Below are 57448 nucleotides of genomic sequence, written 5' to 3'. Positions count from 1 at the left end.
GCGAAATCGGTCCTGTCAGGCGGTTCGCGCGAAAGCCGCGCGACCGGCGGCTTGTGCCCCCACGCGATCGGCGGGACAAGGGCGGATGGGAAAGGGGGATGCGATGCGTGAGGCGATGCGGCGGATGCTCGCGCTGGCACTGCCGCCGCGCTGCCCTGGCTGCGGCGCGGTAACGGCGGCGGATCATCGGCTGTGCGCGGCATGTTGGGGCGATCTTCGTTTCATCGGCCCGCCATGGTGCGCGGCCTGCAATGCGCCGTTCGCGTTCGCTCGCGGCGATGGCGCGCGATGTGGCAATTGTCTCGCGGAGCCCCCTCGGCATAGCGGCGTGCGTGCGGCGGTCGCCTATGGCGATGTCGCGCGGGCATTGGTGCTGAAGCTCAAATATGGCGGCCGCGCGGCATATGCGGAAACGATCGCGCGGCAAATGGCGCGATTGGTGCCGCCGGAGGCGGATTTGCTGGTGCCCGTGCCGCTGCATCGCTGGCGGATGTGGCGACGCGGATACAATCAGGCGGGGTTGATCGTGAACGCGCTTGGCGGCTTGACCGCGCTTGCGCAGGACCATCGCACGCTGGAAAGAATCCGCGCCACGCCGATGCTGCGCGGGCTTGGTGCGCGCGGGCGCCGGGCTGCGTTGCGGGGGGCGTTCCGGATCGTGCCGGGGCGTGAGGATCGCGTCATCGGGCGCGCGGTGGTGCTGGTCGATGATGTGCACACCAGCGGCGCCACCGCGAACGCGGCCACCGCGATCCTGCTTGCGGCGGGCGCTGCCTCGGTCACGATATTATGCTGGGCGCGCGTGCTGGATGACGTGGAGCCGCATTGACAAGCCTGGCGGTGGACCACAATTCATCGGGCATGGCGAATGTCGAAATCTACACCAAGGCTTTTTGTCCCTATTGCGTGCGCGCGAAGCGGTTGCTCGCGGACAAGGGCGTCGAACCCGTCGAATATGATATCACGCTCGGCGGGCCGAAGCGCGCCGAGATGCTGGAGCGCGCGAACGGGCGCACCACCGTTCCGCAAATTTTCATTGACGGCCATCATGTTGGCGGATCGGACGATCTCGCCGCGCTTGAGGCGAACGGGAAGCTTGGCCCGCTGCTCGCGCCGTGAAGATCGCGCTTGCCCAGATGACGACCGGCGTTGATCCGGTGCGCAATGCGGCGGAACTGGTCGATGCCGTCCATGCCGCTGCGCGTGCTGGCGCGGTGATGCTGTTCACGCCCGAGATGTCCGGCCTGCTCGATCGCGATCGGGCGCGGGCGGGCGCCGCGATCGTTGATGAGGGGGAAGATCGCGTGCTCCGCGCGGTTCGTGCCGCCGCGGCGGAGGCGAGGATATGGGTCGAGTTGGGTTCGCTCGCGCTGCGCGGCGGCGAGGGCGGGCGTTTCGTCAACCGCAGTTTCGTGATCGACGCGGCGGGCCAGATACGGGCGCGCTACGACAAGCTTCATCTGTTCGACGTTGATCTGCCAAGCGGCGAACGCTGGCGCGAGTCGGCTGCTTACGCTCCCGGCGCGTCAGCCGTGGTGGCGGATTCGCCGCTTGGCCGGATGGGGCTGAGCATCTGCTATGATCTGCGTTTCGCGGGCCTTTATGCCGCGCTGAGCAACGCCGGCGCGACGCTGCTCAGCATTCCGGCGGCCTTCACTCGCCCGACAGGTGCGGCGCATTGGCATGTGCTGATGCGGGCGCGAGCGATCGAGTTCGCCGCATTCGTGATCGCCGCGGCGCAAACCGGAACGCATGAGGATGGCCGCGAGACATACGGGCATTCGCTGGTGGTCGATCCGTGGGGCGAGGTGTTGCTCGATATGAAGGATGCGCCCGGCCTCGGCTTTGCAGACCTTGATCTGGCCGCGATTGATCTGGTGCGCGCGCGTGTTCCGGTGATCGCGCATCGGCGGGCAATCCCTCCGGTCGAGGTGATGTCGTGATCGTTTTTGATTTGCGCTGCCCGGCGGAACATGTCTTCGAGATATGGTTCGCTTCATCGGAGGCGTTCGAGGATCAGCGGCGCAAGGGGCTGATCGCCTGCCCGATATGTGGCGCCAGCGATGTGGCAAAGGCGGTGATGGCCCCGCGCGTTTCACCAAAGGGCGATCGCGCTGCAACACCTTCCCCCGCGCAAGTGAAGCAGGCGCTCGCGACGCTCGCGGCGGCGCAGGCCAAGGCGCTGGAGGGTTCGCGCTGGGTGGGGAGCCGGTTTGCGGAGGAGGCGCGTTCGATGCACCTCGGCGAGCGCGAACATGCCGCGATTCACGGGCAGGCGACGCCGGCAGAGGCGAAGGCGCTGGTCGATGAAGGTGTGCCCGTCGCAGCACTTCCATTCGCGACGCAGGGGCCGGAGACGCTGAACTGACCCGAAAGCGGGTGGCTCCGGCCCTGGTGCGTAGGTCGAGACTGTCTTGTGCCTTCTCGCGCTCGTTTCGGCGCGGTGACGCCGGGTCGCGGAGGAGTGCATGATCCGCTCAATTGACCGCGCCCGGAGCAGCCTATAGGGCCGGAAGCGGCAAGTCCCCGTAGCTCAGCAGGATAGAGCAACGGTTTCCTAAACCGCAGGTCGGAGGTTCGAATCCTCTCGGGGACGCCAGCTTTTCCCGTGATTGCGCAACATCGGCGCGGCGCGCGCATATAATTACGGCTGCTGACCACGCGCCACTTTTTGAACGCACGCTCATTCGCAATAGTATCCGGGCCATTGAGCGGAGCGGCACGTAGTAGAAAATCGGCGCCGATCGGGTCGACCGGCGCCGAGCAGCGTTGTCAGGCTTTAACGTGCTGTGAGATGTACTTGTTCATCTCGAACATCGTGCACTTGTCCCGACCGAAAACCTTCTTCAGCTTTTCGTCTGCGATGATTTCGCGCTTGTTCTGTGGGTTTTGCAGGTTGTGCGACTTGATATATTCCCACACCTTGCTGATTACCTGGCTGCGGGGCAGCTTGTCGTTGCCGACGATCGCGCCCAACTCCGCGGAGGGCTGGACGGGGGCGTGGATGCCGCCGCTCTTGGTAGTCGTAGCCATTATATTCCTTCCTGTTGCGCCGGTTGAGGGGCTTCTTTCGGAATCACGCCTTCTGGAGCGCGCGACGCTTGTGCGCCGCCTTTTCCACAATGTCACGTGTTAGCGTGACGGTGGAGGGGTTTCGCGGTGCCTGTGCGGTGAATCGCTGGACATCCCGGCCCGCGCGAGCGGACCGGGATCGCCATGGCTCAGAACCGGAACCCGGCCGCGACGCCATAGCGGCGCGGTTCGAGCGTGAAGATATTGGTGAACAGGCCCGACGACTGATCGGTGAGATACGCGCCGGTGGTGGCATTGTTGTTGAAGATATTCTGGATGAAGCCGCGCAGGAACCAGCGATCGGCGACGCCATTGAGCTGGATCTGGGCATTGGCGACTTCATAGCCCTGAATACGATTGATCCGGCCATTGAAGATATTGGCGTAGCTTTCGCCGGTATAGGTGATGTCGAAGCGCGGGACGATGCTCATCCCGTTCGAGAAGTCGAACGTCTTCTCGATGCCGGCGGAGAATTTCACCACCGGCGCCTGCGGCAGTTCGTTGCCCTGGATGCTTTGTGTGACGCCATCCGCCAGCACCTGGACGCCATAGCCCGCCAGCGGCCCCTTGGCGAGGCTGGTGAGCGCCGAGCAGACGCTGAACGCCCCGGTGGATTTGATATTGCCGTCAGCCGGGAACGCGGTTGGCCCCTGGAGCGTCGGGCTTATCAGGCTGTTGGCCATGGTGACGAACGCATTGGTGGCCGCCGCGTTGCCCGCGACATTGGGGATCACCGCGCAGTTCGACGCGTTGGTGATATCCTTGATGATGACCGCATCCGAACGCCCGCCACCCGGATCGCGCTGGTTCACGAACTGTTTGGAGGTGGTGACCTTCGTGTGAAGATAGCTTGCCGCCATGTTGATCGACCAATCGGGCGCCGGGCGGAAGAAGGCTTCCGCCTCTACGCCGTAGATATTGGCGTCGATATTGTCGTTCACCGACGTCCGCGCGACGATGCGGCTGAGCTGCAGGCCTTTGTATTTATAGTAGAAGCCCGTGAGGTTCAGCGTGAAGCGGCCACCATCGAAGGTGTTTTTCGAGCCGATTTCAAAGGCGTCGACCTGTTCCGGTGCGAAGGTTGACGGCACCGTCAGCCCCGGCACCTGCACCGGCGGATTGAAGCCGCCTGATTTGTAGCCGCGCGAATAGGATGCGTAGAGCAGATGATCCTTGCTGAACTTGTAATCGAGCACGGCGCGCCCGGTGACACGATCGAACCCGACATTCTGAAGATTATATGGCGGGACGCCCGGTATCGGCGAGTTGAACGCGCTTCCCGTCTGACCATAAGGTGTCAGGAAGGTCGCCAGAGTCGACCGTGAGGCCACGTTCTTCTTGTCATTGTTATAGCGCAGGCCAATCGTGAGCTTGAGCTTGTCGTTCACATCATAATAGGTTTCGCCGAAAATCCCGTAGGATTTGAGCGTGAACGACGCGGTGTTGTTATAGAAATACGGCGATGCAAGATAGGACGGCGGGGCGCCGGCGCCGAGCGACGTGAAGCTGCCCAGCAGGCCGCTGATATAATCCAGCCCGAACGCGTTGACGTAATAATCGCCGTTGCGAACCGTTCCGTGGACGTAGATGCCGCCGAGCAGGAAGTTGAACGGCCCATCGAAATTGGAGGAGATGATGCCTTCCGCCGACCAGTCATGCGTTTTCTGATCCGAACGGTCGAACGCCAGCGGCACGTTGCTGCAATTCGCCTGCCCGCCGAAAACGCCCATGCCGTTGTCCACCGGCTGCGATGCGCACAACACGCCGGTGGGGCCGTTCGGCATCAGCGCCTTGGCGAGAGGGGTGAGATAGGCACCGACCGCCGGGCCATAGGCGCCGCCCGCCGCCGCAGCGAGATTGTTGAGCGCGGGCTGGATCAGCGCGCGGTTCTGGACGCCAAGGTTATAATCCTGCGACGAATCGACCAGCGTTTCATGATAGAAGCCGGTCAATTGCGCCTTGATCGAGCCGAAATTGTGCTCGACGCGGCCCTGCAACTGCAATTCGTTGGTGCGATAGGACGGGGTGTATGCGGTGTACACCTGCCGGACATCGGGCAGAATCGGATTCCCGGTATAGCTGTCCGCGCCATAGACCGAGCCGAGGGCGAAATTGCCCGGCGCCGGAATACCCTTGACGCTCAGCAACTGGACGCTGCCGAGCACGCCGGTGAGCGTCGCGTTGCTGTTGACGCGGCCCGCATCGAGCCGGTTGTTGAGGCAGCCCAGCACGCCGGTCGGGTCCGTCTGGCAGAGCTGCTTCTGGATGCGCAGGCGATTGTCTTTTTCGTAAAAATAGTTGCCGATGAATTCGACGGTGGTGTCGATCGTCGGCTCCCAGCGGATCGAGCCGCGCACCGCCCACATATCGCGCCCGTCAAGCTTCTGGCCGTTATATACGTTTTTCGTATAGCCATCGCGATTTAGGTAGAAGCCCGCGAGGCGCACCGCCAATGTGTCGGTGAGTGGGATGTTGACCATCCCCTTGGCGCGAACGGAGTTGTAATTGCCATATTCCGCCTCTCCGGAGGCGGCGAGTTTATCGGTGCGGGGCTTTGCGGTGATGAAATTGACCACGCCCGATGTGGCGTTGCGACCGAACAGCGTGCCCTGCGGCCCGCGCAGCACCTCGACACGTTCGAGATCGAAATATTCGGTTTCGAAGATGCGGGTGGCGAGCAGCGGCGAGCCGTTCAGATGGATCGCGGTGGCCGCGTCGCACGAAATGCCGACGCAAAGATCGCCGATGCCGCGAATCGTGAAGCTCGATCCGGTGAAATTGCCCTTGGAGAAGGTGATGTTGGGCAGGGTAAGTTGCAGATCGGAGGCGTTGTCGATCTGCTGCTTTTGCAGCGCCTCGGCGGTGAAGGCCGAAACCGCGATCGGCACCTGTTGCAGCGTTTGCGACTGGCGCTGCGCGGTGACGACGATATCCTGCGGCATCGTGCCGGTTCCCGGTTGGGCTTCCTGTGCCCAGGCGGGAGCGGCAAAGGCCAACGTCAAAGCAGACGCGGCGAGCAACGTGGATTTGGTCATATGCATCCCCCTCCTACGGTCCGCGCCGGTCTATTGCCGGTTTCGCGGGTTTGATGGTGCGGTATGGAGACTAACCCTCGGGAATTTGCACAGTCAAACGAAATTACGACATGGCGGCAAACGAGATTATGCGACTGTGGTGGAAAGGAAACAGTTGCATTGAAGGACTTAATTGCCGACCTATTGTCAGGTATTTTTCGCAAATGCGGTATGATGGTTCAGGGAGAAGGACGTGAATGACAGAACCCCCAACGACCGGCTGGGGCCGGACGGCAAGATCGAAGTGCCCGATGCCGTAGCGGAAGCCGTGCGCACGCTGCTGCGCTGGGCGGGGGATGACCCGACGCGCGAGGGGCTGATCGACACGCCGCACCGGGTGGCGCGGGCATGGCGCGAATATTGCGCCGGCTATGCCGATGATCCCGCGCGCCACCTTTCGCGCGTGTTCGAGGAGGTGGGCGGATATGACGAAATCGTCCTGTTGAAGGACATTCCGTTCCAGTCGCATTGCGAACATCACATGGCGCCGATCATCGGCAAGGCGCACATCGCCTATCTGCCGAAGGATCACGTCGTCGGCATTTCGAAGCTGGCGCGCGTGCTCCATGCCTATGCGCGGCGGCTTCAGGTGCAGGAGCGGCTGACGGCGGAAGTCGCCGATTGCATCTGGAACGGGCTGGAGCCGCAGGGCGTCGCCGTGGTGATCGAGGCGAGCCATGCCTGCATGGCGGCGCGCGGCGTGCGCACCCCCGGCGTGACGATGGTGACGAGCCGGATGATGGGCGTGTTCCGCGATGACGAGCGTAGCCGCAAGGAGGTGCTGGCGCTGATGGGGCAGGGCGGCTGATGCAGCGCAATGTCCTGATTACCGGCGGCGCCAGGCGGCTGGGCGCGGCGATCGCCCGCGCGGTCGCGGCGGCGGGGCACCGTCCGGTGATCCATTTCGGGACATCGCGGGCCGAGGCGGAGGCGCTGGCGGGCGAAACAGGCGGGGCGATCGTCTCGGGCGATCTCGCCGATCTGGCGGGGGTGCCGGCGCTGTTCGCCCGCGCCGCGGATGCCGCGGGCGGCGTGATCGACGGGCTGGTGAACAGCGCGTCGGTCTTCGCGTTCGACCGGCCGGAGCGGGTCGATCCGGTGCTCGCGCTCAGGCTCCATGCGATCAATTGCGTGGCGCCCGCGCTGCTTGCACAGGCGCTGGCCGCGCAGCCGGGGCTGGAGGATGGGGCGGTGGTCAACCTGCTCGATCAGAAGATCGCCAATCCGAATCCGGATTTCTTCTCCTACAGCCTCACCAAATATGCGCTGGCGGGCGCGACCGAGATGATGGCGCAGGCGCTGGCGCCGCGCGTGCGGGTCAATGCCGTATCGCCGGGGCTGACGCTGCCGAGCGGCGATCAGAGCGCGGCGGAGTTCGATCGCGTGGCGCGGGCCAATCTGCTCGGGCGCCCGGTGGGGGCGGCGGAAGTGGCGCGCGCGATCGTCTATCTGCTCGACGCGCCGAGCGTCACCGGCCAGAATCTGTTCGTCGATTGCGGGCAACGATTCCTGAAACGCGATGGCGATGTGATGTTCGAAGGGCGTGATGGCTGAATATACGACGATACTCGACGGGCTGGAATTGCGGATGCAGCTTGGCATCCACCCCCATGAAGCGGTGCCGCAGCGGGTCTGCCTCACGGTGGAGATGACGGTGGATTATCCCCAGCCGCCGCGCTGCGACGAAATCGGCGAGGTGCTCGATTACGATTTCGTGCGCGAGGGGATTCGCGCGCTGGCCGAAAAGCGCGGCTTCGCGCTCCAGGAAACGCTGGTGGAGGCGGTGGCGGCCCTGTGCTTCGAGGATGCGCGCGTGCGGCGGGTGCGCGTCCGCTCGATGAAGCCCGATGTCTATCCCGATGCCGCCGTGGGATGCGAGATCGACCGCAGCCGCTGACACGCCGCCCGCCCGAATTGCCAACCGCCGCGCGGGCGCCTACATGGCGCCCAAATCCAGCAGACAAGACCTGATCGACGGAGCGACCGAACCGCCATGGCCGTGCAATACACCTATGTCATGAAGGGTCTGACCAAGACCTTCCCCGGCGCCAACAAGCCGGTGCTCAACAATATCCACCTGCAGTTCATTCCGGGCGCGAAGATCGCGATCATCGGCCCGAACGGCGCGGGCAAATCGACGCTCATGAAGATCATGGGCGGGATCGACACCGAATTCAGCGGCGAGGCCTGGGCCGCGGAGGGCATCCGCGTCGGCTATCTGCCACAGGAGCCGCAGCTCGACCCCACCAAGACGGTGATCGAGAACGTGCGGCTCGGCGCCGGCCCGGTGGTGGGCATGATCGAGCGGTTCAACGCGATTTCCGCCGAAATGGGCGATCCCAAGGACGATACCGATTTCGACGCGCTGATGGAGGAAATGGGCGATCTTCAGGCGAAGATCGACGCCGCCGACGGCTGGAGCCTCGACAGCCAGCTCGAACAGGCGATGGAGGCGTTGCGCTGCCCGCCGTCCGACAGCGCGGTGACCAACCTCTCCGGCGGCGAGCGCCGCCGCGTGGCGCTGTGCCGCCTGCTGCTCGAAAAGCCCGATATCCTGCTGCTCGACGAGCCGACCAACCACCTCGACGCCGAAAGCGTGGCGTGGCTGGAGAATTTCCTCAAGGAATATACCGGCAACGTCATCCTCGTCACCCACGATCGCTACTTCCTCGACAATGTGGTGAACTGGGTGCTCGAACTCGATCGCGGGCGTTACTACACCTACGAATCGAATTATTCGGGCTATCTGGAGAAGAAGGCCAAGCGGCTGGAGCAGGAGGAGCGCGAGGAGGCCGGCAAGCAGAAGGCGATCGCCGACGAACTCGCCTGGATGCGCCAGACCCCCAAGGCCCGCCAGACCAAATCCAAGGCCCGTATCCGCGCGTTCGACGAACTGATGGCCGCGCAGGAAAACCGCGCCGTCGGCAAGGCGCAGATCCTGATCCAGATCCCCGAGCGGCTTGGCGGCAAGGTGATCGAGGCCAAGGGGCTGACCAAGGCCTATGGCGACAAATTGCTGTTCGAGAACCTCGATTTCATGCTGCCGCCAGGCGGGATCGTCGGCGTGATCGGGCCGAACGGCGCGGGCAAATCGACGCTGTTCAAGCTCATCACCGGGCAGGAGCAGCCCGACGGCGGCACGATCGAGGTGGGCCAGACGGTGAAGCTCGGCTATGTCGACCAGAGCCGCGACGATCTCGATCCCAACAAGAATGTGTGGGAGGAGATTTCGGACGGCCTGGATATCTTCCGCTTCGGCAAGCAGGAACTGGGCACGCGCGCCTATGTCGGCGCGTTCAACTTCCGCGGGCCGGATCAACAGAAGAAGGTCGGCCAGCTTTCCGGCGGTGAGCGCAACCGCGTGCATATGGCGAAGATGCTGAAGGAGGGCGGCAACGTCCTGCTGCTCGACGAGCCGACCAACGACCTCGACGTGGAAACGCTGCGCGCGCTTGAGGAGGCGCTGGAAAGCTTCGCCGGCTGCGCCGTGGTCATCAGCCACGATCGCTTCTTCCTCGATCGCCTGTGCACCCACATCCTCGCGTTCGAGGGCGACAGCCATGTCGAATGGTTCGAGGGCAATTTCGAAAGCTATGAGGAAGACAAGCGCCGCCGCATGGGCGACGCCGCCGACCGCCCGACGCGGCTGGCCTACAAGAAGCTGACGCGGTGAAGATGCGCACGGGCGCGGACGAAGCCGCCGCGCCCAAATACAGCCATATCGAGCGGGAGCGGCGGTTTCGCGTCGATCCGGCGCTGCTGCCGCCGCTTCCGCGCGATCACATGCTGATCGAAGACCTGTATATTTCCGCCACGCGCATCCGCCTGCGCCGGATGACCGACAGCGCGACGGGCGAGATCGCCCACAAGCTCGCGAAGAAATATGACGCGGCCGATCCGCTCGCCCGCGCGATGGTCAACGCCTATCTGACGGCGAGCGAATATGCGGTGTTCGCATCGCTGCCCGGTCGCCCGATCGTCAAGCGACGCTATCCGGTGATGGCGGGCGATGCGGAATTCGGCGTGGATGTCTTCGCGGGCGACCTCGATGGGCTGGTGCTTGCCGAGATCGAGGCGCCCGACGCCGCCGCGCTGGCGGGCATCCCGATTCCGGCGTGGACGGTGGGCGAGGTGAGCCATGACCCGCGCTTCCAGGGCGGCGCGCTGGCCGCGCTCGATCGCGCCGCCGCGCGGGCGTTGATCGCCGCCGTTTAGGGCGCATCCTTAGGGCCGACGCGACATTCAACCCATGCCGGCCTGCAAATGGCGGTTTCCCGCGCTTTTCGGTGCTCACGTACCTTTAGTACGCTGCGCTTGCGGGTCACGAGAAACCACCATTTTCGGCTCGACCTGACCTGAATGTTGATTGGCCCTAGGCGTAGCGGCTGGCACGAGCCGCCATGCGAAATCCGCTCGCGGGCTTCACGCCCGTCAGTTTCCGCGAGAATCCCTCCGGTTGCGAAGCACGCAAGCTTGTTGCCGAACCGCGACATTTCCAATTAGGGTTCGGGCGGTTCAGATAATCGGGGGATGGCGATGCGGTTTGTGGCCTGGGGCGTGTTGATGGCGTCCACCATCGCGATGCCGGCATTTGCCGGGGTGCGCGATTACCGCGTTGCGAACGAGCACAGGATCCTGGGCGAATTCGTCGATCTGCTGGCGATCCCCAATGTCGCGGCGGACACGCCCAATATCCGGCGCAATGCCGAGGCGCTGATGGCGATGATGGAGAGGCGCGGCCTCGCGCCCCGGCTGCTGGAGGGCGGCGATCCCAAGGTGCCGCCGGTCGTCTATGGCGAATGGAAGGTGCCGGGCGCGAAGAAGACGATCGTGCTCTACGCCCATTATGACGGCCAGCCCACGGTGGCCGCGAAATGGGCCGCGTCGCCGCCGTGGCAGCCGACATTGCGCACCCACGCGATGGAAGCGGGCGGCACCATCCTGCCGATGCCCGTCGCGGGCGAGAAGATCGACCCGGAATGGCGGCTCTATGCGCGCTCCACCTCCGACGACAAGCTCGGCGTGATCGCGCTGCTCACCGCCGTGGATGCGCTGAAGGCGGAAAAGCGCCTGCCCGCGATGAACGTCAAGATCGTGTTCGAAGGCGAGGAGGAGGCCGGATCGCCGCACCTTGGCGATATCCTTTCGCGCAACAAGGCGCTGCTGGTGTCGGACGGCTGGGTGATCTTCGATGGCCCGGCGCATCAATCCGGGCGGCGCCAGGTGGTGTTCGGCGTGCGCGGGGTGACCGGGATGGACCTGACCGTCTATGGCGCGCGCCGCCCGCTGCACAGCGGCCATTACGGCAATTGGTCCCCCAATCCGGCGATGATGCTCTCGCGATTGCTCGCCTCGATGAAGGACGACAAGGGGCGCGTGCTGGTGAAGGGCTTTTACGATGACGATGCGCCGGTGGGCGCGGCGGAGCGCGCCGCGATCGCCGCCGCGCCGGATTCGGACAAGGCGGTGATGAGCGAACTGGGCATCGCCGCATCGGAAGGCGGCGACGGGCTGCTCGACAGCCTGATGCGCACCTCGCTCAATGTCGACGGGCTGATGAGCGCCGATGTGGGCGCCAATGCCCGCAACGTGATCCCAGCGACCGCCGCCGCGACGATCGACATGCGGCTGGCCAAGGGCGCGGACGACCGGAAGCAGGTGAACAAGGTGATCGCGCATATCGCCGCCCAAGGCTTTCACGTGACCGAGGCGGAGCCGACCGAGGCGGAGCGCGCGCGCTATCCCGCGATCGTTCGCGTCAATCGCCGCGAGGGCGGCTATAACGCGGTGCGCACGCCGATGGACGCGCCGATCGGGCGAGCGATCGTTTCGGCGCTCGGCGCGCTGGATGGTCAACCGGCGGTGGCGCTGCCGACATCGGGGGGCAGCCTGCCGCTGTTCATGATCGAGCAGAATTTCGGCGTTCCGCTGATTTCGGTCGGATCGGCCAATTACGACAACAACCAGCACGCCGAGGACGAGAATGTCCGCATCCAGAATCTGTGGAACGCGATCGAGACCGCGGCGGCGATCATGACGATGAAGATGTAGGGCGCCCGGCTTCAACCGGCGTCGGTCGTTCTTCTCCGGGCCGCGCCGATCAGCACCGGCATCGCCAGCAGCACCAGCGGATATTGCAGCAACAGGCCGGCGATGATCGCGATCGCCAGCGGTTGCTGGATGCCCGCACCTCGCCCGATCGACAGCGCCAGCGGCAGGAGCGTCAGGATCGCGGCCAGCGTCGTCATCGTGATCGGGCGCAGGCGATTGCGGCTCGCCTCGCGCGCGGCGGCGCGATGCGGCATGTGGCGCGCCAGTTCCTCATATTCGCTGACGTAGAAGATCGCCATTTCGGTGCCGATGCCGATAATCATCGTCATCCCCATCAGCGCGGTGATGTTGAGATCAACGCCGGTCAGCCACAAAGCGGTGAACACCGCGGTGGTCGACAGCAGCGAACAGGCGATGATGATGAGCGGGGTGGCGAACCGGCGATAGAGCACCAGCAACAGGATGAACTCCGCGATCAGCGCGGCGAAGAACACCCGCGTCAGCCCGGCGAAGGCGATCTGCTGCTGCTGATATAGCCCGCCCAGTTCATAGCGGACGCCCGGCGCGAGCAGCCCCGGTTGGGCCAGCGCGCCGGTGATATCCGCGATCGTCGCGCCCAGCCCGCGCCCCTCGATCCGCCCGGTCACCGCGACCATCGGCTCCAGATTCTCGCGCGCGATCTGCGGCTGGCCGGTGACGAGCCGGAGATCGGCGACCCGCGACAGCGCGAAGACATGCCCGTCGCCCGCGCGGATCGGCAGGTACGCCAACCCCTCGCGGGTGATCGACAAGGCCTCGGGCAGCCGGACGCGGACGTTGATCGTCTTGGTCGGCTGGGGGAGGGTGGTGGCGACCGTGCCGTTGAGCGCGGCGTCGATCGCGTTCTGCACCTCGGCGGGCGTTACACCTTCGAACGCGGCGCGGATCGGGTCGATGCGCACGTCGATCGCATCGCCTGCCAGTCGCACGCCGTCCTTCACCTCGATCACGCCGGAAACCTTGCCGATCGCGGCGGCGACCTTGCGCGCCTCGCCGGTCAGGATCGCGGGATCGGATGCGAACAGCTTGATCTCGATCGGCTGCGGCACCGCCGTCAGATCGCCGATCAGATCCTCCATGAGTTGCGCGACCTCTAGCTGCACGCCGGGCACCTGCGCGGCGATCTGCGCGGCGATGGCGGCGGCGACCTCCTCGGTGGCGCGGGCATGATCGGGCTTCAGGCGGACGAAATAGTCGCCGTGATAGCTCTGCCCGAGATCGCCGCCCAGCCCGGTGCCGAGCCGGCGCGAGAAGGTCAGCACGTCGGCATCGGCGCGCAGCAGCGCATCGACCTGCGCCATCCGCCGTTCGGTTTCGTCGAGCGAGGTGCCGGGGGGCGTGTAATAATCCATGACGAACCCGCCCTCGTCGACTTTGGGCATGAAGCCGGTCGGCACGTTCGCATAGCCGAGATAGCCGAGGATCAGCAGCGGCGCCCCGATCGCGGCGAGCAGCCAGGGCCGCGCGCGCAGGCGATCGAGCGCGGCATCGTGCCAGTGCGAGAGCCGCCCCGCGCCGGCAGCGGCGGGATCGCGCAGCTTGTCGAAATCGACCAGCCGCGCGGTGAGCGCGGGGACGACGAAGGCGGTCATCGCCCATGAAATCGCCAGCGCCGCCGCCATCGTCACCGACAGCGCCTTGGAGAACGCGCCCGTCACCCCGGTGAGGAAGGAGAGCGGCAGGAACACGATCAGCGTGGCGAGGCTCGATCCGGTCAGCGGCGTCATGAATTCGCGCGCGGCGGGCAGCACCGCGCCCTTGCCGCCGCCCGCCGTGCCGGCGCGGCGCACGATATGTTCGACCATCACGATCACGTCGTCGATCAGCAGCCCGACCGCGGCGGCGATCCCGCCCAGCGTCATGATGTTGAAGCTCATGCCGCAGATCGTGAGCACCAGCACGGTCGTCGCCAGCGTCGCCGGAACCACGATCGCGGCGACCAAGGTGATCCGCCAGCTTTTGAGGAACAGGAGCAGGACGAGCGCGGCGAGGGCGAGGCCGATCAGCACCGCGTCGCGCACGCTCGCGGCGGATGCGGTGACCAGCTCGCTCTGATCGTACCAGCAGACGAGCCGCGTGCCGGGCGGCAGCTTCGCATGGGCCAGCTTCTGCTCCACGGCGCGCGCGATCTGCACGGCATTGCCATCGGGCTGCTCGAAGATGTTGAGCAACACCGCCGGGCGCCCATCCTCGCTGACGCGCAGCCATTGCGGCATCACGCCCTGCTGGACGGTGGCGACATCGCGCACGCGCACCACCCCCGCCGGATCGGCCTTCACCACCACATCGCCGATCGCCGTCGCGCCGGGCAGGGTGCGATCCGCGATGACCAGCGACAGCCGCCCGCGATCCTGCACCCGGCCGACCGCGCTCAGCACGTTGCCGTTGGCGATCGCGGCGGAAAGGTCGCTTATCGCAAGGCCGTGCGCGGCGAGGCGCGCGGGATCCGCCAGCACTTCGATTTCCGCCGTCTCCCCGCCCTGCACGTCGACGCGCGCGAGGCCGGGGATGCCGCTCAGCAACGGCACGATCTGATAGCGCGCGAAATCCCTGAGCCGCGCCGGCGTCGTCCCATCCGATTCGAGCGCATAGGAAAGGATCGGGAAGACCGTCGGGTCCATCCGGCGGACGTTGTATGTCGTGCCCGGCGGAAGCGATCCGAGCGCGCGGGACATCGCCCCCTCGATCAGCAGGGTGCTTGCCACCATGTCGCGGCCCCAGCCGAAATCAACGGAGATCTGCGCCGATCCGCGCGTCGTTTCGGAGCGCACACTGCGCACGCCCTGCACCGCGCGCAGCGCCTGTTCGACCGGGGTGGTGACGATCAGCGCGGTCTGGTCCGCCGGGCGCGATCCGGCGTCGATATCGACCACCACGCGCGGGAAGGAAACCTGCGGAAACAGCCCGACCGGCAAGGAAAAAGCGGCGACGATGCCCGCGATCGCCAGCGCGATGGCGATCGTCAGGAAGGCGCGCGACTGTCGCTGGAGCAGCGTGGCATAGTTCATCGCGGTCGCGCGACCCGCACTGCGTCGCCGTCCGCGAGTTGATAGGCGCCATCGACGATCAGCGGCGCGCGCGGATCGAGACTGCCGCCGACGAGATCATTGTCGGGGCGCGCCACCTCGACCGTTACCGGCACCGCCTTCGCCTTGCCCGCGACGAGCTGGAACACATTGGCCTTGCCGTCGCTGTCGATCACCACCGCGCGGTGCGGGACGAGCCAGCCCTCTGCGCGCGAGGTTTCGATTTTCACCCGCGTCGCCTCGCCGGAAAGGATCGCGCCAGCGGGGTAGGCGATATCGACATCGACCAGCCGCGTGCGCGGATTGAGCATCGCATCGACGCGCTGGACATGGCCGCTGACCGCAGCGCCCCCATCGAGCCGCGCCAGCGATGCGGGCGCCCCGACGCGCAATTCGCTGCGGTGTGAAGGATCGACCCCCACCGTCACGATCAGCGATCCGGCGCGCGCCACCGTTGCCAGCGCCTGCCCCGGCTGGGTGCGATCGCCGGGGGCGACGGGAATGGTGCTGACCACCCCGGCGAAGGGCGCGCGCAGCGTGATGGTCGCCGCGCCGGCCCCTTCCTTCACCAGCGCGGCAAGCGCGACGCGGGCGTCGGCCAGCGCCTTTTCCGCCTGCACGAGCTGATCTCGCGTGGCGAGCTGCTGGGTGACGAGCTGCGCGGTGGTCGCGCGTTGCGATTCGGCGGCTTTCACGGCGGCTTGCGCTTGCGAGAAACTGCTTCGTGCGGAAGGCGCGACCACGAACACGATCACCGGCTGGCCCGCCGCGACCTGCGCGCCCGCGACGGCGGGGATCGCCACGACCTGTCCGGGTTGCTGGATGCTGAGCGTCGTCACGCCGTTCGCCGCAGGGGTTGCCTGCCCATAGCCTTCGATAACGCGCGGCAGGCTGTGCCGCTCAACCCGCATGGTGGAGACGAGCGTGGTCGATCGGCCCGCCTCGTCCGCCGGCGCTGATGCGCCGCACCCGCAGAGTGCCAGCGCCAGCAGCGGAATCGCGCGCCTCATCGCGCCGCGCCCTTCGTGCCGGGATCGGGCAGATCGCGCGGGTCGATCCCCGGCAGCCCGATGCCGAGCAACGCCTCGATCGCGATCTGCCTATCCAGCAAAGCCAGTTGTAGCGTGAACACTTCCTGTTCCTTGGCGAAACGATTGGTGACGAGATCGACATAGGCGCGCTCCTCAAGCGCGGATGCGCCGAAGGCGAGGCTGGCGCGCGCCGCCGCTGCGCGGGCGGCGGGGAGATCGCGCGTTACCGTGGCGAGTTGCGCGCGAAGCTGCTCCATCTCGGCCAGCAGCGCGCCGATTTCGCCAGTGGTGGCATCGAGCCGCGCGGCATATTCCGCGCGAAGCTGTTCGCGGGTGGCGCGGGCGATCGCGACATTGCCCTGATTGCGATCGAACAGCGGCACGCCGATCTGGAGCGTGGGGCCGGCGTTCACCACCTTGCTGTTGTCGCTCGATGCGCTGCCGCCCAGGATGAAATCGGGGAATTGCGCCAGGATCGCCGCGCGCAGCGCCTCATCCTGCGCGGCATAGCCGAAGCGGAGCGCGAGCAGATCCGGCCGGCGATCGGGGAGCGAGGGGAGGCTGGCGCGCGCCGCCGCGATATCGAGCGGGGCGATATCCGGGGTGGGGCTGAGCGGCACGATCACTTCGGGCGCGAGGCCGAGCAGCGCGTTGAGCCGGTGGCGATCCTGCAACTGCTGCTGATCGAGCGCCTGCAGATTGGCGCGCGCCTGCTGATAGCCGAGCGCGCTTGGCGCGGCGGTCATCAACGTCACATTGCCGGCGGCGAGCGCACGCTGTGTCGTATCGTAACGGTGGCGCAGCAGGGTTGCGGCCTCATCGAGCAACGCGCGCGATCGTTCGCGCTCGATGATGTCAGTCGCCAGTTGCCGCGCGCGCCCGGCGACCTGCCATTCCTGCCACAGCAGATCGGCGCGGACCTGGCCGGCGGCGTCGCGTGCGCCGCGCATTCTGGGCTTGTAGGTGAGCAGCGCCTTCAGATCCTGCGCCAGCCCGAAATTCCATGCGGGCGCCGTGCCGGCGCCGGACACGAGCGGAAGGAACGCGCCGGTGAGCGACGGATTGGGCAGCACGCCAGCCTGCACCAGTTGCGCTTCCGCCACGCCGCGCTTCGCGCGCGCCGCGACAAGATCGGGATCGCGCGCGATGGCGAGCGAGACGATATCGGCGACCGACAGCGGCCCGGCGGGAATGCCGGGCAGCGCGCGCATATCGCTGACCAACGCGGGGCGATCGGCGAGCGGGGCGGGCTGATAATGCGCGCATCCGGCAAGGAGCGAGGCGAACAACCCCGCGCGACCGATATGCCGCAGGCCGGGCCGGTCGCCCGTCATTTCGCTTCCCGCATTCGCAACCGCGCGACGATCATCGAGCCTCAATAGAGTGGGGCGGTGGGAAACGGACATTGTATTATCCCAATGTTGCGCGAAAGACCGTTTGCACCGTCGGCGATTCCGGGCACGTTTCATGTTCTGGTGATGACGGCAGAGAGTGAACTGACGGGGCAAGAAATGCGCGTGCTGCTCGCCGAGGATGATGCCGATACCGCCGCGCTGGTCGCGCATGGGCTGGGCGAGGCGGGCTATAGGGTCGAAACGATCGCGCGCGGCGATGCGGCGCTTGCCGCCGCCGCCGGGGCGTTCGATCTGGCGATCGTCGACCGGATGCTGCCGGGGCTGGACGGGCTGGAGGTGGTGCGGCGCTGGCGGGCGGACGGCGTCAAGACCCCGGTTATCATGCTCACCGCGCTGGGAAGCATCGGCGATCGCGTGGCGGGGCTGGGCGCGGGGGCGGATGATTATCTGGTCAAGCCGTTTGCGCTCGCCGAGCTTTCCGCGCGGGTCGGCGCGCTGCTGCGCCGCCCGCCGCTCGCCGATCCGCCGACGCGGTTCAGCGCGGGCGATGTGACGCTCGATCTGCTGCGGCGCGAGGTGCGGCGTGGCGGGCGCGAGGTGCGGTTGCAGCCGCGCGAATTCGGGATACTCGAACAATTGATGCGCAACGCCGGGCGGATCGTGACGCGGACGATGCTGCTTGAGGCGATCTGGGGATTTCATTTCGATCCGCAGACCAACATCGTCGAAAGCCATCTGAGCAGGATGCGCGGCAAGCTGAACGACGGGTTCGACAGCGATCCGATCGAGACGCTGCGCGGGATCGGCTACCGGATGCGCGGCGATGACTGACTGGCGCCGCAGCGCCGCATACCGGATCGCCTTCATCTATACCGGCGCGCTCGCGGTGGCGGTCGCGCTGCTTGGCGCGCTGGTGTATTTCGCGGCGGACCGCGCCTTTCGCGGGCAGCAGGATCTGGCGCTGGCCGAGGCGAAGGCGGCATTGGTGCAGGATTACCGCCGGCAGGGGCTGGCGGGGGTGGCGGAAACGATCCGGCACCGAGGCGCGACCAACGGCGTCGTCACCTTCGGTTACGCGCTGTTCGATGCGAACGGGCGGCGGCTGGCGGGGGATTTCGATCTGAAGCTGCCGCGATCTGGCTATTCCAATGTGAGGTTTCGCGATCCCGTCGAGGGGGTGGACAGCGCGCGCGTGCTGACGAGCGCGCTGGATCGCGATCACATCCTCGTCGTGGGGATAGATTCGCAGGCGCTGGAGCGGATCGACCGGGTGATCCTCTCGCTGTTCGCGGGGGCGTTCGTGCTGGTGCTGCTGATCGGCGCGGCAGGGGCCGTGCTGCTGGGCGGCTATCTCAGGCGGCGGCTCGAACGGATCAGCGGCGCCGCGCGGGCGATCATGGCGGGGGATATGCGCCGGCGCGTGCCCGTTTCCGCACGGGGCGACGAATTCGATCAGCTCGGGCGGGTGCTCAACCTGATGCTCGATCGGATCGCCGGGCTGCTCGATAACCTCAGGCAGGTCTCGGCGGACGTGGCGCACGATCTTCGTACGCCGCTCGCCCGGCTGCGCGGCGGGCTGGAGGCGGCGCTGGCGCAAGGCGATCAGGCCGCGCGGGAGGCGGCGATCGCCCAGGCGGTGCGGCAGAGCGACGCGCTGCTCGCGCTGTTTGGCGGGATATTGCGGATCGTCGATGTCGATACCGGCGACGTGCGCCAAGGCTTCGCGCCGGTCGACCTCAGCGAACTAGCGGAGGATCTGATCGACAGCTACGCCCCCGCCATCGCGGATGGCGGGCGCCATTTGCGGTGCGATATCGCGACCGGAATATGCGTGGCCGGCGATCGCGAGCTGATCGCGCAGGCATTGGCCAATCTGCTCGACAATGCGCAGGCACACACACCGCCGGGCACCATGATCCGGCTGACGCTGCGCGCGGATGGCGGATTCGCCCGGCTCGCGGTGGAGGATGATGGGCCGGGTGTGCCGGCGGACGATCGCGCACGGATCGTCGAACGCTTCGTGCGGCTGGATCGCAGCCGGTCCGCCGCCGGGCACGGCCTTGGCCTCAACCTCGTCGACGCGATCGCGCGGGCGCATGGCGGGGGGCTGGCGATCGAGGATGCCTTGCCGGGCCTGCGGGCGGTGCTGCGCTTCCCGTTGAACCCCGGCTGATACCCTTCACAGCAAACGCGACGTTCGGCTAGGCAGGCTCCGGGGGAGATCGCGGCATGGAGATATTCGCGCATTCGGTGGAGGGAAAAGCCGAGGAATATTGGGAGCCGCTTGCGCATCACCTCTCGGCGGTAGGCGGGGGAGCCGCCAAGTTCGCGGCGCCCTTCGGTTGTTCGACGATCGCGCTGGCGATGGGATTGCTTCACGACATCGGCAAAAGCGCGACCGCCTACCAGACATACATCCGCAGGCCGCGCGACTCCGGCGGCCCCAAAGGCCCCGATCACAGCACCGCGGGCGCAAAGGAAGCGATCGCCGCTTATGGCAATGGGATCGGGCGGATCATGGCGTTCGGCATCGCCGGGCATCACGCCGGCCTCGCCGACGGCGCGGGGCATGAATCCGGAAGTTTGCAGGGCCGCCTGGGCAAGACGATCGAGGATTATGGCGCGTGGCGCGATCATGTCGATGGGCTGCCGACGACGAAGGCGCTGACTCAAGGCTCCACGCCGCCGAAAGCGAATTGCATCGACGGCGCCTTTTCGGCGAGCTTCCTCGTCCGCATGTTGTTTTCGTGCCTGGTCGATGCGGATTTCCGTGAAACCGAGGCTTTCTACGCCCGTTCGCGCGACGAGCAGCCGCCGGAGCGGGGCGGGGCTCTGGAGCCACGGCACCGCGATATCGTGCGCGCGCATATGGCGCGGCACCGGCGCGACGATACGCCGGTCAACCGGCTGCGCTCGGCGATCCTCGACCATGCCAACGCCAAGGCGTCGCTGGAGCCGGGCCTGTTCACCCTCACCGTGCCGACCGGCGGTGGCAAGACGCTGACATCGCTGAGCTTCGCGATGGAACATGCGCTGGCGCACGATCTGCGCCGGATCATCTATGTGATACCGTTTACTTCGATCATCGAGCAGACTGCGCAGGTGTTTCGCGAGGAGGTGGGGCTTGGCGACGCGGTGCTTGAGCATCATTCCAGCTTCGATTGGGATCAGCGCGTGCCAGGCAGCGGGAATGACGACGAGGGGGAGGGCGCCTCGGGCCTCGCCAAGCTGCGCCGCGATGCGGAGAATTGGGATGCGCCGATCGTCGTCACCACGGCGGTGCAATTCTTCGAAAGCCTGTTCGCCGCGCGCACGAGCAAGGCGCGCAAGCTGCACAATCTGGCAAAGAGCGTCATCATCCTCGATGAAGCGCAATCCATCCCGGTCAAGCTGCTGCGCCCGTGCATGGCCGCGATCGACGAACTCGCCCGCAATTATGGCGCCACGGTGATCCTGTGCACCGCCACCCAGCCGGCGCTGCGCACGCAGGACGGCGCGTTGCCGAAAACAGGCGCGGGCAAGATCGAGGGGCTGCATATCCCCGAAGACCGCGAACTCGCGCCCGATCCGCAGGCGCTCTATCGGCAGCTCCGGCGCGTGAACGTGGAATGGCTGCGCGAGCCCGTGAGCGACGCCCGGATCGCCGCGCGCTTCGCCGAACAGCCGCAGATGCTGTGCATCGTCAACAGCCGCGCCCATGCCCGCGATCTGTTCGAGGCGATCCGCGATCAGCCCGGCGCGATCCATCTGACGACATTGATGTGCGCCCGCCATCGCCGCGCCGTTCTCGCCAGGGCGCGCGCGGATCTGGCACAGGGCCACCCGGTGCGGCTGATCGCGACCAGCCTGATCGAGGCCGGCGTGGATATCAGCTTCCCCGAGGTGTGGCGCGCGGCGGCGGGGATTTCCAGCATCGCGCAGGCCGCAGGGCGATGCAATCGCAATGGGGAATTGGCCGAACTCGGGCGCGCTGTGGTGTTCGAGCCGGAGGCGGTGGAGGGCCGCAAGCCCGTGCCGGACATGATCCAGCCCTTTTATCAGGCCGCGAAGAACGTGTTGCGCGGCGATGTGGAGGATGTGCTCGGCCTGGATGCGGTGCGGGAATATTATCGCTGGCTGTATTGGCAGCAGGGGCATGATGCGCTGGACAAGGCGACATTGCCCGATGGCGTGCCGTTCCCGATCGTCCCGGCGATCCGCAACAGCGCGCCCGGTTTGGGCTTCCCGTTCGCGCGGATCGCGGCGGCCTTCCGCATGATCGACGATGTGATGGACCCGGTGATCGTGCCATGGGACGATGAAGCGCGCGCCGCCATCGCCACGTTGCGCCACGTCGATCCGCCGCCGGCGGGCGTGCAGCGCAAATTGCAGCAATATATCGTGCCCATTCCCGCCAAGACGCGCGCCGCGATGCTGGGGAGCGGCGCGGTGCAGGCGATCCGGCAGGAAGTTTATGGCGATCGCTTCGTCGTGCTGGAAAGCCCCTCGCTTTACGATGACGCGCTGGGCCTAAGGCTGGACGATCCGACATGGCGATCGAGCGAGAGCAACCTGTTGTGAAATATCCGATCCGGATCAACAGGGTGGCTTGATTTCATGAGAACGCCTGTGGAACAAGTGCCGCAGGGGAGAATCATGGATGGGCGTTCGATTGCATGTCTGGGGGGAGCGTGCGTGCTTCACCCGGCCGGAGATGAAGGTGGAACGCGTCAGCTATGACGTGATTACGCCTTCCGCCGCGCGGGGCATACTCGAAGCGATCCACTGGAAGCCGGCGATCCGCTGGCATGTCGATCGCATCCATGTGCTGAAACCGATCCGTTTCCAGTCCATTCGCCGCAACGAGGTGGGCCTCAAGGCGAGCGCGGCCAACGCCCGCAGCGCGATGAACCGGGGCACCACGGAAGGATTGGGCATCGCCGTCGATGAAAACCGCCAGCAGCGCGCGGCACTGGTGCTGGTCGATGTCGCTTATGTGATCGAGGCGCATTTTTCGCTGACCGGCAGGGCCGGGCCGGAAGACAGCACCGCCAAGCATATCTCGATGTTCAATCGCCGGGCGGCGCAGGGGCAGTGTTTCCATCGCCCGTGTCTCGGCACGCGCGAGTTCGATGCGGAGTTCGCGCTGATCGGGGAGGGCGAGGCGCTGCCGCGGTGCGAACTGGCGGAGGACAAGCGCAAGGCCGATTTCGGCTGGATGCTGCACGACATAGATTTCGCCAACGGCAACGAATCGCGCTTCTTCCGGGCGAAGATGGAAGGTGGCGTGATCGAGGTGCCGCCGTTCGGATCGGACGAGGTGATGGGATGACCATCCTTCAGGCGCTCGACAGTTATTATCACCGGCTCGAAGGCGTGGCGGAGCCGGGTTGGAGTATAGAACCTATCGGGTTTGTGATCGTGCTGGCGCGTAATGGAGAGATCGTTGATGTTGAGAGATGGGTGGAGCTAACGGGTAAGAAATATAAACCAAAATCCGAATTGGTTCCAAAATGGTTCGGACGATCAGGTTCAGGGTCAACTCCATTTTTTCTGTGGGATAATACGGGATACGCACTCGGCGTTAGCAAAAAGGCGGGCGATAAGGTTGTTCGAGATCACGCCGCTTTTCGCGAAAATCATCTGGATATTCTGAAAGATACGGATGACGAGGGCCTGCTGGCTCTACGCAACTTCGTGGAGACATGGGCGTCCGATCAGTTCATGGAGCCGCGTTTCAATGCCGAATTTCTGGATCAAAATGTAGCGTTCCGGTTGGATTCGGAGCAACGCTTCATTCATCAGCGCCCGGTGGCCAAGGAAATAATCGCTCGCCTCGCATCCGAGGATACTGGGACCGAGGAAGCGTTTTGTCTTGTCACCGGGGATAGAGGGCCTGTTGTTCGCCTCCATCCCAAGATTAAGAACGTTGCCGGCACCGCTGCGGCGGAGGTGCCATTGGTTTCCTTCAACCTCGATGCCTTCACCTCGCTCGGCAAGGAGCAGGGGGCCAACGCGCCGACCAGCGAGGCGGCGGCCTTTCGTTACGGCACGGCGCTCAACCATCTCCTCACGCGTGACGGGCCGAACCGCATCCGCCGCCCGATCGGCGACGCGACCGTGGTGTTCTGGGCCGATGCCAGCGAGGCGAAGGCGGCGGAAGCGGCGGACGCCTGGATCGGCACGTTGCTGGGCGGCGATATCAGTGATGCTGCGGAAGCGGATAAGGTTCGCGCGGAGCTGGACGGGTTGGCGAAGGGGCGTCCGCTCGCCGAATTGCGGCCCGCGATCGAGCCGGGAACACGCTTCCATGTGCTCGGCCTGTCGCCGAACGCCGCGCGATTGTCGGTGCGCTATTGGCAGAGCGATGATCTCGATCAGTTCGCGCATCGCCTGGCCGATCATCATCATGATCTGAAGATTGATCCCGCCCCGCTTGGGTGGGGCGTGGCGCCTTCGGTCAACCGGCTGCTGGCGCGCACCACCGCGTTGCAGGAAAAGTTCGAGAATATTCCGCCGCTGCTGGCTGGCGAGGTGATGCGCGCGGTGCTGACCGGCGCGCCCTATCCGCAGAGCCTGCTGGCCGCCGCGATCATCCGGCTGCGCGCGGGCGACAATGCGGCCTCCGGCTGGCACGCGGCGGCGATCCGCGGCGTGCTGCAACGCGATCACAGACTATCGGGAAAAGGGAAGGGGGTGCCCATGAGCTTGAAGCGGGATCATGACAATGCGGGCTATCAGCTTGGGCGGCTGTTCGCCGTCTATGAACTGGCTCAGCGTTCCGCGCTTGGTCGGGTGAATGCCGGCATTCGCGACAAATATTTCGGTGCGGCCTCCGCGACCCCCGCCAGCGTGTTTCCGCTGATCGTCCGTGGCGGCCAGCCGCACCTTGCCAAGGTGCGTAAGGAGAAACCGGGCTGGGCGGCGCTGATCGAGCGCGAACTGGAGGAGATCAACGGGCGCTTCACACCCGGCGCGGATGCCTCCGCGATCTGGCCGCGCTCATTGCGGCTCAGGGATCAGGGGGAGTTCGCGATCGGCTATTACCACCAGCGCGCCACGAAACTGACCAGCGACAAGGGCGAAGAACTGAGCATGGGCGACATGCCCGACAGCCCGGACAATCAGGGGGACGAAGAATGAGCACCGCCGTTACCAACCGATACGAATTCGTCCTTTATTTCGATGTGACGAACGGCAACCCCAATGGCGATCCCGATGCGGGCAACATGCCGCGGCTCGATCCGGAGACCAATCAGGGGCTGGTTTCCGACGTGGCGCTGAAGCGCAAGGTGCGCAACTATGTCGCGCTGGCCTCCGACAATCGCATCTATATGACGGAAGGCTCGACGCTAAACCTGCTCCACAAGGAAGCGTGGGCGGCGGTGATGCCTGAGGTGACCAAGGCGGAGGATCTCAAGAAGCTCCCGAAGGACGAAGCCAAGGCCCGCGAATTGACGGCGTGGATGTGCGCCAATTTCTGGGACGTCCGCACTTTCGGCGCGGTGATGTCCACCGGCGTCAACGCGGGGCAGGTGCGCGGGCCGGTGCAGTTCAGCTTCGCGCGCTCGGTCGAGCCGATCCTGCCGCTCGAAATCTCGATCACCCGCATGGCCGCGACGACCGAGAAGGACGCGGAGGACAAGGGCGGTCGCACGATGGGGCGCAAGCATATCGTGCCTTATGGCCTCTATCGCGCACACGGCTATGTCTCCGCGCCGCTCGCCTCGCATCCGGCCAAGGGCACCGGCTTTTCGGAAGACGATCTCGAACTGCTCTGGCAGGCCCTGGGCAATATGTTCGATCATGATCGCTCCGCCGCGCGCGGCGAGATGGCGAGCCGCAAGCTCATCCTGTTTCGCCACCAGAGCGCGCTCGGCAATGCACAGGCGCAGAGCCTGTTCGATCGGGTCAAGACGCATCGCGTGCATCAGGGTTCCGCGCAGGAGATCGGCAGCCCCGCCACCGATAACTGGCCGCCGGCCCGCAAATGGGAGGATTACGCCGTCACGATCGACCGTGAGGGCGTGCCGGAAGGAATGGAGATCATCGAACGGTGAATAAGCGGGCTTCGTGTTGACGAAGCCCACCTATTTCCATCTGGGAACGAAGAAGGTTTCAATCCACGCCTTCGTGAAGAAGGCGACAAAAATCTCATAGCATTTGGCGCGATCAGGTTTTGGCAAAAACCTAGCTCATGGCGAAGTTATAACGGCTCCCATTCAATTTTGATTTGAAGGAACCCGACGGCAATTTTCAGTTTCCAACCACGTTTGCGCACGAGATTTCCCCTATCATCAAGGTTGGTATGTCTTGAACGTAGAAGGAAGACAATGATTCTTTCGCCTCCACTCGACCCTGCTGCCGAGGAGGCGCTGGTGCCGGTGTCGGCGTTGCAGCATTATCTGTTCTGCCCGCGCCAGTGCGCGCTCATCCATGTCGAGCGGATCTGGCAGGAGGACGGCGCCACCGCCGAAGGCCGTATCCTGCACGAGCGCGTCGACGGTGGCCGGCCGGACCGCAAGCGCGGTGTCCGCACGGTGCGCGGCATCGTGCTGCGGTCGCTCGTCTACGGGCTGGCGGGCAAGGCGGATGCCGTCGAATTTTCCGGAGACGCGCCCGCGCCCTATCCGGTCGAATACAAGCGCGGTCGGCCCAAGGCGCATCGCGCGGACGAAGTGCAATTATGCGCGCAGGCATTGTGCCTGGAGGAAATGTTCGGACAACCTGTGCCGGAAGGCGCGCTATATTATGCGCAGACGCGCAAGCGGGAAATCGTCGCGATCGACGCGGAGCTTCGGGCGCTCACCACGCGGATCGCCGCCGAGGTCCGGGCGATGATCGCCGGTAACGTCACGCCGCCGCCGCATATGATGCCGGCGTGCAAGCGATGCTCCATTGCCGATCAATGCCGCCCGAAGCGGCTTGAGAAGCCGCCCGCGGTGCAGCGCTGGCTGGCCGGGCAATTGGCCGACCGAACGGAGGGAACCGGGGACTGATGCGCCGCCACCTCAACACGATATATGTGACCAGCGAGGATGCCTGGCTCCGCAAGGACGGCGCCAACATCATCGTGGAAGTGGAGGGGACCGAACGAGGCCGCGCGCCACTTCACATGATTGGCGGCGTGGTGTGTTTTGCCAGGCCCGGCGCTTCGCCCGCGTTGATGGCGGCGTGCGCCGAGGCCGGTATCACGCTTTCGTTCCTCACCCCCAACGGCAAATTCCTGGCCCGTGTAGAGGGGCCACGGACCGGCAATGTCCTGCTGCGACGATCGCAATATCGGATAGCGGACGAGCCCGCGCGCGCCGTGCCGATCGTGCGGGGCATCGTCACCGCCAAGGCAGCGAACCAGCGCACCGTATTGCGCCGGGCGTTGCGCGATCATGGCGGGAAGATGGGCGAAGCGGATCGCGCAACGCTCGAAGCGGCGGAAACCCGCCTCGGCCATATCGCGCGCCGCGCGGCTTCGTCCGACGAGATCGCCATCCTGCGCGGGCATGAAGGCGATGCGGCGACGGCCTATTTCGGCGCGTTCGACGCGATGATCCAGGGGGATCGCACCGCATTCAGCTTTCGCGGGCGATCGCGCCGCCCGCCGCTCGATCGGGTCAATGCCTTGATTTCGTTCCTTTACGCGATGCTCGGCCATGATTGCCGATCGGCGCTGGAAAGCGTCGGCTTCGATCCGCAGGTTGGCTTTCTGCACACGGATCGACCGGGCCGGGCCAGTCTTGCGCTCGACCTGATGGAGGAATTGCGCCCGGTGCTCGCGGACCGGCTGGCGTTGACGCTCATCAATCGCGGGCAGATCAAGGCCAGCGATTTTGCGATCGACGAGGGCGGCGCGGTATCGCTGACGGAGGATGGCCGCAAGGCCGTGCTCATCGCCTGGCAGGAGCGCAAGAAGCGGGATCTGCGCCATCCTTTCCTTGGCGAGACGATGCCGATGGGGTTGGTGCCGCACATCCAGGCCCTGCTTCTTTCGCGCCATCTGCGCGGCGACCTTGATGGTTATCCGCCGTTCATCTGGAAATGACGGATGCTGATCCTCGTCACTTATGATGTGAATACGCAGGATGCCGCGGGGCGCCGCCGATTGCGCCGGGTTGCGAAAGCCTGTCTGGATCTGGGGCAGCGCGTCCAGAATTCGGTGTTCGAATGCGAAGTCGATCCCGCCCAATGGGCAAAGCTGCGCGCGCACCTGCTGGACGAGATCGACGAGAATCGAGACAGTCTGCGCTTTTATCGCCTGGGAGCGGACGGCAAGCGGCGGGTCGAACATGTCGGCGCCAAGCCCGCGCTGGATCTGGACGGACCACTCGTTTTCTGAAGCCCGCGAACCCCGAATGGTGCGCTTTCGTCGGGCCGGTTCGCGCTGGCGAAAAGGTGATATGTTATAGGCGCTTATGTTACTTGCTGGCTTCGAGGATTCGGGTGGTTTGCGCGAAATGGCGGAGGTTCGCGCAAAGATGCTTATTTCCTGCTCTTTCTCATTGTTTTAGAAGACCCGCCGTCGCCTCCCGCGCGGAGGCGTCGCCTCCCGGCGAGGGATAAGTTACGGAGCAAATTGGCGCGCGTCGCCTCCCGCGCGGAGGCGTCGCCTCCCGCGCGGGCGATCTCGAGGAGCTGATCCCAATAGGCGGTCGCCTCCCGCGCGGAGGCGTCGCCTCCCGCCGCCGGAGGGGCCGAAGGTTTATCCTTTCCAGTTGTCGCCTCCCGCGCGGAGGCGTCGCCTCCCGCTCTCGCTCGATTCGGCGACGATCATTGAACTCTAGTCGCCTCCCGCGCGGAGGCGTCGCCTCCCGCATCAGCAGCACGGTCCCCGAGGCTGATCGTCCCGGTCGCCTCCCGCGCGGAGGCGTCGCCTCCCGCCGGATCAGATCGTGGTCGAACGCGGAACATTCGACGGTCGCCTCCCGCGCGGAGGCGTCGCCTCCCGCGCGGAGGCGTGGATCGAAACATGCGTCCCGCGATGGACGCCAAGGAAGATGAAGGTCGCCTCCCGCGCGGAGGCGTGGATCGAAACCGCAACGCCGCGACGCAGCCGGCCCCGCCGATCGTCGCCTCCCGCGCGGAGGCGTGGATCGAAACCCGCTGGAGCTGATGCCGCGCGACACGCATAAAGTCGCCTCCCGCGCGGAGGCGTGGATCGAAACTCTTTTCCTACCCTGTTGCGATGGAAGCCATCGAGTCGCCTCCCGCGCGGAGGCGTGGATCGAAACGCCATCTGCGAGCGTGCATTGCTGCGTTACATCGGTCGCCTCCCGCGCGGAGGCGTGGATCGAAACTCTTCCACTTCCTCACCTATAAACAAAGCGCGGGAGTCGCCTCCCGCGCGGAGGCGTGGATCGAAACCACCACGGCGGTCTTTGATAACGGAGGCAGTTACGTCGCCTCCCGCGCGGAGGCGTGGATCGAAACGCACGCATACCGGCAGGAGCAATCATCGTCTCGCGTCGCCTCCCGCGCGGAGGCGTGGATCGAAACTGACGCAGCCAGGGCATATCCCGGCACGGGCGCGGGTCGCCTCCCGCGCGGAGGCGTGGATCGAAACATCCACCATACCGATGCGGCGACATCGCTGGCCGCGTCGCCTCCCGCGCGGAGGCGTGGATCGAAACCTCGCCCTCGACAGCCGAGATGATCGACAGCAGCGTCGCCTCCCGCGCGGAGGCGTGGATCGAAACGTGACGCATTTGACGAACTTGCCCTTGGCGTCGCGGTCGCCTCCCGCGCGGAGGCGTGGATCGAAACAAGCTGCTGCCGGCGTCGCGTCTCTGCCGCCGCATCGTCGCCTCCCGCGCGGAGGCGTGGATCGAAACCGTGCTGTATCTTCGCAGTGAAGCCGAACGCACGTCGCCTCCCGCGCGGAGGCGTGGATCGAAACCGCGATCTCCTCATCTCAATGGCGCGCTCGGTGGTCGCCTCCCGCGCGGAGGCGTGGATCGAAACTCCTTAGCGGTGAGATAGGCACGCACAGCTTCGCCGTCGCCTCCCGCGCGGAGGCGTGGATCGAAACACCCAGGCCATGACGCGCACGTCCAGCGGGCACATGTCGCCTCCCGCGCGGAGGCGTGGATCGAAACACGGTCCCGTCGGTCGCCGTGAAGGTCATGGCACGTCGCCTCCCGCGCGGAGGCGTGGATCGAAACGGCGCGATTGTGTCGCTGGCCCCCGTGGCGCTGGCGTCGCCTCCCGCGCGGAGGCGTGGATCGAAACCATGCTGCGCCGCCAGCGACCTTCGTGACGCTGCTGTCGCCTCCCGCGCGGAGGCGTGGATCGAAACCTCGGCTGGAGGCATCGATCAGCGCGGGCGCAGCCGTCGCCTCCCGCGCGGAGGCGTGGATCGAAACGGCGGCTATACTTCGCGCGTATAATAGAGATACCGTCGCCTCCCGCGCGGAGGCGTGGATCGAAACACCGTGTGGCGGATGAACTTGAACGGCTCCAGCGGTCGCCTCCCGCGCGGAGGCGTGGATCGAAACATCGATCATAACGTGATCGAGGCGAAGATACGCGTCGCCTCCCGCGCGGAGGCGTGGATCGAAACATGCGCCAACAGCAGCGCAAAACAGGCTCTATATAGTCGCCTCCCGCGCGGAGGCGTGGATCGAAACGAATATGACCGAGCCGACGGGCGCACGCCGCTGTTGTCGCCTCCCGCGCGGAGGCGTGGATCGAAACATGTCGATCCTCGCTCATCCAACTGACAGGCTAGAGTCGCCTCCCGCGCGGAGGCGTGGATCGAAACAAGCATCGCGAATTGTCTCCGAAATGAGCGGGGAGTCGCCTCCCGCGCGGAGGCGTGGATCGAAACTTCCGCCGGAAGGGCCTAAAGTTTATCCCTTTCAGGTCGCCTCCCGCGCGGAGGCGTGGATCGAAACAATGTCTTAACCAAAAGGTCCGTTGTTTCTTTGCGTCGCCTCCCGCGCGGAGGCGTGGATCGAAACCTATGCGCTGGGGCAGACGACGACCCCGCCGCCGGTCGCCTCCCGCGCGGAGGCGTGGATCGAAACTACTAGTTTGATGCGGGATATGTGTCGGTCGAGGATATGGAGGCTATTGCACACGCCAAATCCATTGCGATCAAGGTGGAGGGCAGCAGGCGTGCGGCTACCTTTGACGAGAAGGATATCGCCAAAACCTTCCTTGCGAATCTTGCGATGTTTTACGGCGAAAGGATCGCCTAGCTCTCCGTAGCCGGGCCGATGCAATCACGACCACCTTGGCCGTAGGGGAGCGAACTAGCATTTGTGGGCTGCCTCACGGTGGGAGATCCCGCAGATTCACGGAGGAGCGAGGAGGAGTAATGGCTGAATTAGCCTAATCGTATCCTAGGGGATAGGATACTAAGGCAACGACTGCTAATGCACGTTTCATGGCCTCGCTCACCGACTTGCTCCAGCAAAGCGTAGCCCATGCGTGGTTATTCGCCCCGACCGCGATCCTTCTTGGCGCGCTGCACGGCCTCGAACCGGGCCATTCCAAGACGATGATGGCGGCCTTCATCATCGCGGTGCGCGGAACGATGCGCCAAGCGGTGCTGCTTGGTCTGTCCGCCACAATCTCCCATACAATGGTGGTCTGGGTCGTCGCGCTGGGCGGCATGTGGTTGTTCGGCGGCCTCAACGCCGAAAGCACTGAACCTTATTTCCAGCTTACTTCGGGTATCCTGATCGTCGTCATCGCCGCATGGATGCTGTGGCGCACGCGCCGCGAGCAAATCGCGACCGAGCATTATCATCACGATCATGACCATCATCATGACCACGGGCATCATCACGATCATGGGCGCGACCACCATCACGGCCATGAACATCATCACGATCACGATCACGCTGAGCCGAGCGAGGGCGAAGCGCGTGGACTGGAAGTCGCGACCGGCGGTTTCGTTGATGCGGACGAGATGGCGCACGCGGAAGGCATCCGCCGTCGCTTTACCGACCGCAATGTCACCACTGGCCAAATTGTCCTGTTCGGATTGACCGGCGGCCTGATCCCGTGCCCCGGCGCGATCACCGTGCTACTGCTTTGTCTCCAACTCCAGCGGGTGGCGCTGGGCGCGGTGCTGGTGTTGTGCTTCAGCATCGGTCTGGCCATCACCATGGTCACGTCCGGTGTAATCGCCGCGGTCAGCGTGAAACAGGTTTCAAAGCGTTGGAGCGGTTTCGGCGAGATTGTCCGCAAGGCCCCTTATGCCTCGGGTGCAGTCATCATGGTTGTCGGCCTCTATGTGGCACTGCACGGATGGGCGGCGCTGCCGCGATGATGTGAGGAGTCGATCTTATGAGTCATGCCGCCAATCCTGATCTCCTGAACCGCCTGAAGCGCGCACAGGGGCATTTGGCCAAGATCGTCCAGATGGTCGCCGAAGGGCGCGATGGCTTGCAGATTGCCCAGCAGATGCAGGCCGTGATCGCCGCGCTGGACAAAACCAAGACGCTGCTAGTGAGCGATCATATCGAGCATCATCTGGAGGGGGTGGTCGGGCCGCTGCCGAAGGCCGCGCGGGATGAACTTGCCAAGCTCGGTGAACTGGCAAAATATCTCTGACGCGGCCTCTGCTCGGTTTCAGGCTTTTGGAAGGCTGAACCTAAGTGCCAAGATCGCGGCGGGATGGCCGCGTGCGGGGACCGCAACGAACAGCGTGTTCAGTTCGGGCACATAAAGGCCAGTGCGCGCACCACCGGCGGTCTGGACGCGCTCGCGGCTTCCGTCCGCCGTCATCACATCAACATGACCTGCACCGCACACCAACAGGATGCGGCTGCCCGCGAAGAACAGGTCGTCGGCATCGCCACACGCGGATCGGATCGACATGGTGCGGCCAGTCGCTGTGTCGATCGTCGCCAACGCGGCAGGCAGACGATAGGCGATCGTGATCGATTTGCCCGAAGGGTCGACCGCCAATGGGAAGTTGAGCCGATGGAGACCGGTCGTCCAGCGTGCGATTTGCCGTCCTTGGTCGATGTCGGCCGCGATGACCGAGCCATCGCCAGGCACGTTGATGTAAGCGCGCGGACCGGACAGGCGGAAGCCCTCGGGGTGTCCCGGCAGCGTCAGCCGCGCGAGAACCTTGTGACTGGACGGATCGATCGTCGCGAGCGCACCCTTGCCATAGCCGACGATCACATGGCCGTTGCGCTCATCGACCCGCACGTTGTCGGCATCGTCGCCGAGAATGATCCGCGCCAATTCGCGACGATCGGGAGCATAGAAGCGAACCGAGCCATCGCCGCAGGCGACAACCAGTTCCCGTTGTCTCGGGAGCCAGGCGACACCTTGCGGCTCGGGCAAGCCGGTGATGCGCCCCACGACCTTACCCGCCTGAAGGTCGATCTCATCGACGGTGCCGTTGGCGATCTCGGCGACGAACAGGCGATGGTCCGCCAGGTCGATCGCCAGATGATCGATGCGTCCCTTGGTATCGGGAAGCGCGATCGTCCGTTCCAGAACCAGCGGCGAATACGGATCGGTCGGCTGCGCCTGACTGCACCCCGGTAGCCCGAGGAGCAACGTCACCGCCAATGCCTTCCAACGGCTCACAACCCCGCCTCAGTTCGCTGCTACGGCCACTTGACCAAGCGCGGCGGCCAGACCGCGCGCCAGCTTCTGCGCGTCATCATTGGCCCAGAAGTGCATGAAGAACAGGCGTGGCTCGTCATCAAGCATGTGATTGTGCAGCGCCGTCACCTCGATGCCGTTCGCGCGCAGGGTGCGCAGCACCGGATTGACCTCGGCGGCGGTCAGCACGAAGTCGCCGGTGATCGCCGCCTTGCCGCCGCCGGTCGGCTGGAAGTTGATCGCCTCGCTCGATCCCATCGCGGGCGGAAGCGCCATGCCTCCCTCACGCGGCGCTTCGGCACGCGGGATGCCATAGGCATAAACGCCACCGCCGATCTTGCCCTTATGCTCCATGATCCGGTCGAGCGCGGCGGTATCGAGGTCGATCGTTTCGGGAACCTGCGGGCTGGCTGTTGGCGGAGCGGATAGCGGCGTGCCGCTGAGCGCCAGCGCGTCGTGCAGGGTCTTAGCCAACTGCGCCGGATCACCGTGCCCGGAAATGTGCATATACATGGTGTGCGGCGTGTTGCGAAGCAGGTGGTTGTGGAGCGCGGTGATCTCGATGCCACCGGCGACCAGCTTCGCCATCACTGGCTTCACTTCGGTATCGGTGAGAACGAGGTCGCCCATCACCATCACCTGATCTGTACCGTAGGGCGCGAAGGCAAGCCACGAACCGAGTGCCAGCGCGGGCTTCAAGGTCACGCCGTCAAGCGTCACCTTGAGATCGCTGCGCGGCAGGCCGATGCGATAAACCCCGCCCGGTATTTCCGCGCCGTGCTTTCCGATCGCAGCGGCAACCGTCTGCTCCCACGGCTGGGCCGCGTGCGCCGGGGAAATCAATGCCAAAGCCCCTGACAGAACCGCTACTGCATTCAGCTTCATGATATGCTCCTCTTGGGACTATGCGATCAGGACATAGGCTATGCCGAGCGCCGCGCAGGTGCCCAGCACCGGAATCATGCCGATCTTGAACCGAAAAACCGCGATCGCCGCGCCAGTCGCGAGCAACAGAGCGGGGACATTCAATGAGGCCAGAGCCGGCACATCGAACCCACGGCCTATGATGGCTACTCGGGTCACTTGTCCAAACAGAGTGTGAATCGCGAACCAGAGCGCAAGGTTCAGGATCACTCCGACGACGGCGGCGGTGATCGCGTTCAGCGTGGCCGAGAGTGCAGCATTGCCGCGCATACGCTCGATGAAGGGGGCGCCGGCGAATATCCACAAGAAGCAGGGAATGAACGTCACCCATGTGGTGAGGATCGCGCCCAGCGTGGCGGCAACGAGCGGCGGCAGCCCGTTTGCCTCGCGGAAAGCCGCAAGGAAGCCGACGAACTGCGTCACCATGATGAGCGGGCCGGGCGTGGTTTCGGCCAAGCCCAGACCATCGAGCATTTCGCCGGGCTTTAGCCAGCCATAGGTGCCGACCGCTTCCTGCGCGACATAGGCGAGCACCGCATAAGCGCCGCCGAACGTCACCATCGCCATCTGGCTGAAGAAGCTGGCGATGCGCGTGAACACATCGTTCGGGCCGAGAAAGGCGAATAGCAACCCGATCGGCACCAGCCATAGAACCAGCAGCGTTCCCGAGATTTTGAGCGACCACGCGAGATTGGGCCGGGCATGGTCCGGCAAGCCCTCGCCAAGCGCGGTGTCGCGGTCATGGACGATGTTCGTTGCGGTCGATGCATGGCCGCTGCCAACCTTGAAAGCGGAAAGACCGGCGCGGCCACCGATGAAACCCGCAAGCCCGGCCATCAGCACGATCAACGGGAACGGCGCATCGAGAAAGAAGATCGCGACAAACGCCGCCAGCGCCATCCCGCGCATGAGGTTGTTCTTGAGCGCGCGCTTGCCGATCCGCACCACCGCTTCGATCACCACGGCCAGCACAGCTGCCTTGAGTCCGAAGAACAGCCCGACGATCAGCGGCGCGTGGCCGAGCAGCACATAAATGTAGCTCAACGCAAGAATGGAGAGAAAGCCCGGCAACACGAACAATGCGCCGGCGACCAGCCCGCCTTTGGTCTTATGGAGCAGCCAGCCGATATAGGCGGCGAGCTGCTGCGCCTCGGGGCCGGGCAGCAACATGCAATAGTTGAGCGCGTGGAGGAACCGCTCCTCACCGATCCACCGCTTTTCGTCCACGAGGATGCGATGCATGACCGCAATCTGCCCCGCAGGACCGCCGAAGCTCAGCGACGCGACACGCGCCCAAACGCGGATGGCTTCACCAAATGCAATGCCGTGGTCCGGCACGGTCGCTTTGCCGTCTGCGGGCAGTTTCGTGACAGCGCCGCTCATGTCCGCACCTTGGACCGGCTCTTGGCTGGCTGATGCGACACCCAATTATGCGTTTCGTCGGTGGCGTCGCGGCACCAGCGATAGAATGCGTCATAGAGCAACATTCCGGCTTCGAGCTGCTCCAGATCATCGGCATACATCCGCGACAGGCCGAGTGAGGCGGCCAATAGACCGGCGGCTTCCGGCACGAGATCGGGCCGCCCGGTGTCCGCGCCGCGCACGATCGGGGCAAGCCTCGCAAGCGGCGCATAACCACCAAGGCCGAACGCCTCGATCATTACGTCGAAGGTGCAAGCCTCGCCGCGATGGCTCCAGACGCTTCCTTCGCCCTCAATGTCGAAGGGGGCTGCGCCGAAGCGCTCGGCAACGCCTTGCACCTCGGACGGCGCCACGAACAAGAAGATGGCGCGCGGATCGACGAAACGGCGAATGAGCCATGGGCAGGCGATCCGATCCACCTTCGGTCGCCCGCGGGTTACCCAAGCCGTCCGACCGTCAGCATCGCGGGTTGGCAATATTGTATTCGGCACCATCGGCAGGCCGCTATTAGCCCAACCGGCAACGCCGCCCTCCAATGCTTCGGCGAGTATGCCTTCATGACGGAGACGGGCGGAGACGCCTTGGCTCAATGCTCCACCGTCGCGGCAGACGATTACGGTGGAACGTCCTCGGAACCCGGCAGCCCAAACGCCGATGTCTGTGGCAGAGCGCCGCAGCGTTCCGGGGATCAGGAGCGGTTCGGCAGCGAATTCTTCTTCGGGCCGAACGTCAATTATGACCGGCCCGGTCGGGATACCGATCAGGCGAGCGAGTTTATCCGACGAGATCGTATTGAGAATAGGCATAGCGCGTCCTCCGACAGAAGCAGGACGCGATTCTTCAGCCTGTCGCCTCGTGGGGAGATCGCATTCCCCATGCTCCCATTAGATAGCCCGTCCCGATCCGTGTCAACCGCTGCTTTTGATCGCAAGCGTTCCGCATTAAGCCAGGCTGAGTGTCGCTTCGGCAGGGAGGCGGGGTAGTCTTCGTCGAAGGAAGATTCAAAAACAGACAAATGGCAGGGCGGTGGGATTCGAATCCACGGTGCAGATGCTCATATGCCAGTTCTCAAGAGGACTTGTCTGATCGATTAACGCAGCGGTCCCATTTTGACGCCGCGCCGGGACATAAGGGTGGTTGCTGTGAGCGGGATTCCCCATGCTAGCGCGTTCGCTGTGCCGCTAGCATAGTGCTAGCATGGAAATGTTAGCGGTCCGTGCCACTGCGCCGAACCTTCCATAATCGCTTGGTTTTATTGGTGAAAAATGGTGGACGCACTAGGGCTCGAACCTAGGACCCGCTGATTAAGAGAGAGTGGATTCACGCATTCTACGGTGAACTTCGCCGAACATCCCTTCACATCTCCGCCATAAAAAGCACTATTTCTCCTTGTGTTAGAGAGATTATGTGGCAAGATCGTGAACATTGGAGTGATTGGCATCACTCGCAATTTGTTGCACGTTTTGTTGCACGAAATCGAGGCGGATGTGGCGACGACGAAAATAAGCGATCCTTGGCTTCGCGGGCTCAAAGCCGCGAAACCGGGCAAGTGGGACGAATGGCTGGACAAGGCCGAAACCGGATTGACGGTAATGGTCAATTCCAAGCGCCGAATTCGATTCTGTTTGATCGCACGCTTTCCGCGCGAGGACGGGAGTATCGGGAATCCGGTGCGACGAGTCTTGGGCGACTATCAGCCTCGCGATTCGAAGGATCGCGTGTTTGTCATCAGGAAGGGCGTACCCGCCCTTACCCTAGACGAGGCGCGCCAGAAGGCGCGGGAGTGGAAGTCCGCCCTCGCGGCGGGTGTCGATCCTAGCAGACCGCTTGAAGAGAATGCGCGAGAGTCACCGGAATCCGCGCCGACTGTTGGGGAGGTGTTCGGGGAATTCTTCAAGCGTCATGTCATGAAGGAGGGGCAGAAGGATCGGAGCGGCCAGCCGCTCGCTCCGCTTCGATCAGCCGATGAGATCAAACGGATCTTCGACCACTATATCTTGGCGGACCTAGATGGAAACGATCGCTGGCGCGATCGTCCGATCACTTCCATCACGCGCAAGGAGGTAACGGGCCTCCTCGATACAATCAGCGACTCCAGCGGCGCCGTGCAGGCTGACGGCGTCCTTGCCCAACTGAGCTCGATGCTTGGCTGGTATGCAGCCCGCGAAGACGATTTCGTGTCGCCAATCGTCCGGGGAATGAAGCGCACCAAGATTTCGGAGCGGAAGCGAAAACGAATCTTGTCCGATGAGGAGATCCGCGTTTTTTGGTCGGCGACCGCAACCCAGGGAACCTTCGGCGCTTTCTGTCGCTCGCTGCTTTTGACCGCCCAGCGACGCGAGAAGGTGCGGGTCATGCACCATGATTCCATCGCGGACGATGGGCTTTGGAGGATAGATTCGGAGCAGCGGGAAAAGGGTAATGCCAGCTCGATCCGGCTTTCCCCGCAGGCGATGCGGATCATTCGCAAGCAGCCTATAACGGCCACGCGGCCGTATGTATTTCAGGGTCGCTTGGCCGGGCCGATCAACGGGTTTACCAAGGACAAGGCTGCGCTAGACGCCAAGATGGCCGAGATAGCGGGATATCCGATTGCCCGTTGGGTGCTGCACGATCTCCGTCGCACCGCGAAAACGCTTATGGCGCGTGCTGGCGTGCCGCGAGACATTTCCGAACGCGTCCTGGGGCATGCGATCGAAGGCGTCGAGGGCGTCTATGACCAATACAACTATTTCGACGAGAAGAGCGAAGCCCTTAAAAAATTGGGGAAATTGGTGGATCAGATTCTGAAGGGGACGAACGATACTGCCGCGATGAGGAAGCAGCGACGGGTGCCAGCGACCGGGCGTTAGCGCCATGCCGCTGCATCGATGCTAAACGACAGGCCTGATCTCGGAAAAGGAGATCAGGCCGTCCCGCAGTGCGTGAAAGAGAAGCTGCTGGCGGTTGAATACGCCGTAGCGCCGCATCGCCTCGGTCAGGTGGTAGTGAACGGTCGCCGGGGAAAGCGCGAGAATTCGTCCAGTCTCCCATTCCGTCTTCCCGGCGGCGGAGAGTGCGACGCAGTCGATCTGGCGGTCGGTTAGGCGAGGGGGGCCGTGCGTTCGCGGCGGGCCTTGGACAAGCTCGCGCGCTTCTTGGTATGCGAATGTTGCAATCACATGGGCAGCGGCCTTGTCCTCGATTGTGGCGACCTTGCGATCGGCGGACGCAAATGTGCAGGCCGCAAGTCGTTCTCCGGGCATGTGCAGCGGAACGGTCAGTCCGTCCCTGATCCCGAATCGCCGTGCTTCGCTCAGCATCCGGCGTTGTCGCTTCGTCACCGGAATCAGGCTGGGAATAGAGTCCCAGCCGAATGGCGCCCCATAGCGATGGCTTGTCGTCACCACGGGGTCGAACCGATGATATCCTCGCGAGATGAACCGCTCCATCCAATCGCCGCGGTAAGTGCATAGCGCGACGACATTTTCGAGCGATCCGCTTAGATCGACATGCTGGACCAGCGCGAAGCAATCGTAGCCGAGCTCGAGGGCGGCGGATTGAAGCAAGGCGACCAGATCGGCCACCGATCGAGCGTCGAGGACGCTGCCGAGAAAAAACTTCAGTCGCGAGCCAACATGCAAGGCGGCACCTCATGATGCAAGATTAGTTGATCTCCCGGCTGCCGCGTTTTCGATTGTGCCCGCATTCCCCATCGGTTCCGCTGGGTTTCATCTCGCAACTTTTTAGGGAAACCTGAAAGACGCCTGGGCATGCAGGGGTCGGCCGCCGAGCTGCCCTGCGCCTGAGCCGGGACGACCCGCCACGAAGAAAGGGGAGCTTATGTGGAAGGATCAGCGTAGCAGCCACCAATCGGGCGAGAGCCAACCCCGAGGGTCGGCCTCCTATGTGTCGATCGCGGAGGCGATCCTTGCCGCAAGGCGAAAGTTCGGTCGCTCGTTCGGTTTTGATCTGGCGACCGACGCGGCCGGAGACATGCTCCTTTATCTCTACATTCGTGAGCATGAGGGAAGATCGACTTCGCTATCGGCACTATGGGGCGCGTCGAACGTCGCTTACAGCACCGCGCGGCGATGCGTCGCCGAGATCGAGCAGCGCGGTATCGTTCAGCGGGTGCCGGATCCGACGGATGGTCGACGCTATCTGGTCCGACTCACGGCCGCTGCACGTCAACAAATCGAGGCCGGCCTCGATCTGATAGGGGAGGCTGCGGCATGCGCAGGCTTTGTCGAACCGATCCCGAAATAGCACGGGTCAAGCCGCGGGTTAGGCCAGCGAGCCAGAAACTCGGTCATCATGAAAATCCCCCGGATAGAACTCGTTGAACAGCAGCAGCGACCGCCCAGACGATCGCCATTGCTGTTGTTCACCGTGAGGAAAGGGGCGTCAATAACCGCCGCGTGACCTCTTCGACTGGGGCTTAAGGCGCGCCGGACCCTGGAGACAATTGCCAATTTATGCAACGCAGCGGGCGAGCTTCCCCTATAGATTGTGCGCCGCGAAGCGCGTTCGTTCAAACTCTATGCGACTGACGCTGGCCCGCCTCGCCGGAAACGAGCCATAACGAGGTCCATTGCTTGAACCGACATGCGCCCTGATCACGCTGAACGTCGCGGCCGCATCGCGATTCATTGTGCGTTGCTCTGGGATGGAGGGGTAGATCGCCGTAATTGAGCCAGGTCCCGTCGATTAAGATGTAACGGAGTCGCGGCGCGGGTGCGGTCTCGGCCAGATGGGCCGAGCAATCCACCTACGAAGATCAGCTATCTATCGCTGGGGATCGCTCGTATGCGCAGTAATTGAGTGGGAGCGGCCCACGCGCATCATTGCTGGCACTGCATGAGACCTGTATGTCTTATCGGACAAGGGGGAAGCGGTGGCCAGAAAGTCGGGAGTCTTTTGGTTCGGAGCACTATCTGCCCGTCACCGGACTGGTGACAAGAAACCAAAATAATGTCGCGCGACGGCGCACCTGAGATCCCGGACGGTCGCTTTGCCAGGCTGACCGACCGCCAAAAGAAGTATCTTCGCTATGTCTTCCAGCACAAGACATCGGATGAGATCGCGCATTTGGAGGGTGTCAGCGCCCGCGCGGTCGACAAGCAGCTTCACCTCGCGAAGGAGGTGCTCGGCGCCACGAGCCGGTTTGAGGCGGCGAGGATGTTTGCCGAGTTCGAAGCAGGGGTAGAAAGACTCTACCCTGCAAGCGTTCTACCTTCCCGGCCCGAATTCTGGCCGCTTCCATTGCCGGTGCCGACCAAGCGGACGGCGCTGAATGCTCTGTCGTGGCGACAGGTTCTGGCATGGGGCATGATCATTGGGATCGCCACCCCAATCGCCGTGACCGTCGGTGCAATGGTGCTCATCGCCATCTCGCTTCTGCTCGGCATCAACTCAAAGTGAGCGGCGCCTCCCGGGGCCGTTGGAGATACACATGGAAAAGCTGAAGAATACCAGCAGGCTTATCGCAACGGAGCTGCGCCGGGCGGAACGCTCGATCAATCTCGCTCAGCGCGACGTAGCCCAATTCCTGCTTTCGACGCTGGATGCCACGGAGGCGCATGAGCTATCGCCCGCTGTCTCGCATCGTACGGTGCGGGCGACGCTCGATACGCTCGTCGCCCTCGCCGACGGCCAGGGCAAGATGTCGATCCGCGCGCACCTCAGCGCCGAGCGCGCTGGCCGCGATGTCGGGCTCGATGTCACCGCGTGGGGCTCCGGCTCGCCGAAGCCTGCGCTCGCGAACATGGAAGAGGCCGAGGCGGCGTGAATCGAGCGCGACCTGGTCGATGACTTCGGGATGGCTCCTCGCGGGAACCTACAATGTGGTGCTGCTTGGGGTGTGCGGCTGCGCATTCCTGCTGGGCGGCCGTCCCGAGCGGATTGGCGCCAGCATCAATTTGCTGGCGTCGTTTGCGACCACGGGCCTTCGGCTGGCCGATCCCCATTTCAATATGCCAGCCGATGCTGCCGTGCTTGGCATTGATGTGAGCGTCGCCGTCGGGTTCTTTTGGCTGGCGATAGCCACGATCCGGTTTTGGCCGATCTGGGCGTTCGGGTTCGCCGTCGCCAACCTCGGCACCAGCGCGGCCGGTGGCTGGCTTCCGCAGGTTTCGGTCTTTGCCTATCTCACGGGCCTCGGAATCTACGCGTATCTAGCCCTTGGCGCCTTGCTTGTCGGGACGCTGTGCCTGCCGCGTAATGCGGGTCCATGGGTCCGACGAGGGATGCGACGCCACCCGGCTTCGGCGAAAGGCCGACCAGTTTCCGAATGCCCTGCCGATCTGAATGAAGTCGAACGACCCGAGGCTCAACGTGACAATTGAAGCTGGGGGTCCCGAAAGAGTGAAAGGCGTGCCAAGGGGAACTTGCGGGTTGGATACGCGCCCACGGCCGAAGCGGCTATATGCGTATCGAATTTGCGGAAACGCTTGGACGGCGAATCCAGTCTGCGATCTCGGCGGATGACCTCCATGAGGCTTTGGCTCGGTCCGCGCGCGATATGGGATTCAATCATTTCGCCTTGTCCCTTGAAATAGGGTGTGGGGGCGAGACCGGCGCGTCGATCCTCCTACACGACTACCCGGCATCCTGGGCGGACGTCTATGTCGGTTCGAATCTCGGTGCGACGGATCCGATCCGGCGTGCCGCGGAACGCAGCCTTCTCGGGTTTCGTTGGGACCGGGTGTCAACCCTGATACCTGTCAGCGACGAGGAACAGGCGATGTTCGAGACCGGGCGTCGCCACGGAATAGCCGATGGCTATACTATCCCGCGCCATCTTCCCGGTGAGGTGACAGCCTCGTGCAGCTTCGTGATCTGTCCGGGCGGATCTCTCCCCGAGCAGATGTTGCTGGTCGCGGAGCTGATCGGCGCCATGGCGATAGCGAGCGCGCGCTATATCGCCGGTTGGGTGCCGCCCGCCTCCCGCCCGAAGCTTACCGATCGCCAGCGGGATTGCGTCTTGTGGGCCGCACGCGGGAAAACCGATTGGGAAATCTCGCGCATCCTCGGAATAAGCCATGACACGGTCATTACCCACCTCAAGGAAGCGCGGGAGCGTTACGACGCGCGTAAGCGCGCTTCGCTGATCCTGCGCGCCCTATTCGACGGTTTGATAAGCTTCGGCGACATCTTCCGATGGCGGGAAACGCTCTGAATCCCGGCGTGGCAGCCTCTTGGCGAGGTTGCTGCGGTCGCCTGCCGCCTCCCCATTTCTTGGTATATGCCGGAGATTGCAACCGATGCTCTCCTCTGCGCGCGGATGATCCGCGTGGGAGAGCAAGATGTTGCGAGCGGTTGAAGGAGGGGCGGCAGTCGATCGGGACGTGGCGCTACGGGCGATGTTCCGAGCGCGGAAGGAGGTGTTCATCGACCTGCTGAAATGGGACCTCCCGGTCCTCGCCGACGAGTTCGAGGTGGATCAGTTCGATGATGCGGATGCCGAGTATCTAATCCTCATGGACGGGGAGGGCAGTCACCGCGCCTCGACCCGGCTGCTGCGGACGGATCGGGCGCATCTGCTGGGCAACCTTTATCCCCATCTCTGCGCCGGTCCGGTCCCATCGGGGCCGACGATCCGGGAGATCACGCGCTTCTGCCTCGATAGAAACCAGCGCGCGGCCGAGCGACGGAGCGCGCGCAATCAGCTCGTGACCGCGCTCGCCGAGCATGCGATGGCGCAGGGTATAACGGCCTATACCGGCGTCGCCGACGTCGAGTGGTTCGAGCAGATTCGCCGCTTTGGGTGGGTCTGCGAGGCACTCGGCCAGCCGGTCCGCCATGAACGCCAGTGGCTGACCGCGCTACATATCAGGATCGAAGCAGACACCGTCGAGCGGCTGCGCGAAGGCGGGGCCTACGAACAATTGCGTCTTGCCCTCGCGATGCCGACGGGAGGTGCCCGATGAGCACGGTCACCTCGTTCATGTCCGATGCCGCTGGTTGGTCGGAGCAGTTGCTGCGCGAGGGCTATTGCATCATCCCCGACGCCCTGCCGCGCTCTGTCCTCGGTGCATTGCAGGCGGATCTGGAGACGGATTTCCGCGCGACGCCGATGTGCCAGGGGCGGTTCTACGGCGAGCGGACGAAAAGGTTCGGCAGCCTGCTTCGTCGATCGGCACGGACCTCCGCGCTGATGCTAAATCCAACGATCCTCACGATGGTGGAGGCGGCGCTCGGCGGTGCCTGCGATCGGATTCAGCTCAACGTAGCCCAGGCGATCGAGATCTATCCTGGCGAGGCGCGTCAGTTGCCGCATCGCGATCATGACATGTGGCGGGGCGAGAAAGGGGCGCATGAATATCTGGTCAACGTGATCTGGCCGCTTTCGCCGTTCCGGCGTGAGAACGGGGCGACGCTGATCTATCCGCGCAGCCACGGGCGCGATGGAATGGCGCGCGAGGATCTAGGCGAGCCGATCGCCGCCGAATGTGATCCCGGCGCGGCGATCTGCTTCCTGGGGTCGACCGCCCACGGGGCCGGCGCGAACACGACCGATCTGCCGCGCCGCGGCATTGTCATCGGCTATTGTCTCGGGTGGCTCCGATCTTATGAAAACCAGTCGCTGGCCTATCCGCCGGCCATCGCGCGCACCTTTCCGCGTGAGCTTGCCGAGTTGGTCGGCTACGTCCAGCACCGCCCAAATCTTGGAAATTACGAGGGCCAGTGTCCCTCGATCCTTCTGGGCGACAATGTGCCGGAACGGATCGGAGCGATCGACGCGTTACGGCCCGATCAGGAGGCAATGCTTGCGACCTTCGCCGACGAGAGCGAGCCATGAGCCCCGCCCACGTCCTCGAGCCGACCTATGACGCGCTTCGGCGGCGGCTGGTGGCGGGCGATTGGCCGCCGGGTTATCGGCTCGAGGCGATGCGGCTGGCAGATGAGCTGGGAGTGAGCATCACGCCCGTCCGCGACGCCCTAAATCGCTTGACCGGCGAACGCCTGGTCGAATCCGAGCCGGGGGAGGGGTTCCGGGTGCCCCGGCTTGACGGCGGCGATCTGCGAACCACGTTCGCTTGGCACCACCGCCTGATGACGATCGCGATGCGATGGAGAACGGGAAAGTTGCTCGCGATCGAGATTCCGCAGGGGCATGGCGGGATTGGCGAGCGCACGGCCCTGTTGTTCGGTTCGATAGCCGCCACCGCCGGCAACGCCGAATTGAACCGGGCGGTGAGCCAGGCCGCCGCCCGGCTCAATCCGTATCGAAAGGAGGAGGCAACGGTATTCACCGATGTCGCGGATGAGCTCGCGGAGATGGAGCAGCTCGCACGGGGTCCGGCCCGATCGCCGCTGGTGAACGCGATCGGTCGATATCATGACCGGCGCGAGCTGGCGGCAGACCGGCTCGCTCACCTGCCGAAGGACGAGTGACTGCCGCCTGCTGGCCTCCCGGCCGCCGAAATGACCGAGTGGTGACAACGCGCGTTGGATGCGCGCGCCGGCGCCTTTAGCTCTCGCCTGGACATACGCGCCAGCTACCCGGTCATGCTTCCGAAGGGGGGCTTCGGATGCCGATCGAGATTGGGCGCGCTGAGGTCGGTCAGCAAGCTAAACCGTTGCCAAATTGGCGAGTATTTTACCGTGATTGGTGGTGATCGAGGAAGGTTTCGGACGTGCATCGTGGCCAACCTGTTGTTAGATCGTTCTCATGCGGAACGATCTCGATCCTGCCCCTTCCCCCAAGCCCAGCGAGCCCGCGCGGTCGGCTTCAGAGGCCGAGGTGCCCGCGGCGGGAACGGAGCGCAAAGGCGAGAAGACTGGCGCGAGGGAAGTATCTCTCACCGAACCCCCGCACGGGTCGCACCTCCCGGTTACGGCAAGCGGCCGCAACGGAATTCCCCGTCTCGCCCCAAGAGAAGACGCAATCGTCGACCTAGAGTTGGTCAACGCCCTTCGGGACGAGAGTCCTTGACGCCGCGCTTGGCATAACGGCCACGCTCGGGTTTCTCGACACCAACGCGCGGCTGTCGCGGTTGCGGGCACTTTGGGCCTCGGTGTCGGGTGAAGCGATCGTGCTTCGTCGCCGAGCAGCAACGGGTGCGCCGGAGCCTAAGTTACATTGATATCCACCTGCCATGTTATGCAGTGAGAAAACCAATCCGATATGATGCAAATGCCGTGCTGCGGAGTTTCCACGCTCCCAGGGGTGCCCTCGCCTTGAAGCTGCTCCTCATGGAAGGCGAACGATATATCGGAGGTTGTGGGAATGCCTTGTCCAGCAAAAACTGACGCAAATCCGCTGCCCCGACCGATCTGTTTTCCGGGCGCTGAAGTGCTTTCATGGCCATCGGAAAGTCTGGATGGCTTAACAAACTGATCAATGCGAGCCGGGCACGCATCTCTTCAAGTTCTGACGCTTTTTTCACGGGCCGCGCCTCCCTGGTCGTTCATATGGTATCGGAGAATAATGGCAGCGACAACCCGCAGTCGCGATACGCCGGATCGCCCCCTAGCTTGATCGTGCTGACGAAAGCGCCGCTTCGAGGGTCGCGTGGCTGATTGCTTGGGCTTCCGCTACCAGATGAGCCCTTGTATCGCGATACATCAACTGACCAACGATCGACCGCACGTAATCAGGATTGGCCTTATCGACGGTGGCGAGCGCCGCCGCGCAGCGCGCAGCGCCGCATTGGCTGAGCGCCGCGATCGCATAGGCGGAGCCTGAATGTTCGACCACAGCCGCCAGATCGAACATATCGCGTGGCTGGAAGCTCGTGCCGCGGAAATAGACCTTCTTCGCGATGATCTCGGCCGGCCTTTCGAGCGCCACTCGCTGGCCGCGAAGCTCTCGCCGCTCGACCGGATTATCCACGATGCTTGTCGAGCAGATGAAATCGATCTCGCCGACACCCGCGTAAGCGAGCTTGAGCGCGCCGGCTCCGTCGGTCTGATAGCCGTCCGGCCGCCGGGAAAAGGCGTAGCCCTGCGTTTCCGGGTTCAGGAACGGCAGCACTTGGGGATCGTCGAGGAAGATATCGATGTCGTGGCTTTCCCGATGGTCGATCTGGAGCATCAGCGCGGTCCCCCCGCCAAAGCTCCAGTCTGGCGCGAACCCCTGAGCCGCCTGGAAATGACCGAGAATCTCGATCGCCAGATCGAACAGCAGCGGCCATTGGCTCGGCCGATGGGCCGCCATCAAGCGGCCAGCGGGAGCGTGTAGCCCGAGAGCTTGGCAATCCGCGTGGCGACTGCACCTGCCTTGGCCGCGTCCACGCCCATCTCCTTGATGAACTGCTTCTGGACAGGCGCGCTGACCTCGGAAAAGAATGCGAACACCGACGCGACGCCCACACTCGCGGGGTCCGCGATCATCTCGGCGAGCTGATGCGCGGAAAGGTTCGCGCCATAAGGCGCGTTCACCGTTGCCAGCACTTGGGTCGCCACGTTCGTCATCGTCAACCTGTTCGCGCGATCCGGTGGGATCGCTGTCGCAATATAGACTCGGTGGGGTGGCAAGACAATAATTGGGCCGAATGGTAACGGGGTCATTCCCGATCTGGCAATTGGGATACCGGTCGATGATGCATCGAGCGTCCGCGCGTAGCTCCGTCAAGCCACCTCTACCCCGCGATCCATGTCGGAGTAACTGGGCTTTGAAACTTTGTGTGGCTTGTCGTCCATGCGCCGGACTCGGCGCCTTCAGACGCGATCCGAAGCTGGGATCGTCGGGGGCCCGGCAACGGTCTGGCTCCTAACAATTTTGCGAGCTTTTTGGTGCAATTGGAGGCGATCAGGGATGGTTTCGGACGTGCATCGATGCCGATATGTTGCTAGACTGTTCTCATGCGGACCGATCTCGATCACCTTCCTGCCCAAAAACGCCGAGAGCTTGAGCGCGTGGTCCAGATCGTGTTCGAGGAGTTCAACGACGCCGTCGCGCTGGCGAACAAGGAATGGAAGAAGAAGGGCCGAATCGAGAAGATCATCCTCTATGGCAGCTATGCACGGGGCGGCTGGGTCGACGAACCGCATACTGCGAAGGGCTACCAGTCGGACTACGATCTGCTGATCATCGTCAATGACAAGCGGCTCACCGATCGCGTCGATTACTGGCTGAATTTGGAGGAGCGGCTCAACCGCGAGCTGGCGATCACGAAGGCGCTGCGCACGCCGGTCAATTTCATCGTCCACACGCTTCAGGAGGTGAACGACGGCCTCGCGCACGGCCGCTATTTCTTCATGGACGTGAAGCGTGACGGCATCGCGATCTACCAGACGCTTCCGACGGAGCTGCACGAGCCGAAGCCGAAGACGCCGCCGAAGGCGCTGGAGATGGCGCGGGAGTATTTCGACGAGTGGATGCCAGCGGCCTCGGGGATGCTCGAAACCGCAGTCTTCAGCCAGAAGCAGGGCCGGTTGAAGGACGCTGCGTTCCTAATGCACCAAGCGACGGAGCGACTTTACAATTGCGTCCTATTGGTCGTCACCTTCTATACCCCGCACATCCACAATATCGGCTTCCTGCGCACGCAGGCGGAGCGCCTCGATCGTCGGCTGGTCGATGCCTGGCCGCGCGAGAACCGCTTCGAGCAGCGCACTTGGGAGAAGCTCAAAGATGCCTATGTGAAGGCGCGCTATTCAAAGCATTATCGGATTTCTGAGGCAGAACTCGAATGGTTGCGTCGCCGTATCGAGGAGCTTGGTCGCGTAGTGCATGAAATCTGTTCCGAACGGATCGCCGAACTCGAAAAAGCCGCTGCATAAGCCCCTCCAATTCGCCGGTTCATATTGCATTTTCGATCGGCATGAATCATTCTCGACCATCGCCGCGGCATTCTGGCTGTCGCGGGATTTGACCATAGCCAGGCATTATTCACGACAGACCATCGCGGTCCGTCGGCCGCACCGAAATCACGGCGCCGATTGTCGCCTGATGGCGGCATGGCCCTGGGGTTGCGGCGGCCCGACACCGTTCGGGCTGGACGATGCCGCGTAAGGTTTTTTCCGTGTCCTCCTCACCCGTTTCGCCGAACCGGATGCCGATCTCTATGCCGTCTGGCACCTCTAGCGGCCGCTCTGAGATCGGAGTGGAGGCTGAGCCCGCGCAAGTGCCAGGCCTGGAGGAAACATTTCGGACCGAGCGAGATCGGCTGCTTCGTTATCTGGGTCGGCGCATAGGTTGGGACCAAGCGCCCGATATGATGCAGGAGGTGTTCCTGCGCGCTGCTGGGAGCCAGCAGGCCGGGCAGATTGCCAATCCGGTTGCCTTTATCAGACGGATCACTCGGAACATGCTTATCGATCGAGCGCGCCGACGGGAGACGAACAAGGTCGTGATATTCCCGCTCGATGATCAACGCGATCTCAGTGTCCCACCCGAACAGGGGTTGGCGATTGAAGCCAGCGACCTTCTTCGGGTCTATCACGATGCCGTAGAGCGCTTGCCAGAAAAGACTCGTCGCGTATTCCTGCTCAGCAGGGACGAGCACCTGCCGAATCGGCAGATTAGCGAGAGGTTGGGGATCACGGTGAGCACTGTCGAATATCATATGACACGCGCCCTTGCCTTCATCGCGTCCGCGGTGGAGGCTCACCGGTAATGGTTGAACCTTGGGAGGACGGAACTGAGCCGTCATCGTTGAAGATCGAGGCCGCCGCGCTGATCACGCGCGTCCTCAGCGATCCGACGGATCAGAATCTCGCTGCATGCAAGGCTTGGTACGACCGGGGTGAGCAACATCGCAGCGCGTTTTCTTCGGTCATCTTCACCGCGCCCGTACCTGATGAGGTTCGGCGCCGCATCGAAACAGCGCTGGGGCAGAATTTCCCGACGTTGCCAGGTCTGCCGAACGGACAACAAGCCGCGCCGGCTAGTGAGCGCGCTGCAACTCAGCCAAAACCGTGGGGGAACAACCGGTCGAGAACCGATCGATTGGCGCGGCCGCGCACGCGGGTGCAACGTGCCATCTGGATCGGCATAGGCGCAACCGCCTCGGCGGCGATTATTGCTCTCGCGATTGGCCTGACACCTAATCTCACGACCGGGCCGATGCTAACGTCCGCGAAGGCCGAGAATTTCGAGACCGGGCATGGCGTAATTCGGACCTTTTCCTTGGCCGATGGCACCGCGATGACGCTCGACTCCGACAGTCGCGTCGAGGTCACAATGGATCGCGCGCGCCGACACGCCCTGCTTCGTCAAGGTCGCGCTCGCTTCATCGTGAAGCAGGATTCTAGGCCGTTCACGATCGAAGCCGCTGGCGGTGAAGTCGTTTCCGATCATGCCACTGTCGACGTCGAACTGGATAGCGCTCACCGGGTGGACGTTCGGTTGCGCGAGGGCGTGGCGAACGTGCAATCGGGCGGAGAGGCGGCACAGCCCTTGGTGATCGACCGGCCGATGACTTACTCCTCAGAGAACCCTCGCGCGTCGGCGGACGCCGCTCCGCCGGCTGAAACGCGCGATTGGCCGGAGGGCTGGGCGGACTATCGAACCGTCTCGTTGGCGAAGCTGATCGGCGAGGCAAACCGATATGCAAAGACGCCGATCATCCTCGACGATCCTGATCTTGGCTCATTGCAGGCGACGGGGCGGTTCAAGCTTACCGACACCGAGACCTTCGTGTCGCGGATCGCCGAGCCGTTTGGATTGAGGGTGACCCATCGTAAAGACGGAATACACCTGAGCCGATAGATCTGGCCATCCCGCCGGGGTCGTTCGAAAAATCGCGTCAAAGACTTGACCCTAAGGTGAGCCGTCAGGGCTCGCCGGAAGGGGACAGGATGATGGCGAGCAAACGAATTCATATGGTTGCGGTGCTGATGGCGGGCGTGGCTTGCTCAATCGCGCCCATGTCGGCAACGGCTCGTGATCGGCAGGTCTATCAATTCGATTTCCCTGCGCAGGATCTCGGTGAAGCACTTCGGGCCGTCGCGGCCAAGGCCGGCTGGGAACTCTACGCTTCGGCGGACGATCTGAACGGCGTCGCCGCGCCAAGCCTTCACGGCGCGTTCACCGCTCGGGAAGCGATCGAGCAGCTTGTCCGCGGGACAAGTCTATCGGTGCGCTTTGACAAGGGGGCAGTGATTGTCCGGGGGCGATCCGAGGTAGCCGCTGCTAACGGCTCGGTCGAGAACGACATCATCGTGACCGGAACGCATATTCGCGGTGGTAATACCGCGTCGACCTTAATCAGCGTCACGCGCTCGGACATCCGGAATGCTGGTCAAGTCAATCTCGGAGACGTTGCTCGAAGCATTCCGCAGAATTTCGGCGGCGGCCAGAATCCGAGCGTCGGAAGTGGGGCCGGGCTCATCAATTCCAACCTGAATTCTTCTTCCCAGATGAACCTTCGTGGTCTCGGACCAGATGCAACCCTGACCCTTCTGAACGGTCACCGACTCCCATATGACGGTGTGTTCGGCGGGATCGATATATCGGCAATTCCCGTGGCAGCGGTGGACCGGCTCGAGATCGTTCCGGATGGATCGTCGGCCGAGTATGGTTCAGACGCCGTCGCGGGTGTCGTGAATGTCGTCCTCCGGCGAGACTATTCTGGGCTGACGACCTCGTTTCGGATCGGCGGGTCGACCGACGGGGGCAACTTCCAGCAGGGTGTCGATCTCGTTGGCGGCACTAGCTGGGGGTCCGGTGGCTTCATCGCGGCCTACCAATTTGCCCATAATTCCGGCATTGCGGCGCGGCAGCGCAATTACACCGGCGCTCTGCCGCAAGCAAATTCGCTTTATCCGGCCATCCGACAACACTCGGTGATCGTGTCCGGGCATCAAACGATCGCTCCGGGGGTCGAATTCAAGATCGATGGTCTTTTCAGTGATCGTCGTTCTACGATCATCAGCGGGAATGAAGACGCAGGCGGCCTCACACAATACCGCCTGGCCCCGACAGCGAGAAGCATTTCGGTCACCCCAGAGATCGACCTGAAGCTTGGTGCTCAGTGGATGGCGCGCGTCTCGACGGCCTTTGGAAAGGATGATAGCCACTACAACACCCTGATTACGCCTCCTGGTGGGACGGGAACCGCGACAACTGGATGCTATTGCAACTCAGCGGTGACCGCTGAACTTGTGATCGATGGCCCGGTTTTCTCGTTGCCGGCAGGTGAACTGCGTGTCGCTTTCGGCGGGGGATACCGATCGAACAGCATGCGATATACCCGCTATCAGGATACGGTGCCGGCGGGCGCCTTCAACGTCGCGCGAAAAAGCCACTACCTGTTCGGCGAGGCGGAGATTCCAGTCGTCGGTCCGGCTCAAGCATTTCCGCTGGTTTATCGGCTCACGCTGACGGCTGCCGCCCGATACGAGAACTATCCCGGTATGGCGAGCGTCACGACGCCGAAACTGGGACTCGTCTATGAGCCGGAGAAGAATCTCACATTTCGGGCATCATGGGGCCGCTCATTCAAGGCGCCGACACTCTACCAGCAGTATGTCGGCTATGAGACCTACCTGTTCCCGACAAACTGGTTCGTCCCCGATGCGACAGGAACGGTCCTATACACCAGCGGTGGCAATCCGAGCCTGACACCGGAACGGGCGCGCAGTTGGTCCGCAGGGCTGGAATTTCATCCCGACAGGATTCCTGGCCTCAAGATCAACGCCACCTACTTCAATGTCAGATACAAGGACCGGGTCGTTCAACCGATCGCCGGATCGATTGCATCCGCGTTCAGCGATCCCGGCTACGCAGCGCTTCTGAACCATAGCCCGTCTGCGGCTCAGCTCGACGCGCTGATCGCCGGATCGCTCTACGGCCTCACGAACTATTCCGATGGGCCATTCGACCCGGCGAACGTCGATGCGCTCATAGACAATCGCAACCGCAATGTCGCGCGCCAGGACATCGACGGGGTCGATTTCGGCGCGGCCTACGCCTTTGCCGTCGGAAAAGGTCAGAAGCTGAGCCTATCCGGGTCCGCGACCTATCTCAGAAGCGATCAGATTCTGACGCAGGAGTTGCCGAGCATCCAACTCGCAGGCTCCGTTTTCAATCCACCGAACTGGCGGGCACGGGCGGGTGCTGTTTGGGAAACCAAACGAACCACGGTTGCAACCTACGTCAATTATATCGGGAGCGTGCTCGACGCGCGCTTCCTGCCATCCAGCCGCGTCTCGTCCATGGCCACGATGGATTTCTCGGCGCGGTTGAGCGTTGGCGGTTCCTCGGCCGAGAAGCCGTTTATGACCTTCGCTCTCACGATCAATAACCTGTTCGATGCGAAGCCCGACATCATCAGGACTACAGGGTCGAGCGATACACCCTACGATTCGACAAATTTCTCGGCGGTCGGGCGCGTCATTGGTTTGACGATTTCGCGGAGCTGGTGATGTTTGCAAGCATTGCCGCGCTCGCACTCGCGACCGGGGCCAACAGTACCATGCCGTCATCAGATCCGTGTATGGCATTCGAGTCGAACGCTCAGCCCTCAGGGGTGGAATCGCAGGTCCCAACGGCGCTCGACCTTGCGAAATTGGCGGATATTGGCCGTGCCGATCCGCACGACTCCGCGAGTCCATTCGGCATCTCGCCGGACGGACTATGGATTGCGTTCGTCGTTAGGCGGGCGAATCCGATGGTCAACGCCTTTTGCCAGAGGCTGATGATTGCGCCGCTGAATGGTCGCGGTGTCGCGCGTGAGTTGGATCGCGGTGGTGAGCTTATCCGCAATCTCTTTGGATTGCGGAATTTGCCAGCGGTGCGAGCTGGCACGGCTCAGGTCATCACGCCGCGATGGTCACCCGACGGGCGCACAATTGCCTATCTGAAGCGGACGGACAGTCGAACCCGGATTTGGACAGTGAAGGTTGATGGGAAACCCGCTGTTCCGGCGGTCGATTTGCCATTCGAAATTGAGGATTTCACGTGGGCGAGTGACGGGCGCGGCTTCATCGTCTCCGGCAGACCGGAGTTGGCTAGGGCCGACGCGGCGATCGATGTTGAAGCGCGACAGGGGTATCTGTTCGATGACCGTTTCAGCCCGATGATGTCGGATCGGCCATTTCCGACCGGATCATTTCCCACGCGATTCTTCCATGTGGCATTGGCCGGAAACATCGTCCGGGTAGCGCGGCCAGCAGAAGAGATGCTGATCGACCCTCAGGCGGACTCGCGCCGGCCAGTCGGCGCTGGCGAATTTGCGGTGGATGGGGACGGAGGAACGGCCTGGACGGAAAAGCGAAACCCGCTTGAGCTGCTATCACCAGTGCAACTCCGGGTCGCGTGGTCGACAGGTCGACGGTCATCTTGTCTCTCGGATCCCTGCGCGCGAATCCGTCATATCTGGTGGGGAAGATCACGCGACGCCCTGTATTTTGTGACACGTGAGGGCTGGGCGAACAGCCAAACGTCTCTGTATCGTTGGCGAATAGAAGACGCTCAGCCCGTTCGTGTCCTGACCACCGACGATTCACTTGTCGGATGTGAGCCCGTCCCGACCGAACTCATCTGCGCGCGCGAAGGATCTCGAACTCCTCGGCGCTTGGTGGCAATCAATATCGATAACGGGCGAATGCGAACGATATTTGACCCGAACCCTGAATTCGGGAGATTGAAGCTCGGGCCTGTTCGCAGACTCCGGTTTCGGAACGCTTATGGGGTCGAATGCTTTGCGGATTTAGTGCTGCCGCCGGGCTCGAAGCTCGGCGCAAAATTGCCGCTTGTCGTGGTTCAATACTATAGCGAGGGGTTTCTTCGAGGCGGGGTCGGCGATGAAGTGCCAATCCAGGTTCTGGCTGGCCGCGGCTTTGCGGTTCTAAGTATAGAGCGGCCCTTTGATCCCCCAGGGACGGAAGGTGCGACGAGCGAACTGGACTATCGCCGCCTTGTCCGGAAGGACTGGATCGATCGGAAAAGCGTTCAATCCGCGATCGAGACAGCGATCAAGGCAGCGGTCGATACGGGAATGGTCGATGGCCGCCGGCTAGGTATCAGCGGATTCAGCGAGGGTTCGTCCGCGACTCAGTGGGCGCTAATAAATAGCCGCCTTTTCAAAGTGGCATCTCTTGGCTCGTGTTGCGAAGACAAGATCGCGCTGCCGATGAATGGCGGCATCGGATATGAGCATTACCTTGAAGAGATGGGGTATTCGCTGTTTGAGAACGCGGACGACTGCTTTTGGGCGCCGCTCTCGCTCGTTCAGAATGTCGATAAGATTGATGTGCCAATTTTGATTCAGACCAGCGATGACGAATATGAAGGTGGCCTCGACGTGATGGGCGCTTATCGGCGTCGTGGAAAGCCGATCGAAATGTTCATCTTCAAGAACGAGCCGCACGTAAAATGGCAGCCTGCCCATAGATTAGCGATGTACGATCGGGTGATCGACTGGTTCGCCTTCTGGCTCCAGGGCATTGTGGATTGCTCACCCGCCAAGCAGTCTCAGTATGATCGGTGGCGAGAAATGCGAGGTGCGCCTCAAGGGCTGGCTCAGTGCGCGGGTAGTTCGGCGCTCGATCTTTCGCGCGCCCACGCTTCGGCATCAACGATGTCTAACAGTCGATAGAGCAACTGACCGCGCCCGGTGTTTGAATCCGATAGCGCCAGCTCTACCGATAGCGGATCGATAATGTTGTGGTGCCGCAGAAGACCACCGAGAAGAAGTTCGCGAACGGTACTCTTATTTCTTTCGAAAACCGCCGCCGTGAAACTGTCGGGTCCTGACTTCGCTGTTCGTCTGGTGACCTGTCTTGGCAGAAAGCCCGAAAACGCCCGCCGCGCCGCCGATCGGTTGATACCGCCGTCGCACCATACCCATGTCGGTATGCGTAAACATGTCTCGACAACGGGTTGGGCCAGCAACGGCGCAATTACGGACGGATAAACTGATCGATCATACCCTTCCACGAAATTCTGTATTCGGGTCAGGAGTTGAACGTGGGCTATTTTCCCTGGATATCTTGTTGGAGCTTCCGTGAAGTAATCGTTGAGTAAATGGCTTTCTGAGCACGCGCCGCGATCGTGGTTGAGGAAACTTTGATCGCTTGGCGTGTTTAGCGCCCCCTCTGGATGCCGAAGGAGAGACAGCGTCGCGCGGGCCATGGTCGGAACATCGCATTGGGTAATCGCGCACATGTCGAGCAAGGTGCGCCATGCTTTTGCAATCCGTCTCTCGAAATGGAGCCGATCGACGATTGGAGTTGCCGAGTGAAGGTAGCAAAAGACATTGTCGCCACCGTTGCCCGTGAAAATTGCATCGGCGTTGTAGGCTTCAATTTCAAACCTGTATGCCCGCTCTAGCTCCTGCATAAATGGCTTGCCATTGGGGCGCGGGAGATGTGCCGATGATGACCTTCGAACGTCGATCGCGGCCAGCTCGTATATTCGTGCTGATAGCGATGCTCCGGTTGCAGTTGCGACGCTTGCAGCATACTTGCGTTCGTCGCCGCTAGGGTCATCGGTGGCGAGGGTGAGGCAACTGAATCGGTGGCCTCCACGCCCAAGGGCGGCACAGACTATTGATGAGTCGAGCCCGCCGGACACGCCGACGACGACGTGTCGGAAAGCGCCGGCTAGCGCAGATACTGATCTGCAGATTGATTCCCGAAGCTCGTGGATTGAAGCTTGCGGGGAGAGCGCCTGGCTTGGATCCGTAAATGACCACGGTCGCCACAGTCGCCTTTCCGTAAGATGTTCTCCGTCGATCACGGACACTGTCCCAGGGGGAAGCTCAGATAACCCATTGATGCAGGTAGCCGCGCGACGCGTGTCCGGTGATTGCAGGTGTTCGAAAAGACAGTTCCAGTCGATCTCATCTGTCCGAATACCAGCCGACGAAAAAGCCGCGAGATCGGATGCCCAGAAGAAATGGTTGGCGCTTTCTTGTTGGTAGCAAGGTAAGAATCCCGACGGATCGCGGAGGATCAGCACTTTGGAATTTGGATTACCTTTAATAATCGCGACAAATCCGCCCCAATATTTTTCTATCAGCCGAGCGCCGCCGGATGTAACAATGTTAGAAAATTCTTCAGCATTAATGTCGCGAACACGCGCATATGTGTCGCGAGAAAACAACGTCCCAACGACTAAGCCGCAATCGCTTCCCATCCAGACAAGCTGTGATGGATCGCTGCACCACAGTGAGATGCAATCTGGTCGCCAATCCGAAGGGTCGGCGATCTGTTGGCAAGGCAAGGCGGAATTCGAAGGCCGTTTCGGGATGGCAAACAGGAAGCGTAGCGCGCTCAAGCAACGAAAATCGGGGTATATCGCCCGACCTCCTCGACAGTGTCGTTGAGCACGATATCTCCCACTTGTGCCCAGCTATGGGCGGCGAAGGGGGCCGATCGAACAGCAAGGACGAGGTGAACTGCGCACCCGAGTTGAGCCAGTCGCGCCACAAGACCTATTGAGCGGGGGAGGCAGCGGTTGGCAGGCGAGCGCACAAGTTTGGCGACCTCTGAAGCGCGGATCGCCCTCGCTGGGAGCGGATCGTCGATTGTAGCCGCCATCTCCCGCCGGCGCTTCAGCAAAGTTAGCGCCTCAACTGAAGCTGCCAAGCCAATGGATTTCAGCTTTCGCTCGGCTCGTACCTCGGCTGCCACTGCTCTAACGAGATCAGACGTTTTTGCGGCTCCATCGATCGCCGCGCTTACGTGGGCTGCTGGCGCAAGTCTTGGAGCTGATATCTTTGCCGCGACAGCGGCTGGTTGCACGATCTTTTGTCGTAATAACGCTGCCACGGCGTCTTCGGAAGGCTGGCCCCCATCCGCAAGAGCTTTGAAGCTTTCTGTTAAGTCGTCACGAAGCCGGAAATATCGATCCGCGACGATATCGATGAAGATAATGGCTTCACCGATCTCGCAAAATGACAAACCGGAGCGGAGGGCGTGTTCCATTGGTCAAAGCAAGATAGGGCGCGCGATAATATCGCGCGCCCCTCTTGTCAGTCCTGCGCGATGCCCATGACGAAGCGCAACTGGCCGCCGCTCGGATCTTGGTC

51 protein-coding genes, 1 tRNA gene and 1 CRISPR repeat array (1 of these 53 running past the window's edge) are annotated in these 57448 nt (G+C 63.4%); of the genes, 37 read left to right on the top strand and 15 right to left on the bottom strand.

What is annotated here, in order from left to right; all coding sequences use genetic code 11:
- Positions 1–103: 103 nt before the first annotated feature.
- The 5 genes from Q0316_RS06770 (at position 104) to Q0316_RS06750 (ending at position 2599) form a co-directional block, all read left to right on the top strand.
- Entirely contained in the window at positions 104–829 is a 726-nt protein-coding gene (locus Q0316_RS06770; protein ID WP_298670775.1) for a ComF family protein, read from the top strand.
- Between the two features lie 32 nt (positions 830–861).
- Complete coding sequence (gene grxC / locus Q0316_RS06765) at positions 862–1119, top strand: glutaredoxin 3 (protein ID WP_298670906.1); 258 nt, start codon at positions 862–864, stop codon at positions 1117–1119.
- Positions 1116–1943, top strand: coding sequence for a carbon-nitrogen hydrolase family protein (locus Q0316_RS06760; protein WP_298670774.1), 828 nt, complete (start codon positions 1116–1118; stop codon positions 1941–1943). The genes grxC and Q0316_RS06760 overlap by 4 nt, the downstream gene beginning before the upstream one ends.
- Positions 1940–2368, top strand: coding sequence for a DUF1178 family protein (locus tag Q0316_RS06755; RefSeq protein ID WP_298670773.1), 429 nt, complete (start codon positions 1940–1942; stop codon positions 2366–2368). Before Q0316_RS06760 ends, Q0316_RS06755 begins: the two co-directional genes overlap by 4 nt.
- Before the next feature lie 154 nt (positions 2369–2522).
- A tRNA-Arg gene (locus Q0316_RS06750) sits at positions 2523–2599 on the top strand.
- A 173-nt stretch (positions 2600–2772) separates the two neighbouring features.
- Here the strand turns inward: Q0316_RS06750 and Q0316_RS06745 are convergent.
- A complete protein-coding gene (locus tag Q0316_RS06745; RefSeq protein WP_298670772.1) occupies positions 2773–3033 on the bottom strand; it encodes an SWIB/MDM2 domain-containing protein in 261 nt (86 codons plus the stop codon).
- Between the two features lie 188 nt (positions 3034–3221).
- Complete coding sequence (locus Q0316_RS06740) at positions 3222–6107, bottom strand: TonB-dependent receptor (protein WP_298670771.1); 2886 nt, start codon at positions 6105–6107, stop codon at positions 3222–3224.
- Positions 6108–6339: 232 nt separating this feature from the next.
- Between Q0316_RS06740 and folE the strand changes: the two genes are divergently transcribed.
- The 6 genes from folE (at position 6340) to Q0316_RS06710 (ending at position 12197) form a co-directional block, all read left to right on the top strand.
- Positions 6340–6954, top strand: coding sequence for a GTP cyclohydrolase I FolE (folE, locus tag Q0316_RS06735; RefSeq protein WP_298670770.1), 615 nt, complete (start codon positions 6340–6342; stop codon positions 6952–6954).
- The gene (locus Q0316_RS06730) at positions 6954–7700 is read left to right on the top strand and encodes an SDR family oxidoreductase (protein ID WP_298670769.1); all 747 of its coding nucleotides are present in this window, start codon (positions 6954–6956) and stop codon (positions 7698–7700) included. The genes folE and Q0316_RS06730 overlap by 1 nt, the downstream gene beginning before the upstream one ends.
- Positions 7693–8043 carry a dihydroneopterin aldolase gene (locus Q0316_RS06725; RefSeq protein WP_298670768.1) on the top strand — a complete coding sequence of 117 codons (351 nt, stop codon included), beginning with the start codon at positions 7693–7695 and terminating at the stop codon, positions 8041–8043. The genes Q0316_RS06730 and Q0316_RS06725 overlap by 8 nt, the downstream gene beginning before the upstream one ends.
- A 96-nt stretch (positions 8044–8139) precedes the next feature.
- Positions 8140–9819 (top strand): energy-dependent translational throttle protein EttA, encoded by a 1680-nt coding sequence (gene ettA / locus Q0316_RS06720; RefSeq protein ID WP_298670767.1) that lies wholly within the window; start codon positions 8140–8142, stop codon positions 9817–9819.
- Between the two features lie 2 nt (positions 9820–9821).
- Positions 9822–10361, top strand: coding sequence for a hypothetical protein (locus Q0316_RS06715; protein ID WP_298670905.1), 540 nt, complete (start codon positions 9822–9824; stop codon positions 10359–10361).
- A gap of 315 nt (positions 10362–10676) precedes the next feature.
- The gene (locus tag Q0316_RS06710; RefSeq protein ID WP_298670766.1) at positions 10677–12197 is read left to right on the top strand and encodes a M20/M25/M40 family metallo-hydrolase; all 1521 of its coding nucleotides are present in this window, start codon (positions 10677–10679) and stop codon (positions 12195–12197) included.
- A gap of 11 nt (positions 12198–12208) precedes the next feature.
- On the opposite strand, the gene Q0316_RS06705 is transcribed toward Q0316_RS06710, so the two are convergent.
- Genes Q0316_RS06705 through Q0316_RS06695 form a run of 3 tightly spaced genes read right to left on the bottom strand, consistent with a single transcriptional unit; the run spans position 12209 to position 17627 of the window.
- Positions 12209–15244, bottom strand: a complete 3036-nt coding sequence (locus tag Q0316_RS06705; protein ID WP_298670765.1) for an efflux RND transporter permease subunit — start codon at positions 15242–15244, stop codon at positions 12209–12211.
- Positions 15241–16272 (bottom strand): efflux RND transporter periplasmic adaptor subunit, encoded by a 1032-nt coding sequence (locus Q0316_RS06700; RefSeq protein ID WP_298670764.1) that lies wholly within the window; start codon positions 16270–16272, stop codon positions 15241–15243. The genes Q0316_RS06705 and Q0316_RS06700 overlap by 4 nt, the downstream gene beginning before the upstream one ends.
- Positions 16269–17627 (bottom strand): TolC family protein, encoded by a 1359-nt coding sequence (locus tag Q0316_RS06695; RefSeq protein ID WP_298670763.1) that lies wholly within the window; start codon positions 17625–17627, stop codon positions 16269–16271. The genes Q0316_RS06700 and Q0316_RS06695 overlap by 4 nt, the downstream gene beginning before the upstream one ends.
- A gap of 177 nt (positions 17628–17804) precedes the next feature.
- On the opposite strand from Q0316_RS06695, the gene Q0316_RS06690 reads away from it, so the two are divergent.
- The 12 genes from Q0316_RS06690 to Q0316_RS06635 all read left to right on the top strand — a co-directional run bounded on the left by Q0316_RS06690 (position 17805) and on the right by Q0316_RS06635 (position 32183).
- Complete coding sequence (locus Q0316_RS06690; RefSeq protein WP_298670903.1) at positions 17805–18479, top strand: response regulator transcription factor; 675 nt, start codon at positions 17805–17807, stop codon at positions 18477–18479.
- Complete coding sequence (locus tag Q0316_RS06685; RefSeq protein ID WP_298670762.1) at positions 18472–19821, top strand: HAMP domain-containing sensor histidine kinase; 1350 nt, start codon at positions 18472–18474, stop codon at positions 19819–19821. Before Q0316_RS06690 ends, Q0316_RS06685 begins: the two co-directional genes overlap by 8 nt.
- A 56-nt stretch (positions 19822–19877) precedes the next feature.
- On the top strand, positions 19878–22208 hold the full coding sequence (locus Q0316_RS06680) for a CRISPR-associated endonuclease Cas3'' (RefSeq protein ID WP_298670761.1): 2331 nt from the start codon (positions 19878–19880) through the stop codon (positions 22206–22208).
- Positions 22209–22287: 79 nt separating this feature from the next.
- Positions 22288–22959 (top strand): type I-C CRISPR-associated protein Cas5c, encoded by a 672-nt coding sequence (cas5c, locus tag Q0316_RS06675; protein ID WP_298670760.1) that lies wholly within the window; start codon positions 22288–22290, stop codon positions 22957–22959.
- A complete protein-coding gene (gene cas8c, locus Q0316_RS06670) occupies positions 22956–24770 on the top strand; it encodes a type I-C CRISPR-associated protein Cas8c/Csd1 (protein WP_298670759.1) in 1815 nt (604 codons plus the stop codon). Before cas5c ends, cas8c begins: the two co-directional genes overlap by 4 nt.
- On the top strand, positions 24767–25687 hold the full coding sequence (gene cas7c, locus Q0316_RS06665; protein ID WP_298670758.1) for a type I-C CRISPR-associated protein Cas7/Csd2: 921 nt from the start codon (positions 24767–24769) through the stop codon (positions 25685–25687). The genes cas8c and cas7c overlap by 4 nt, the downstream gene beginning before the upstream one ends.
- A gap of 273 nt (positions 25688–25960) precedes the next feature.
- Entirely contained in the window at positions 25961–26626 is a 666-nt protein-coding gene (gene cas4 / locus Q0316_RS06660; protein ID WP_298670757.1) for a CRISPR-associated protein Cas4, read from the top strand.
- Positions 26626–27666 (top strand): type I-C CRISPR-associated endonuclease Cas1c, encoded by a 1041-nt coding sequence (gene cas1c / locus Q0316_RS06655; RefSeq protein WP_298670756.1) that lies wholly within the window; start codon positions 26626–26628, stop codon positions 27664–27666. Before cas4 ends, cas1c begins: the two co-directional genes overlap by 1 nt.
- Positions 27667–27669: 3 nt before the next feature.
- Positions 27670–27960 (top strand): CRISPR-associated endonuclease Cas2, encoded by a 291-nt coding sequence (gene cas2 / locus Q0316_RS06650; RefSeq protein ID WP_298670755.1) that lies wholly within the window; start codon positions 27670–27672, stop codon positions 27958–27960.
- A 182-nt stretch (positions 27961–28142) separates the two neighbouring features.
- A CRISPR array of direct repeats spans positions 28143–30646; the repeat unit is 22 nt; unit sequence GTCGCCTCCCGCGCGGAGGCGT.
- A gap of 21 nt (positions 30647–30667) precedes the next feature.
- Positions 30668–30820, top strand: a complete 153-nt coding sequence (locus Q0316_RS06645; protein WP_298670754.1) for a hypothetical protein — start codon at positions 30668–30670, stop codon at positions 30818–30820.
- 188 nt (positions 30821–31008) lie between these two features.
- Entirely contained in the window at positions 31009–31899 is an 891-nt protein-coding gene (locus Q0316_RS06640) for a nickel/cobalt efflux transporter (protein WP_298670753.1), read from the top strand.
- A 17-nt stretch (positions 31900–31916) separates the two neighbouring features.
- The gene (locus Q0316_RS06635) at positions 31917–32183 is read left to right on the top strand and encodes a metal-sensing transcriptional repressor (protein WP_298670752.1); all 267 of its coding nucleotides are present in this window, start codon (positions 31917–31919) and stop codon (positions 32181–32183) included.
- A gap of 18 nt (positions 32184–32201) precedes the next feature.
- Here Q0316_RS06635 and Q0316_RS06630 read toward each other — a convergent pair whose 3' ends face one another.
- From Q0316_RS06630 to Q0316_RS19710, 4 genes are read right to left on the bottom strand one after another with little or no spacing between them, the layout of a single operon-like run.
- Entirely contained in the window at positions 32202–33176 is a 975-nt protein-coding gene (locus tag Q0316_RS06630; RefSeq protein WP_298670751.1) for a hypothetical protein, read from the bottom strand.
- Between the two features lie 9 nt (positions 33177–33185).
- Positions 33186–34079: a DUF1259 domain-containing protein gene (locus tag Q0316_RS06625; protein ID WP_298670750.1), complete on the bottom strand. Its 894-nt coding sequence runs from the start codon at positions 34077–34079 to the stop codon at positions 33186–33188.
- Between the two features lie 18 nt (positions 34080–34097).
- On the bottom strand, positions 34098–35501 hold the full coding sequence (chrA, locus tag Q0316_RS06620; RefSeq protein ID WP_298670749.1) for a chromate efflux transporter: 1404 nt from the start codon (positions 35499–35501) through the stop codon (positions 34098–34100).
- On the bottom strand, positions 35498–35959 hold the full coding sequence (locus Q0316_RS19710; RefSeq protein ID WP_367179649.1) for a chromate resistance protein ChrB domain-containing protein: 462 nt from the start codon (positions 35957–35959) through the stop codon (positions 35498–35500). The genes chrA and Q0316_RS19710 overlap by 4 nt, the downstream gene beginning before the upstream one ends.
- Positions 35960–36958: 999 nt before the next feature.
- On the opposite strand from Q0316_RS19710, the gene Q0316_RS06610 reads away from it, so the two are divergent.
- Positions 36959–38392: an integrase arm-type DNA-binding domain-containing protein gene (locus Q0316_RS06610; RefSeq protein WP_298670747.1), complete on the top strand. Its 1434-nt coding sequence runs from the start codon at positions 36959–36961 to the stop codon at positions 38390–38392.
- 21 nt (positions 38393–38413) lie between these two features.
- Here the strand turns inward: Q0316_RS06610 and Q0316_RS06605 are convergent, their stop codons facing one another.
- Positions 38414–39106 (bottom strand): autoinducer binding domain-containing protein, encoded by a 693-nt coding sequence (locus Q0316_RS06605; protein ID WP_298670746.1) that lies wholly within the window; start codon positions 39104–39106, stop codon positions 38414–38416.
- Between the two features lie 256 nt (positions 39107–39362).
- On the opposite strand from Q0316_RS06605, the gene Q0316_RS06600 reads away from it, so the two are divergent.
- The 8 genes from Q0316_RS06600 to Q0316_RS06565 all read left to right on the top strand — a co-directional run bounded on the left by Q0316_RS06600 (position 39363) and on the right by Q0316_RS06565 (position 44918).
- Complete coding sequence (locus Q0316_RS06600) at positions 39363–39788, top strand: winged helix DNA-binding protein (RefSeq protein WP_298670745.1); 426 nt, start codon at positions 39363–39365, stop codon at positions 39786–39788.
- Positions 39789–40493: 705 nt separating this feature from the next.
- Positions 40494–40943 carry a LuxR C-terminal-related transcriptional regulator gene (locus Q0316_RS06595; protein WP_298670744.1) on the top strand — a complete coding sequence of 150 codons (450 nt, stop codon included), beginning with the start codon at positions 40494–40496 and terminating at the stop codon, positions 40941–40943.
- A 31-nt stretch (positions 40944–40974) separates the two neighbouring features.
- Complete coding sequence (locus Q0316_RS06590; protein ID WP_298670743.1) at positions 40975–41310, top strand: hypothetical protein; 336 nt, start codon at positions 40975–40977, stop codon at positions 41308–41310.
- A gap of 55 nt (positions 41311–41365) precedes the next feature.
- Entirely contained in the window at positions 41366–41866 is a 501-nt protein-coding gene (locus tag Q0316_RS06585; protein WP_298670742.1) for a hypothetical protein, read from the top strand.
- 80 nt (positions 41867–41946) lie between these two features.
- Complete coding sequence (locus Q0316_RS06580; protein ID WP_298670741.1) at positions 41947–42699, top strand: LuxR family transcriptional regulator; 753 nt, start codon at positions 41947–41949, stop codon at positions 42697–42699.
- Between the two features lie 127 nt (positions 42700–42826).
- A complete protein-coding gene (locus Q0316_RS06575) occupies positions 42827–43450 on the top strand; it encodes an acyl-homoserine-lactone synthase (RefSeq protein WP_298670740.1) in 624 nt (207 codons plus the stop codon).
- Positions 43447–44322 carry a phytanoyl-CoA dioxygenase family protein gene (locus tag Q0316_RS06570; protein WP_298670739.1) on the top strand — a complete coding sequence of 292 codons (876 nt, stop codon included), beginning with the start codon at positions 43447–43449 and terminating at the stop codon, positions 44320–44322. The genes Q0316_RS06575 and Q0316_RS06570 overlap by 4 nt, the downstream gene beginning before the upstream one ends.
- Positions 44319–44918 (top strand): winged helix-turn-helix domain-containing protein, encoded by a 600-nt coding sequence (locus Q0316_RS06565; protein ID WP_298670738.1) that lies wholly within the window; start codon positions 44319–44321, stop codon positions 44916–44918. The genes Q0316_RS06570 and Q0316_RS06565 overlap by 4 nt, the downstream gene beginning before the upstream one ends.
- 1078 nt (positions 44919–45996) lie before the next feature.
- Here Q0316_RS06565 and Q0316_RS06560 read toward each other — a convergent pair.
- Together Q0316_RS06560 and Q0316_RS06555 are read right to left on the bottom strand one after the other, a co-directional pair.
- Positions 45997–46683: a nucleotidyl transferase AbiEii/AbiGii toxin family protein gene (locus Q0316_RS06560; protein WP_298670901.1), complete on the bottom strand. Its 687-nt coding sequence runs from the start codon at positions 46681–46683 to the stop codon at positions 45997–45999.
- Entirely contained in the window at positions 46683–46940 is a 258-nt protein-coding gene (locus Q0316_RS06555; protein ID WP_298670899.1) for a hypothetical protein, read from the bottom strand. Before Q0316_RS06555 ends, Q0316_RS06560 begins: the two co-directional genes overlap by 1 nt.
- Before the next feature lie 390 nt (positions 46941–47330).
- Here Q0316_RS06555 and Q0316_RS06550 point away from each other — a divergent pair, with 390 nt between their 5' ends.
- The 5 genes from Q0316_RS06550 to Q0316_RS06530 all read left to right on the top strand — a co-directional run bounded on the left by Q0316_RS06550 (position 47331) and on the right by Q0316_RS06530 (position 55012).
- Positions 47331–48251, top strand: a complete 921-nt coding sequence (locus Q0316_RS06550; RefSeq protein WP_298670737.1) for a HEPN domain-containing protein — start codon at positions 47331–47333, stop codon at positions 48249–48251.
- A 221-nt stretch (positions 48252–48472) separates the two neighbouring features.
- The gene (locus Q0316_RS06545) at positions 48473–49087 is read left to right on the top strand and encodes an RNA polymerase sigma factor (RefSeq protein ID WP_367179647.1); all 615 of its coding nucleotides are present in this window, start codon (positions 48473–48475) and stop codon (positions 49085–49087) included.
- Positions 49087–50181: a FecR family protein gene (locus Q0316_RS06540; RefSeq protein ID WP_298670736.1), complete on the top strand. Its 1095-nt coding sequence runs from the start codon at positions 49087–49089 to the stop codon at positions 50179–50181. The genes Q0316_RS06545 and Q0316_RS06540 overlap by 1 nt, the downstream gene beginning before the upstream one ends.
- Before the next feature lie 56 nt (positions 50182–50237).
- The gene (locus tag Q0316_RS06535) at positions 50238–52838 is read left to right on the top strand and encodes a TonB-dependent siderophore receptor (protein WP_298670735.1); all 2601 of its coding nucleotides are present in this window, start codon (positions 50238–50240) and stop codon (positions 52836–52838) included.
- A complete protein-coding gene (locus Q0316_RS06530) occupies positions 52838–55012 on the top strand; it encodes an Atxe2 family lasso peptide isopeptidase (protein ID WP_298670734.1) in 2175 nt (724 codons plus the stop codon). Before Q0316_RS06535 ends, Q0316_RS06530 begins: the two co-directional genes overlap by 1 nt.
- Here the strand turns inward: Q0316_RS06530 and Q0316_RS06525 are convergent.
- The 3 genes in view from Q0316_RS06525 to Q0316_RS06515 are tightly spaced (at most 47 nt apart) and all read right to left on the bottom strand, a layout consistent with a single transcriptional unit that may run on beyond the window.
- Positions 54937–56694, bottom strand: a complete 1758-nt coding sequence (locus Q0316_RS06525) for an asparagine synthase-related protein (RefSeq protein ID WP_298670733.1) — start codon at positions 56692–56694, stop codon at positions 54937–54939. The two genes, Q0316_RS06530 and Q0316_RS06525, sit on opposite strands and share 76 nt — an antisense overlap.
- On the bottom strand, positions 56691–57344 hold the full coding sequence (locus Q0316_RS06520) for a lasso peptide biosynthesis B2 protein (protein ID WP_298670732.1): 654 nt from the start codon (positions 57342–57344) through the stop codon (positions 56691–56693). Before Q0316_RS06520 ends, Q0316_RS06525 begins: the two co-directional genes overlap by 4 nt.
- 47 nt (positions 57345–57391) lie before the next feature.
- On the bottom strand, positions 57392–57448 hold the 3' portion of the coding sequence (locus tag Q0316_RS06515) for a benenodin family lasso peptide (protein ID WP_298670731.1). 81 nt of this gene lie beyond the right edge of the window; 57 of the gene's 138 nt are visible here — the last part of the coding sequence; its start codon lies beyond the right edge, outside the window; the stop codon is at positions 57392–57394.

It is taken from the genome of uncultured Sphingomonas sp., assembly GCF_937871615.1.
GTDB lineage: Bacteria > Pseudomonadota > Alphaproteobacteria > Sphingomonadales > Sphingomonadaceae > Sphingomonas.
This window is presented reverse-complemented; position numbering and strand designations above follow the sequence as displayed.

What these genes read in the sequence shown, in the direction of transcription:
- cas4 (WP_298670757.1), top strand. Translation starts at nt 25,961, where the DNA reads ATGATTCTTTCGCCTCCACTCGACCCTGCTGCCGAGGAGGCGCTGGTG.
- cas1c (WP_298670756.1), top strand. Translation starts at nt 26,626, where the DNA reads ATGCGCCGCCACCTCAACACGATATATGTGACCAGCGAGGATGCCTGG.
- Q0316_RS06715 (WP_298670905.1), top strand. Translation starts at nt 9,822, where the DNA reads ATGCGCACGGGCGCGGACGAAGCCGCCGCGCCCAAATACAGCCATATC.
- Q0316_RS06740 (WP_298670771.1), bottom strand. Translation starts at nt 6,107, where the DNA reads ATGACCAAATCCACGTTGCTCGCCGCGTCTGCTTTGACGTTGGCCTTT.
- Q0316_RS06705 (WP_298670765.1), bottom strand. Translation starts at nt 15,244, where the DNA reads ATGAACTATGCCACGCTGCTCCAGCGACAGTCGCGCGCCTTCCTGACG.
- Q0316_RS06700 (WP_298670764.1), bottom strand. Translation starts at nt 16,272, where the DNA reads ATGAGGCGCGCGATTCCGCTGCTGGCGCTGGCACTCTGCGGGTGCGGC.
- Q0316_RS06575 (WP_298670740.1), top strand. Translation starts at nt 42,827, where the DNA reads ATGTTGCGAGCGGTTGAAGGAGGGGCGGCAGTCGATCGGGACGTGGCG.
- Q0316_RS06600 (WP_298670745.1), top strand. Translation starts at nt 39,363, where the DNA reads ATGTGGAAGGATCAGCGTAGCAGCCACCAATCGGGCGAGAGCCAACCC.
- Q0316_RS06545 (WP_367179647.1), top strand. Translation starts at nt 48,473, where the DNA reads ATGCCGCGTAAGGTTTTTTCCGTGTCCTCCTCACCCGTTTCGCCGAAC.
- Q0316_RS06530 (WP_298670734.1), top strand. Translation starts at nt 52,838, where the DNA reads ATGTTTGCAAGCATTGCCGCGCTCGCACTCGCGACCGGGGCCAACAGT.
- chrA (WP_298670749.1), bottom strand. Translation starts at nt 35,501, where the DNA reads ATGAGCGGCGCTGTCACGAAACTGCCCGCAGACGGCAAAGCGACCGTG.
- grxC (WP_298670906.1), top strand. Translation starts at nt 862, where the DNA reads ATGGCGAATGTCGAAATCTACACCAAGGCTTTTTGTCCCTATTGCGTG.
- cas2 (WP_298670755.1), top strand. Translation starts at nt 27,670, where the DNA reads ATGCTGATCCTCGTCACTTATGATGTGAATACGCAGGATGCCGCGGGG.
- Q0316_RS06520 (WP_298670732.1), bottom strand. Translation starts at nt 57,344, where the DNA reads ATGGAACACGCCCTCCGCTCCGGTTTGTCATTTTGCGAGATCGGTGAA.
- Q0316_RS06730 (WP_298670769.1), top strand. Translation starts at nt 6,954, where the DNA reads ATGCAGCGCAATGTCCTGATTACCGGCGGCGCCAGGCGGCTGGGCGCG.
- cas8c (WP_298670759.1), top strand. Translation starts at nt 22,956, where the DNA reads ATGACCATCCTTCAGGCGCTCGACAGTTATTATCACCGGCTCGAAGGC.
- Q0316_RS06710 (WP_298670766.1), top strand. Translation starts at nt 10,677, where the DNA reads ATGGCGATGCGGTTTGTGGCCTGGGGCGTGTTGATGGCGTCCACCATC.
- Q0316_RS06560 (WP_298670901.1), bottom strand. Translation starts at nt 46,683, where the DNA reads ATGGCGGCCCATCGGCCGAGCCAATGGCCGCTGCTGTTCGATCTGGCG.
- ettA (WP_298670767.1), top strand. Translation starts at nt 8,140, where the DNA reads ATGGCCGTGCAATACACCTATGTCATGAAGGGTCTGACCAAGACCTTC.
- Q0316_RS06555 (WP_298670899.1), bottom strand. Translation starts at nt 46,940, where the DNA reads ATGACGAACGTGGCGACCCAAGTGCTGGCAACGGTGAACGCGCCTTAT.
- Q0316_RS06540 (WP_298670736.1), top strand. Translation starts at nt 49,087, where the DNA reads ATGGTTGAACCTTGGGAGGACGGAACTGAGCCGTCATCGTTGAAGATC.
- Q0316_RS06635 (WP_298670752.1), top strand. Translation starts at nt 31,917, where the DNA reads ATGAGTCATGCCGCCAATCCTGATCTCCTGAACCGCCTGAAGCGCGCA.
- Q0316_RS06685 (WP_298670762.1), top strand. Translation starts at nt 18,472, where the DNA reads ATGACTGACTGGCGCCGCAGCGCCGCATACCGGATCGCCTTCATCTAT.
- Q0316_RS06745 (WP_298670772.1), bottom strand. Translation starts at nt 3,033, where the DNA reads ATGGCTACGACTACCAAGAGCGGCGGCATCCACGCCCCCGTCCAGCCC.
- Q0316_RS06550 (WP_298670737.1), top strand. Translation starts at nt 47,331, where the DNA reads ATGCGGACCGATCTCGATCACCTTCCTGCCCAAAAACGCCGAGAGCTT.
- Q0316_RS06595 (WP_298670744.1), top strand. Translation starts at nt 40,494, where the DNA reads ATGTCGCGCGACGGCGCACCTGAGATCCCGGACGGTCGCTTTGCCAGG.
- Q0316_RS06565 (WP_298670738.1), top strand. Translation starts at nt 44,319, where the DNA reads ATGAGCCCCGCCCACGTCCTCGAGCCGACCTATGACGCGCTTCGGCGG.
- Q0316_RS06770 (WP_298670775.1), top strand. Translation starts at nt 104, where the DNA reads ATGCGTGAGGCGATGCGGCGGATGCTCGCGCTGGCACTGCCGCCGCGC.
- cas5c (WP_298670760.1), top strand. Translation starts at nt 22,288, where the DNA reads ATGGGCGTTCGATTGCATGTCTGGGGGGAGCGTGCGTGCTTCACCCGG.
- Q0316_RS06690 (WP_298670903.1), top strand. Translation starts at nt 17,805, where the DNA reads ATGCGCGTGCTGCTCGCCGAGGATGATGCCGATACCGCCGCGCTGGTC.
- Q0316_RS06580 (WP_298670741.1), top strand. Translation starts at nt 41,947, where the DNA reads ATGCGTATCGAATTTGCGGAAACGCTTGGACGGCGAATCCAGTCTGCG.
- Q0316_RS06680 (WP_298670761.1), top strand. Translation starts at nt 19,878, where the DNA reads ATGGAGATATTCGCGCATTCGGTGGAGGGAAAAGCCGAGGAATATTGG.
- Q0316_RS06570 (WP_298670739.1), top strand. Translation starts at nt 43,447, where the DNA reads ATGAGCACGGTCACCTCGTTCATGTCCGATGCCGCTGGTTGGTCGGAG.
- Q0316_RS06640 (WP_298670753.1), top strand. Translation starts at nt 31,009, where the DNA reads ATGGCCTCGCTCACCGACTTGCTCCAGCAAAGCGTAGCCCATGCGTGG.
- Q0316_RS06725 (WP_298670768.1), top strand. Translation starts at nt 7,693, where the DNA reads ATGGCTGAATATACGACGATACTCGACGGGCTGGAATTGCGGATGCAG.
- Q0316_RS06590 (WP_298670743.1), top strand. Translation starts at nt 40,975, where the DNA reads ATGGAAAAGCTGAAGAATACCAGCAGGCTTATCGCAACGGAGCTGCGC.
- Q0316_RS06625 (WP_298670750.1), bottom strand. Translation starts at nt 34,079, where the DNA reads ATGAAGCTGAATGCAGTAGCGGTTCTGTCAGGGGCTTTGGCATTGATT.
- Q0316_RS06695 (WP_298670763.1), bottom strand. Translation starts at nt 17,627, where the DNA reads ATGACGGGCGACCGGCCCGGCCTGCGGCATATCGGTCGCGCGGGGTTG.
- cas7c (WP_298670758.1), top strand. Translation starts at nt 24,767, where the DNA reads ATGAGCACCGCCGTTACCAACCGATACGAATTCGTCCTTTATTTCGAT.